The organism is Ruegeria sp. CDSB029, from assembly GCF_059611125.1.
Map to the genome: position 1 here is coordinate 1 of NZ_JBXWOX010000007.1, position 55,389 is coordinate 55,389.

At 57.1% G+C, this 55,389-nt stretch carries 56 protein-coding genes and 1 tRNA gene (1 of these 57 only partly in view); 25 read left to right on the forward strand and 32 right to left on the reverse strand.

Annotated elements, in window-relative coordinates:
• The first annotated feature begins 269 nt into the window (after positions 1-269).
• On the forward strand, positions 270-2,324 hold the full coding sequence (locus AC2FI8_RS10055) for an adenylate/guanylate cyclase domain-containing protein (protein ID WP_496778838.1): 2,055 nt from the start codon (positions 270-272) through the stop codon (positions 2,322-2,324).
• A gap of 280 nt (positions 2,325-2,604) precedes the next feature.
• On the opposite strand, the gene AC2FI8_RS10060 is transcribed toward AC2FI8_RS10055, so the two are convergent.
• The 4 genes from AC2FI8_RS10060 to AC2FI8_RS10075 all read right to left on the reverse strand — a co-directional run bounded on the left by AC2FI8_RS10060 (position 2,605) and on the right by AC2FI8_RS10075 (position 5,171).
• Positions 2,605-4,032, reverse strand: coding sequence for a CAP domain-containing protein (locus tag AC2FI8_RS10060; protein ID WP_496778840.1), 1,428 nt, complete (start codon positions 4,030-4,032; stop codon positions 2,605-2,607).
• Positions 4,033-4,284: 252 nt separating this feature from the next.
• A tRNA-Arg gene (locus AC2FI8_RS10065) sits at positions 4,285-4,361 on the reverse strand.
• A gap of 21 nt (positions 4,362-4,382) precedes the next feature.
• Positions 4,383-4,859: a GNAT family N-acetyltransferase gene (locus tag AC2FI8_RS10070; RefSeq protein WP_496778842.1), complete on the reverse strand. Its 477-nt coding sequence runs from the start codon at positions 4,857-4,859 to the stop codon at positions 4,383-4,385.
• Entirely contained in the window at positions 4,860-5,171 is a 312-nt protein-coding gene (locus AC2FI8_RS10075; protein WP_109312827.1) for an ETC complex I subunit, read from the reverse strand.
• A gap of 154 nt (positions 5,172-5,325) precedes the next feature.
• On the opposite strand from AC2FI8_RS10075, the gene AC2FI8_RS10080 reads away from it, so the two are divergent.
• From AC2FI8_RS10080 to AC2FI8_RS10090, 3 genes are all read left to right on the forward strand, one after another.
• Positions 5,326-5,805 carry an SRPBCC family protein gene (locus AC2FI8_RS10080; protein WP_496767374.1) on the forward strand — a complete coding sequence of 160 codons (480 nt, stop codon included), beginning with the start codon at positions 5,326-5,328 and terminating at the stop codon, positions 5,803-5,805.
• 80 nt (positions 5,806-5,885) lie between these two features.
• On the forward strand, positions 5,886-8,072 hold the full coding sequence (gene uvrB, locus AC2FI8_RS10085; RefSeq protein WP_496778844.1) for an excinuclease ABC subunit UvrB: 2,187 nt from the start codon (positions 5,886-5,888) through the stop codon (positions 8,070-8,072).
• A gap of 861 nt (positions 8,073-8,933) precedes the next feature.
• Positions 8,934-9,641, forward strand: a complete 708-nt coding sequence (locus AC2FI8_RS10090; protein ID WP_496778846.1) for an ORF6N domain-containing protein — start codon at positions 8,934-8,936, stop codon at positions 9,639-9,641.
• On the opposite strand, the gene AC2FI8_RS10095 is transcribed toward AC2FI8_RS10090, so the two are convergent.
• The 3 genes from AC2FI8_RS10095 to AC2FI8_RS10105 all read right to left on the reverse strand — a co-directional run bounded on the left by AC2FI8_RS10095 (position 9,638) and on the right by AC2FI8_RS10105 (position 10,861).
• The gene (locus AC2FI8_RS10095; RefSeq protein ID WP_496725909.1) at positions 9,638-9,991 is read right to left on the reverse strand and encodes an MmcQ/YjbR family DNA-binding protein; all 354 of its coding nucleotides are present in this window, start codon (positions 9,989-9,991) and stop codon (positions 9,638-9,640) included. The genes AC2FI8_RS10090 and AC2FI8_RS10095 overlap by 4 nt on opposite strands.
• A gap of 50 nt (positions 9,992-10,041) precedes the next feature.
• Positions 10,042-10,332 (reverse strand): antibiotic biosynthesis monooxygenase family protein, encoded by a 291-nt coding sequence (locus AC2FI8_RS10100; RefSeq protein WP_170414756.1) that lies wholly within the window; start codon positions 10,330-10,332, stop codon positions 10,042-10,044.
• A gap of 97 nt (positions 10,333-10,429) precedes the next feature.
• Positions 10,430-10,861: an excalibur calcium-binding domain-containing protein gene (locus AC2FI8_RS10105; RefSeq protein ID WP_496767385.1), complete on the reverse strand. Its 432-nt coding sequence runs from the start codon at positions 10,859-10,861 to the stop codon at positions 10,430-10,432.
• A gap of 114 nt (positions 10,862-10,975) precedes the next feature.
• Here AC2FI8_RS10105 and AC2FI8_RS10110 point away from each other — a divergent pair, with 114 nt between their 5' ends.
• A complete protein-coding gene (locus AC2FI8_RS10110; protein ID WP_496778848.1) occupies positions 10,976-11,479 on the forward strand; it encodes a HugZ family pyridoxamine 5'-phosphate oxidase in 504 nt (167 codons plus the stop codon).
• Here the strand turns inward: AC2FI8_RS10110 and AC2FI8_RS10115 are convergent.
• Both AC2FI8_RS10115 and AC2FI8_RS10120 read right to left on the reverse strand, forming a co-directional pair.
• On the reverse strand, positions 11,464-11,871 hold the full coding sequence (locus AC2FI8_RS10115; RefSeq protein WP_496725906.1) for a universal stress protein: 408 nt from the start codon (positions 11,869-11,871) through the stop codon (positions 11,464-11,466). The genes AC2FI8_RS10110 and AC2FI8_RS10115 overlap by 16 nt on opposite strands.
• 65 nt (positions 11,872-11,936) lie before the next feature.
• Entirely contained in the window at positions 11,937-12,263 is a 327-nt protein-coding gene (locus AC2FI8_RS10120) for an antibiotic biosynthesis monooxygenase family protein (protein ID WP_058278712.1), read from the reverse strand.
• Positions 12,264-12,406: 143 nt separating this feature from the next.
• On the opposite strand from AC2FI8_RS10120, the gene AC2FI8_RS10125 reads away from it, so the two are divergent.
• Positions 12,407-13,069 (forward strand): hypothetical protein, encoded by a 663-nt coding sequence (locus AC2FI8_RS10125; protein WP_496778850.1) that lies wholly within the window; start codon positions 12,407-12,409, stop codon positions 13,067-13,069.
• Between the two features lie 21 nt (positions 13,070-13,090).
• Here the strand turns inward: AC2FI8_RS10125 and AC2FI8_RS10130 are convergent, their stop codons facing one another.
• The 5 genes from AC2FI8_RS10130 to phhA form a co-directional block, all read right to left on the reverse strand.
• On the reverse strand, positions 13,091-15,379 hold the full coding sequence (locus tag AC2FI8_RS10130; protein ID WP_496778852.1) for a glycosyl hydrolase family 28-related protein: 2,289 nt from the start codon (positions 15,377-15,379) through the stop codon (positions 13,091-13,093).
• 135 nt (positions 15,380-15,514) lie between these two features.
• On the reverse strand, positions 15,515-15,916 hold the full coding sequence (locus AC2FI8_RS10135; RefSeq protein ID WP_496778854.1) for a DUF4864 domain-containing protein: 402 nt from the start codon (positions 15,914-15,916) through the stop codon (positions 15,515-15,517).
• A gap of 48 nt (positions 15,917-15,964) precedes the next feature.
• The gene (locus AC2FI8_RS10140; RefSeq protein ID WP_496778856.1) at positions 15,965-17,539 is read right to left on the reverse strand and encodes a lysine--tRNA ligase; all 1,575 of its coding nucleotides are present in this window, start codon (positions 17,537-17,539) and stop codon (positions 15,965-15,967) included.
• Positions 17,540-17,660: 121 nt separating this feature from the next.
• On the reverse strand, positions 17,661-18,014 hold the full coding sequence (locus tag AC2FI8_RS10145) for a 4a-hydroxytetrahydrobiopterin dehydratase (RefSeq protein WP_496725901.1): 354 nt from the start codon (positions 18,012-18,014) through the stop codon (positions 17,661-17,663).
• Between the two features lie 7 nt (positions 18,015-18,021).
• The gene (phhA, locus tag AC2FI8_RS10150) at positions 18,022-18,822 is read right to left on the reverse strand and encodes a phenylalanine 4-monooxygenase (protein ID WP_496778858.1); all 801 of its coding nucleotides are present in this window, start codon (positions 18,820-18,822) and stop codon (positions 18,022-18,024) included.
• A gap of 108 nt (positions 18,823-18,930) precedes the next feature.
• On the opposite strand from phhA, the gene AC2FI8_RS10155 reads away from it, so the two are divergent.
• Positions 18,931-19,398, forward strand: a complete 468-nt coding sequence (locus tag AC2FI8_RS10155; protein ID WP_496767400.1) for an Lrp/AsnC family transcriptional regulator — start codon at positions 18,931-18,933, stop codon at positions 19,396-19,398.
• A gap of 81 nt (positions 19,399-19,479) precedes the next feature.
• On the forward strand, positions 19,480-19,902 hold the full coding sequence (locus AC2FI8_RS10160; RefSeq protein ID WP_058273455.1) for a tellurite resistance TerB family protein: 423 nt from the start codon (positions 19,480-19,482) through the stop codon (positions 19,900-19,902).
• A 2-nt stretch (positions 19,903-19,904) separates the two neighbouring features.
• Here the strand turns inward: AC2FI8_RS10160 and dacB are convergent, their stop codons facing one another.
• The 3 genes from dacB to AC2FI8_RS10175 all read right to left on the reverse strand — a co-directional run bounded on the left by dacB (position 19,905) and on the right by AC2FI8_RS10175 (position 22,569).
• A complete protein-coding gene (gene dacB / locus AC2FI8_RS10165) occupies positions 19,905-21,383 on the reverse strand; it encodes a D-alanyl-D-alanine carboxypeptidase/D-alanyl-D-alanine endopeptidase (protein WP_496725898.1) in 1,479 nt (492 codons plus the stop codon).
• Positions 21,384-21,448: 65 nt separating this feature from the next.
• Positions 21,449-22,069 (reverse strand): nicotinate-nucleotide adenylyltransferase, encoded by a 621-nt coding sequence (locus tag AC2FI8_RS10170; protein ID WP_496767402.1) that lies wholly within the window; start codon positions 22,067-22,069, stop codon positions 21,449-21,451.
• Positions 22,070-22,101: 32 nt separating this feature from the next.
• On the reverse strand, positions 22,102-22,569 hold the full coding sequence (locus AC2FI8_RS10175) for an MOSC domain-containing protein (RefSeq protein ID WP_496778859.1): 468 nt from the start codon (positions 22,567-22,569) through the stop codon (positions 22,102-22,104).
• 103 nt (positions 22,570-22,672) lie between these two features.
• Here AC2FI8_RS10175 and AC2FI8_RS10180 point away from each other — a divergent pair, with 103 nt between their 5' ends.
• Positions 22,673-24,013 (forward strand): KAP family P-loop NTPase fold protein, encoded by a 1,341-nt coding sequence (locus AC2FI8_RS10180; RefSeq protein WP_496778861.1) that lies wholly within the window; start codon positions 22,673-22,675, stop codon positions 24,011-24,013.
• 67 nt (positions 24,014-24,080) lie between these two features.
• The gene (ettA, locus tag AC2FI8_RS10185; protein ID WP_282169755.1) at positions 24,081-25,736 is read left to right on the forward strand and encodes an energy-dependent translational throttle protein EttA; all 1,656 of its coding nucleotides are present in this window, start codon (positions 24,081-24,083) and stop codon (positions 25,734-25,736) included.
• A 240-nt stretch (positions 25,737-25,976) separates the two neighbouring features.
• Here ettA and AC2FI8_RS10190 read toward each other — a convergent pair whose 3' ends face one another.
• Positions 25,977-26,183: a hypothetical protein gene (locus tag AC2FI8_RS10190; protein WP_496738965.1), complete on the reverse strand. Its 207-nt coding sequence runs from the start codon at positions 26,181-26,183 to the stop codon at positions 25,977-25,979.
• Positions 26,184-26,551: 368 nt separating this feature from the next.
• Here AC2FI8_RS10190 and AC2FI8_RS10195 point away from each other — a divergent pair, with 368 nt between their 5' ends.
• On the forward strand, positions 26,552-26,680 hold the full coding sequence (locus AC2FI8_RS10195) for a hypothetical protein (protein WP_496738964.1): 129 nt from the start codon (positions 26,552-26,554) through the stop codon (positions 26,678-26,680).
• A 175-nt stretch (positions 26,681-26,855) separates the two neighbouring features.
• Here AC2FI8_RS10195 and AC2FI8_RS10200 read toward each other — a convergent pair whose 3' ends face one another.
• Positions 26,856-27,065, reverse strand: coding sequence for a hypothetical protein (locus AC2FI8_RS10200; protein ID WP_496778863.1), 210 nt, complete (start codon positions 27,063-27,065; stop codon positions 26,856-26,858).
• Between the two features lie 326 nt (positions 27,066-27,391).
• Here AC2FI8_RS10200 and AC2FI8_RS10205 point away from each other — a divergent pair, with 326 nt between their 5' ends.
• Both AC2FI8_RS10205 and AC2FI8_RS10210 read left to right on the forward strand, forming a co-directional pair.
• Positions 27,392-27,598 carry a cold-shock protein gene (locus AC2FI8_RS10205; protein WP_058273677.1) on the forward strand — a complete coding sequence of 69 codons (207 nt, stop codon included), beginning with the start codon at positions 27,392-27,394 and terminating at the stop codon, positions 27,596-27,598.
• Positions 27,599-27,776: 178 nt separating this feature from the next.
• On the forward strand, positions 27,777-28,337 hold the full coding sequence (locus AC2FI8_RS10210) for a L,D-transpeptidase (protein WP_058278724.1): 561 nt from the start codon (positions 27,777-27,779) through the stop codon (positions 28,335-28,337).
• A gap of 5 nt (positions 28,338-28,342) precedes the next feature.
• Here the strand turns inward: AC2FI8_RS10210 and AC2FI8_RS10215 are convergent, their stop codons facing one another.
• Together AC2FI8_RS10215 and AC2FI8_RS10220 are read right to left on the reverse strand one after the other, a co-directional pair.
• Positions 28,343-28,957 carry an SOS response-associated peptidase gene (locus tag AC2FI8_RS10215; protein ID WP_496767412.1) on the reverse strand — a complete coding sequence of 205 codons (615 nt, stop codon included), beginning with the start codon at positions 28,955-28,957 and terminating at the stop codon, positions 28,343-28,345.
• Positions 28,958-28,961: 4 nt separating this feature from the next.
• Positions 28,962-29,603 carry an arylesterase gene (locus tag AC2FI8_RS10220; protein ID WP_496778865.1) on the reverse strand — a complete coding sequence of 214 codons (642 nt, stop codon included), beginning with the start codon at positions 29,601-29,603 and terminating at the stop codon, positions 28,962-28,964.
• Positions 29,604-29,654: 51 nt separating this feature from the next.
• Here AC2FI8_RS10220 and AC2FI8_RS10225 point away from each other — a divergent pair, with 51 nt between their 5' ends.
• Both AC2FI8_RS10225 and AC2FI8_RS10230 read left to right on the forward strand, forming a co-directional pair.
• Positions 29,655-30,350, forward strand: coding sequence for an ABC transporter ATP-binding protein (locus AC2FI8_RS10225; RefSeq protein WP_496706040.1), 696 nt, complete (start codon positions 29,655-29,657; stop codon positions 30,348-30,350).
• The gene (locus AC2FI8_RS10230) at positions 30,347-32,875 is read left to right on the forward strand and encodes an ABC transporter permease (RefSeq protein ID WP_496778867.1); all 2,529 of its coding nucleotides are present in this window, start codon (positions 30,347-30,349) and stop codon (positions 32,873-32,875) included. Before AC2FI8_RS10225 ends, AC2FI8_RS10230 begins: the two co-directional genes overlap by 4 nt.
• Here AC2FI8_RS10230 and AC2FI8_RS10235 read toward each other — a convergent pair.
• Complete coding sequence (locus AC2FI8_RS10235; RefSeq protein ID WP_496778869.1) at positions 32,872-33,324, reverse strand: RrF2 family transcriptional regulator; 453 nt, start codon at positions 33,322-33,324, stop codon at positions 32,872-32,874. The two genes, AC2FI8_RS10230 and AC2FI8_RS10235, sit on opposite strands and share 4 nt — an antisense overlap.
• Positions 33,325-33,419: 95 nt before the next feature.
• Between AC2FI8_RS10235 and AC2FI8_RS10240 the strand changes: the two genes are divergently transcribed.
• Entirely contained in the window at positions 33,420-33,989 is a 570-nt protein-coding gene (locus tag AC2FI8_RS10240) for a gamma-glutamylcyclotransferase family protein (RefSeq protein ID WP_496778871.1), read from the forward strand.
• Positions 33,990-34,039: 50 nt separating this feature from the next.
• Here AC2FI8_RS10240 and gltX read toward each other — a convergent pair whose 3' ends face one another.
• Together gltX and AC2FI8_RS10250 are read right to left on the reverse strand one after the other, a co-directional pair.
• Complete coding sequence (gltX, locus tag AC2FI8_RS10245; RefSeq protein ID WP_496778873.1) at positions 34,040-35,365, reverse strand: glutamate--tRNA ligase; 1,326 nt, start codon at positions 35,363-35,365, stop codon at positions 34,040-34,042.
• A 60-nt stretch (positions 35,366-35,425) separates the two neighbouring features.
• A complete protein-coding gene (locus tag AC2FI8_RS10250; protein WP_496725885.1) occupies positions 35,426-35,860 on the reverse strand; it encodes a DUF1801 domain-containing protein in 435 nt (144 codons plus the stop codon).
• A 116-nt stretch (positions 35,861-35,976) separates the two neighbouring features.
• Between AC2FI8_RS10250 and AC2FI8_RS10255 the strand changes: the two genes are divergently transcribed.
• A complete protein-coding gene (locus AC2FI8_RS10255) occupies positions 35,977-36,909 on the forward strand; it encodes an MBL fold metallo-hydrolase (protein WP_496767422.1) in 933 nt (310 codons plus the stop codon).
• A gap of 4 nt (positions 36,910-36,913) precedes the next feature.
• On the opposite strand, the gene AC2FI8_RS10260 is transcribed toward AC2FI8_RS10255, so the two are convergent.
• From AC2FI8_RS10260 to AC2FI8_RS10270, 3 genes are all read right to left on the reverse strand, one after another.
• Positions 36,914-38,242 (reverse strand): NAD(P)/FAD-dependent oxidoreductase, encoded by a 1,329-nt coding sequence (locus AC2FI8_RS10260; protein WP_496778874.1) that lies wholly within the window; start codon positions 38,240-38,242, stop codon positions 36,914-36,916.
• A 154-nt stretch (positions 38,243-38,396) separates the two neighbouring features.
• Positions 38,397-38,630: a hypothetical protein gene (locus AC2FI8_RS10265; protein WP_496778876.1), complete on the reverse strand. Its 234-nt coding sequence runs from the start codon at positions 38,628-38,630 to the stop codon at positions 38,397-38,399.
• A 336-nt stretch (positions 38,631-38,966) separates the two neighbouring features.
• Positions 38,967-40,625, reverse strand: a complete 1,659-nt coding sequence (locus AC2FI8_RS10270; protein WP_496778878.1) for an NAD+ synthase — start codon at positions 40,623-40,625, stop codon at positions 38,967-38,969.
• A 147-nt stretch (positions 40,626-40,772) separates the two neighbouring features.
• Between AC2FI8_RS10270 and AC2FI8_RS10275 the strand changes: the two genes are divergently transcribed.
• Positions 40,773-42,230, forward strand: coding sequence for a 2-isopropylmalate synthase (locus AC2FI8_RS10275; protein ID WP_496778880.1), 1,458 nt, complete (start codon positions 40,773-40,775; stop codon positions 42,228-42,230).
• Positions 42,231-42,235: 5 nt separating this feature from the next.
• Here the strand turns inward: AC2FI8_RS10275 and AC2FI8_RS10280 are convergent, their stop codons facing one another.
• A complete protein-coding gene (locus AC2FI8_RS10280; RefSeq protein ID WP_496725879.1) occupies positions 42,236-42,901 on the reverse strand; it encodes an SDR family NAD(P)-dependent oxidoreductase in 666 nt (221 codons plus the stop codon).
• A 288-nt stretch (positions 42,902-43,189) separates the two neighbouring features.
• Here AC2FI8_RS10280 and AC2FI8_RS10285 point away from each other — a divergent pair, with 288 nt between their 5' ends.
• Complete coding sequence (locus AC2FI8_RS10285; protein WP_496778882.1) at positions 43,190-44,764, forward strand: 2-isopropylmalate synthase; 1,575 nt, start codon at positions 43,190-43,192, stop codon at positions 44,762-44,764.
• A gap of 55 nt (positions 44,765-44,819) precedes the next feature.
• Here the strand turns inward: AC2FI8_RS10285 and AC2FI8_RS10290 are convergent, their stop codons facing one another.
• The 3 genes from AC2FI8_RS10290 to AC2FI8_RS10300 all read right to left on the reverse strand — a co-directional run bounded on the left by AC2FI8_RS10290 (position 44,820) and on the right by AC2FI8_RS10300 (position 47,203).
• Entirely contained in the window at positions 44,820-45,317 is a 498-nt protein-coding gene (locus AC2FI8_RS10290) for a DUF2141 domain-containing protein (RefSeq protein WP_496767436.1), read from the reverse strand.
• A gap of 18 nt (positions 45,318-45,335) precedes the next feature.
• Positions 45,336-46,235: a sterol desaturase family protein gene (locus tag AC2FI8_RS10295; protein WP_496767438.1), complete on the reverse strand. Its 900-nt coding sequence runs from the start codon at positions 46,233-46,235 to the stop codon at positions 45,336-45,338.
• Between the two features lie 176 nt (positions 46,236-46,411).
• Positions 46,412-47,203 carry a 23S rRNA (adenine(2030)-N(6))-methyltransferase RlmJ gene (locus tag AC2FI8_RS10300; protein ID WP_496767441.1) on the reverse strand — a complete coding sequence of 264 codons (792 nt, stop codon included), beginning with the start codon at positions 47,201-47,203 and terminating at the stop codon, positions 46,412-46,414.
• Positions 47,204-47,358: 155 nt separating this feature from the next.
• Between AC2FI8_RS10300 and AC2FI8_RS10305 the strand changes: the two genes are divergently transcribed.
• The 6 genes from AC2FI8_RS10305 to AC2FI8_RS10330 are packed head-to-tail and all read left to right on the forward strand — an operon-like array spanning position 47,359 to position 53,926.
• Complete coding sequence (locus tag AC2FI8_RS10305; protein WP_039523195.1) at positions 47,359-48,405, forward strand: rod shape-determining protein; 1,047 nt, start codon at positions 47,359-47,361, stop codon at positions 48,403-48,405.
• A 59-nt stretch (positions 48,406-48,464) separates the two neighbouring features.
• Positions 48,465-49,367 (forward strand): rod shape-determining protein MreC, encoded by a 903-nt coding sequence (gene mreC, locus AC2FI8_RS10310; RefSeq protein ID WP_108860807.1) that lies wholly within the window; start codon positions 48,465-48,467, stop codon positions 49,365-49,367.
• Positions 49,360-49,896 carry a rod shape-determining protein MreD gene (locus AC2FI8_RS10315; protein ID WP_496778884.1) on the forward strand — a complete coding sequence of 179 codons (537 nt, stop codon included), beginning with the start codon at positions 49,360-49,362 and terminating at the stop codon, positions 49,894-49,896. The genes mreC and AC2FI8_RS10315 overlap by 8 nt, the downstream gene beginning before the upstream one ends.
• Positions 49,893-51,842, forward strand: a complete 1,950-nt coding sequence (gene mrdA, locus AC2FI8_RS10320; RefSeq protein WP_496778885.1) for a penicillin-binding protein 2 — start codon at positions 49,893-49,895, stop codon at positions 51,840-51,842. Before AC2FI8_RS10315 ends, mrdA begins: the two co-directional genes overlap by 4 nt.
• On the forward strand, positions 51,839-52,978 hold the full coding sequence (rodA, locus tag AC2FI8_RS10325) for a rod shape-determining protein RodA (protein ID WP_058273483.1): 1,140 nt from the start codon (positions 51,839-51,841) through the stop codon (positions 52,976-52,978). The genes mrdA and rodA overlap by 4 nt, the downstream gene beginning before the upstream one ends.
• A 15-nt stretch (positions 52,979-52,993) precedes the next feature.
• Entirely contained in the window at positions 52,994-53,926 is a 933-nt protein-coding gene (locus AC2FI8_RS10330) for a 2-hydroxyacid dehydrogenase (RefSeq protein WP_496778887.1), read from the forward strand.
• 5 nt (positions 53,927-53,931) lie between these two features.
• On the opposite strand, the gene AC2FI8_RS10335 is transcribed toward AC2FI8_RS10330, so the two are convergent.
• Positions 53,932-55,389 carry the 3' portion of a M3 family metallopeptidase gene (locus tag AC2FI8_RS10335; protein WP_496778889.1) on the reverse strand. The gene runs 558 nt beyond the window's last position, so only the last 1,458 of its 2,016 coding nucleotides appear in the window; its start codon lies off the right edge, out of view; it ends in the stop codon at positions 53,932-53,934.

A 55,389-nucleotide genomic window follows, 5' to 3' on the forward strand; every position in this document is an offset into this window, starting at 1 on the left:
CCTTAACGGCTTCGATGAACCAGAAATCCTCCGTTGCTCAAACCCCAAATCTGTCCGGTAGGCGCTGACGTCAGACACAACAGTGCGAATCGTCTGGCAAATTTACGAAGGTTAGATACGGCATTTAGTGTTAAGGCGCTCGCTTCAACAGAGTCCTTTGCTTCCGCCTAACAGTTGCGTGAGATTTCGGGTCTGGGTTTAAGAAAACTTTGCTCTCTTAGCTGTCTCAATTCAATACTGAAACAAGTAGCTTTTCGGCGGAGATTTAATTGCGATTTAGTGTAGGCATTGCGGTGTCAATTCTGGTGGCTGTGTCTATCGGAGTGTCGACGTTTATTGTCCATTCCCTGTGGTGGACGACCGCGCGCGACAATAGCCGCATGCTTGCGGCAGAAATCAACGGCCAGATCGCAAACACTGTCCGTATCGAGGTGGGTGTGACACTCAGGTCGGCCGAAGCCGCCTGGGCGGCCGTACGTACGATCTTTGTTCAGAACGTCATCACGACGCGACAGGCCGACAAGCGGGAGTTTGTTTTCCTGTCACAATTGCAGGCGCAGCCGAATATCTCATGGATGTTCTTCGGTTGGCCTGATGGAAATTTTTTTGCGTCACATCGCCTGGGTGACGGTGGGCTTGAGATGATTGAAATCGATGAGGGAATCCGCGACCGGATGCTGCGGAAAGACCGCTACATCTTCATTCCCGGTGACATACAGTTCGAAGAGCGGACCTTTACTGAAACATCTTATGATCCGCGCGAACACGCCTGGTTTAAAAACTTCATGGGCCTCAATTCCTCTGGGTGGATCGAAGCGCGCGACCTTCCGGATAGTGACAGAACCGTTTACGCCTTTGCCGGTCCGATAGACGTCAATAGAGCGCGACAAGGCGTTTTGGCAGTTGCGATCGAAACGGATCGTTTGTCACGGTTTCTTGCCACGCTTGCGCCCGGCGAATTTGGCGCGGCGTTTATCTTGAATGCCGATGGAAAGGTTATTGCGGTCCCCGATGCCGAAGCGGATGAGGTTACTCCGGCGCGCATGGGCGAGGGCAAGCTTTATGAAGTCGCAATGATCTCGGGCGAAAGGCTGTTGGCTGACCCACAAGCAAATGCCTCTGGTACATTGACGAAACGTGTCGTCATTGATGGCGTGCCTTATGCGGTGGCGCTGACGCCCCTGGGGTTTTACGGCTGGCGCGTTGCCACAGTCATACCTGAAGCGGCCTTTCTTTCGGGGATCGACGAGACGCTGATCAATCTGATTTACGTTTTGATCATTGTGGTAGTTGTCGCAACCGGATTAGCGATCTGGCTGATCCGCAAAGTCGTGGCAAATCCGTTGGCCCGCATCGCCGAAGACCTCGGTAAGATTGAGCGCTTTGACGTCGAACAAATTGAGCGCAGACCGTCCAAACTGTCTGAGCTTGCCAATCTTTCTGCGGCCACTGCTAGCATGGCAGCTGGTTTGTCGGCATTCCGAAAATACGTACCCACGGATCTCGTGCGCATGCTGCTTGCTGAAGGTATCAAGATACAGCCAGGCGGAGAGATGAAGCAGATCTCTGTTTTGTTCTGCGATGTCACGGGCTTCACTGGGCTGTCCGAGAAACTTGGCCCCAAGATTGCCCAACTGATGGAGCCCTTCTTCAGCGCGGCCTCGACGGCTATCGCTCACAATGGTGGGACGATCGACAAATTCATGGGTGATGCTGTGATGGCGTTTTGGGGGGCGCCGCGCAAGGATGTGAACCACGCTGAAAACGCTTGCCGCGCAGCATTGGACCTTGTCGCTGCAGTGGAGGTGTCCGGAATTCAAGATGATGCCGGCAATCCGTTACGTGTCAGGATTGGACTGAACAGTGGCGAGGCTTTGGTCGGAAATATCGGATCAGAGCAGCGGTTGAACTACACCGCGATTGGCGATGTTGTTAACGTTGCCAGCCGGTTGGAAGGAGCCAACAAAGATTATGGCACGCTGATCCTCATTGGACCGGAAACGAGACAAAGGGCAGCCGACACAATCGTGGTGCGCGAATTGGACACGCTAACCGTATTTGGGCGCGTTGAAGAGCTTGTGGTCTACGAACTGATAGCGATGGCAGATGGGCGTGGCAGGTCATTTGCTTGGATAGAGACTTATGAACAAGGCCTTGCGCACTACCGGGCAGGGCGGTTTGAAGAGGCTCTTGCCGCATTTGGAGTTGCAGACCGAAAACGAAATGGAGATCCCGCCTCAGTCGCAATGATGGCCCGTGCCCAAAGCCTGTTAGACAAGCCTCCACCGGAAGACTGGCGCGCAATTACAAGCACCAAAAAATAGTAGTAGTCAGATCCGATCAAATTAAGATGTTCAAGTCCTGGGCTTTTTTGCGGAAATGATACCACCTGATTGCGCGCATGAGCGGCAGTGATTTGGGCCGCGTTCGGGAAAGTCCGACAAGCCGCGTGTTTTATGAGCTCAGCACGCCGCGGACTGCACAGTTGCTGCGAATGTCCGGAATACGGGACACGACCGCAGCATAGTTAAACTTGGCCGAGTAACCGGTATGGGCCAAAAGTGAATTACAACACGTTAATCAGCGTGCACTCGGCAATTAGACTTAAACCACCGAAAGCGCGTCATCCTCAAGCCTGGTTACGTCGACCACGACATCCTCGAAATCGGAGTCGCCCCCTCCCGTCAAGTCCTCGAAACCGATGGTCATTGACTGGCCACCCGACACGACACCCGAAAGCGCGTGTTGCTGATCGTCACTGTTCAAGGCCGCCTTTTCGGCATGAAACGTGGTCACGCCAGCAGAGTTTCCGTTCACCGTCAAAACAAAATCAAATTCGTCGTCCATGTCTGCCATGCCACCGTTGCTGGCAACAAAATTCAAGTCATCGCTGTCTGAAAGTGAATTAGCCCAACCTGCACCATCCTGAACGATGAAGAACCCTAGACGGTTTCCGTCCGCCAAATTACTTAGCTCTACCGCGCCATTCGCTTCATTGGCGTTTTCAAACAGCAGGCGCACATTAGCGATTTCGCCGTTACTTAGAATATCATAAACGCCCAGGACATTGTTGAAGTCAGCTGTTCCGAGGTCGACCATCTGTATCCGAAAATCCGTCGCGCCATCGCCTTCGAGAAAGGATTTGTTCACGATGCCGTCGATCACGCTGCTGTCGACGCGGACCCCGGGCGCAAGGTCAGGCAGAAATTTAGCATAGCTGACCACGGTGTTTCCATCCTTGGTGATGGCAAAAAAGTCGCCGCCCGACTGCCCGCCGTCCAACGAAATCGTCAGATCCGTCCTACCGTCACCATCAACATCTAATTCAACGTTCGAATTATCGGTCAAGCGAATGTTGGGCCGACTAAGCTCAACCCCTTCGATGACGAGGGACTTGCCCACTCCAAACCCGCTGATAACACTTTGATCCAGTTCTTCCGGCGTCACTCTAAGGGTATCCCCGTCGCCAAATGACAGATTCTCTTGCGAAGATGTCGAAACCGGATCTGCCGGTTCGCCCGGATCGGGAACGACCGGTATCGGATCGGAACCGCCGGCATCCGATCCTGCGCCAGTGTCCAACTGGACACTCGCCGTGGTGCGGGCAAAATTCTGGGTCACAACGACGGCAGGAATGCCACCAAATGAACCAATCTCAATCCCGATGCCGATGTATGCCAAGTTCGGATTCAGGATGTTTGCGCGGTGATTGGGGCTGTTCAAAAGCGCGTTGTGCAAATCGACGACATCGTCTGAAAACCCCGGCTCTCCGCCCTGACTTTGCCAGGCTATGTTCTCGGCAGTCGCCCAAGATCCGGACAAAACAAAACCCGCATCGCGCATACGCTGGGTGGCCGAGCTACCACCCTCACCCGTGTGCGAGAAGTTACCGGATTCCAGCATCCACTGGCTATGCTCTTCGGCCGAAGCGTTCAAGCGGAGTTCCAGTTGCACAGAATCAAGGCCACGCGATGCACGTTCTGCATTGATCAAATTAAGCATTTCACGCTCAAGCGTGCTGGCTTGCGACATCGTCCATCCCCTGATTCAGCGCAATCGTCGAAGCAAACTCGTTCAGATTTCCACAAACTGCAGTCGAAAAAACGCGCGCAAGCCTTAAACGGCAGAGTTTCGCTCGACGGGGTAGTGCGAACGGCGATATTTTGCGGATCGCGCGTCCGTTGGATGCAGAAGGTTCCCACGTTTACATTGATAGCTGCCCACGAAAGGCGGCTTAGATCAGGCGATCGATGCGGCGATGGTGCCGGGAATGGGGATAATGGTTGGCGATCCCGGAAGGACTCGAACCCTCAACCTGCTGATTAGAAGTCAGCTGCTCTATCCAGTTGAGCTACGGGACCGCTGGGCCCTTCTTGCTGTTTTTACTTCCGGGGTTCAAGAGCCAAGCGCATAAAGGCGCTGTTTGGGTCGCTTTCATATCCAAAAATCGGACCGCAATAGGAATACCCAAGCCGTTCATACAGCTTACGGGCGGCCGCGTATTCCGGCAGATGTTCCGCACCTGTTTCCAGAACCAAAGCCACCATCCCTTGGATACGGGCCTCATCTGTCAGGTGGTTCATCATCCGACGCGCCAGACCGCGTCCACGCGCCTGCAAAGCGATGTGAACAGATTTCACCTCGGCCGTTCCGTCAGGTAACGCCTTTAACGCTCCGCAGCCGACGGGCTGTCCGTCGTCAAACATGGCCCAGAACCTGATGCCCTCGGTAGCCAGAGCCTGTGCATCCATGGTATGGTTGCTTTCCGCAGGTCCGGCAGTTTCGCCATGGGCGAAATGCGCCTCGATCAATGGGCGCAGCGCGTCCGAGGTCGGGTCGGCCTCATGGATTTCGATCATTCAGTGGGTCCAAGGCGCGCGCCGATCGGTGGCGAAATTCTCACCATAGCCGCGCGAACGCAGGTTGGGTTTGCGTTTGTGCGGTTCGCTAACCTGGACTTCGATGCCATTGTCTTTGGCATAATCCAGGGCCTCTTCTTTGGTGTCGAACTTCAGGCGCACTTGAGTTTGCGTATCGTCGGAAGATGTCCAGCCCATCAGCGGATCAACCTCACGCGACGACGCGGGCGCGTATTCCAGAACCCACTTGCGGGTCTTGGCCATTCCCGAAGTCATTGCGTTCCTGGCAGGCTTGTAAATCCGTGCGCGCATGTCGCCTCTCCGTCCTCAATTGGCTGAGATTGTTTATGCGTCAGAGCGTGCGCTGGGACAAGAACGGAATTGTCGCGGCCGCGCACGTTCTGATGTCAAAAACTGTCATCAGCGCCCTGTATTGATCGCGCAACCCCACAAAGAGGACAGCAACATGATCCACTACGAAAAAAGCCTGGAAATCGACGCCCGGCCCGAATCCGTTTGGGCCATTCTAAGCCGTTTCATGCATATCGACGAATTCGCGCCACAAGTCGCCTCGGTGGATGCGCTGACGACTGGGCAAAACGGCGTCGGGTCGAAACGGCGTTGCCACTTTGAAAACGGCACCTCGCTGGTCGAGGAAGTGACCGATTGGCAAGTCAACAAAGGCTATCGCGTACGCTTGTCAGAGATGCCGGCGATGCCTTTGACCCAAGCACATGCGGCCATCACCATCGAACCCCTCGCGAATGGCCATTCGCGAGTCGTCTGGAGCATGGATTACCAGATGAAATATGGCCTGCTGGGCTGGCTGATGGGTCAAACGCTGATGAAGGCGATGATGGGCCGGGTTCTGGAGAGCAATCTGAAAGCGCTGGCCGACAAGGTGCAATCGGTTCAAATCCCCGATGCACAGTATGCCTATTACTGAAACTGAGTTTCTGAACCGGATCAGGCCTTGCAGTTGGACAAAATAAGAACAAATGTAAGGGCCTGACCCGGAGCCTGCCTATGCCCTATGCCCATTCCGACAAGACACAGCTGACCGCTGATGACGTTCGCGCGCGCCTGAAACTCGAAGGCGGCAAGCAGTTCGTCATGCATACCGAGTTCGCGCCTGCTGGTGATCAGCCAACTGCGATCAAGGAACTGACCAGCGGTATCTTTGACGGCGAAAGAGAACAGGTTCTGCTGGGCGCGACGGGGACCGGTAAGACGTTCACTATGGCCAAAGTGATCGAAGAAACCCAACGCCCTGCGATCATCCTTGCGCCCAACAAGACGCTGGCGGCCCAGCTATATGGCGAATTCAAAAGCTTCTTCCCGGAAAACTCGGTCGAATACTTCGTCTCTTACTACGACTATTACCAGCCCGAGGCCTATGTCGCGCGGTCGGATACCTATATCGAGAAAGAATCCCAGATCAACGAACAGATCGACCGGATGCGCCACTCGGCCACCCGCGCGCTGCTGGAACGCGATGACGTGATCATCGTGGCCTCGGTCTCGTGCATCTACGGTATCGGCTCGGTCGAAACTTACGGGGCGATGACGCAGGACCTGAAGGTCGGCAACGAATACGACCAGCGCCAGATCATGGCCGATTTGGTGGCTCAGCAATACCGCCGTAACGATCAGGCGTTTCAGCGCGGCTCGTTCCGCGTGCGCGGCGATTCATTGGAAATCTGGCCTGCCCACCTTGAGGATCGCGCCTGGAAGTTCTCGTTCTTCGGCGAGGAGCTGGAAACCATTACGGAATTCGACCCGCTGACCGGCGAACGTGCTGCGTCGATGGAGCAGGTGCGCGTCTATGCGAACTCGCACTACGTGACGCCGAAACCGACGATGAACCAGGCGATCATTGGGATCAAAAAGGAACTGCGCATCCGGCTGGATCAGCTGGTGGGCGAGGGCAAGCTGCTGGAGGCCCAACGTCTGGAACAGCGCACCAACTTCGATCTGGAAATGCTTGAGGCCACTGGCGTCTGCAACGGGATCGAAAACTACTCGCGCTATCTGACCGGCCGCGCACCGGGTGAGCCGCCCCCGACGCTGTTCGAATTCATCCCCGACAATGCCATCGTCTTCGCCGACGAATCCCACGTCTCCGTGCCGCAGATCGGCGGCATGTATCGGGGCGACTATCGGCGCAAGTTCACGCTGGCCGAACACGGCTTCCGCCTACCGTCCTGCATGGACAACCGCCCCCTCAAGTTCGAGGAATGGGACGCCATGCGCCCGCAATCTGTCTTCGTTTCCGCCACGCCTGCGAAGTGGGAGATCGAACAGACCGGCGGTGTCTTCACCGAACAGGTGATCCGCCCAACAGGCCTGTTGGACCCCGAGGTCGAAATCCGCCCTGTCGGCATGCAGGTCGACGACCTACTGGACGAGGTGCGCAAGGTCGCCGCCGATGGCTATCGCACGCTGGTCACCACCCTGACCAAACGCATGGCCGAGGATCTGACCGAATACATGCACGAACAGGGCATCAAGGTCCGCTACATGCACTCGGATATCGACACGCTGGAACGTATCGAAATCCTGCGCGACCTGCGTCTGGGGGCGTTCGACGTGCTGATCGGCATCAACCTGCTGCGCGAGGGGCTCGATATCCCCGAATGCGGGCTGGTCGCCATTCTGGACGCGGACAAGGAAGGCTTCCTGCGATCCGAAACCTCACTGGTTCAAACCATCGGTCGCGCCGCGCGGAACGCCGATGGCCGTGTGATCATGTATGCCGACAAGGTCACCGGCAGTATGGAGCGCGCCCTGAACGAAACCAACCGCCGCCGCGCAAGACAGATCGCCTATAACGAGGAAAACGGCATCACGCCTGCGACGGTGAAGAAAAATGTCGAGGACGTTCTGGCCGGTCTCTATCAGGGCGACGTCGACATGAACCGCGTCACCGCCACCATCGACAAACCGATGCACGGCGCGAATCTCGAGGCCCATCTGGACGGGTTGCGCGACCAGATGCGCAAAGCCGCCGAGAACCTTGAATTCGAAGAGGCTGCCAACATCCGGGATGAAATCAAACGTCTGGAAGCGGTCGACCTCGCCGTCGCCGACGACCCCATGGCGCGCCAATGGGCGGTCGAGAAAGCCTCGGAGGACGCGGTGAAATCGCGCGGACGGTCAACGGCTGGCAGGCCGGGGCAGCGGGGTGGGAATGTGAAGCGGCGGAAGCAGTAGCCCTAAAGCGAACAAATTGTGAGCTGTTTAATCGAAACATTTAACTAAAAGTTGTTCGATCTCATGGGTGCTATAGTCGCCATCTGCCTGTTTTTTCTTCTCGCGCTCAGCATAGGCATAACAACAATTTGGGTATGGCTCAGTGTTTTTACCGGGAAGCGAGAACCGACAATCGTTCGATCCATTTTTTTGCTGGCATCTGCGTTTTCAATTACTGCAATACTGTGCTTTGGCAACCCGATAGGCGATCCATTTTCGCACCTACTGACACTGTTTTTGTGGCCCTTCGTCTGGTTTTATGCGCTTCCAGATCTCGTTGCCGCAAACCTTAACTACTTTTTGGTGGGCGCCCTAGTAGTCTTGATGGCAACACTGGTTCTCGTATTCATGACCGCAAGGATTACACGAGTTTTGGTCACTTTTGCAGGTTCTATCTTGGCCGTTTTTGTACCCGCCTCAATTGAGAACTCAATTGTGAAAGAGCGAATGGCGTCACAAGCAAAAGAAGCCGACTTACTAGTCATCGAGCAATACTCTTTTTTTCGATCCGCCAGAGAAGGTTATTCGGACAACAGAAATCCCCATGGTTACGCATGTGATTCTAGCGACTGGCCCTATCTTTGGAGCTATAGGCAGCGGGACTGGGTTTCGTTGCCGCCTGACTCTCGGTTTGGTCGGGGCAATCCTGAATTGGCCAGGTTCTACTGCAAGCAAAGCCGACGCAATTTAGTGGATAGTTCTTAAGGCAACCGTGGACCGAGCTTCCGATACATCCATCGCGCTCCCCCACGCTTCAAACTTGCAGCCCAGCGCGCATTCCTCCACGTTTGAAATCACAAATTGTGATTCCAATCGGTTGCCATGACGAAACCCAAAAATCTGCCCAGCACGCAAGAGGTCCAAAGCGCCATTCACCGGGTGCGCGGCACCCGCGTGGTGCTGGCCGAGGATCTGGCGCAGTTCTACGAAAAATCCGTCAGCGCCTTCAATCAGGCCGTCTCGCGCAACAAGGACCTGTTCGAGGGCTACCGCTTTCGGCTGACCGATGCCGAGGTCGCCGATTTGCAATCACAGAATGTGATCTCAAAACCCAAAGGACGTGGTGGGCGGCGGGTCAATCCGTGGGTCTATACGGATTACGGCGTGGCCATCGCCTCGGCCCTGTTCAAGGACCCGCGCGCCATCAAGATCACGCGGATGATTACCGAGGCCTTTGTCGACGGCGCAAACGCTCTGGCCGAGACCCCGCGCAGCGTGCCGGAAATCCTACCGCCCGCGGACGCCCCCGCCCCGCTGCTGCCCAATGGCGATCAACTGCGTGATCTGGCCGAAAACATCCTCGATTCCGGGCAACAGAGCCTCGTCGACTATATCGCCAACCCCACTACCAAGCGGCAACAGGCGGTGGCGATGATCATGAAAACTCTGGCCGAGACCGCAGGCGAAGAGGTGCGCACCCAGCAGGAACGCCTGCGCCTGCGCATTGCCGAGCGTCTGGCTACCGGTGACTACACGGATGACGGCGACCGAAAACAACTGCTGGAATTGCTGCAGGCGATGAAGGGCTAAACACCCAATTCCGCCCGCAATTTCTTGGTCAGCTTGGCCACGACCAGATCATAGGACGTCACGATATGCTCGCGCAGCGACGCATCGCTCATGCCGCGTTCGTCATAGACCTGTAGCCATTTCATACCCCGCGACGCCAGATAGGGCGCTGGGCGGATGCCGGGTTCGCCCCCCAGCACTTCAAAGGCCAGATCGGTTGCCTTGAAGGTGAAGGCATCCTTGCCGTCATTCCAGCCACAGAGCGCAAAGACCTTGCCACCCACTTTCCATACATCCGCATTGCCCCATTGCACTACATGGGTGGTGGCCTTGAGGTTGGCACAAAAGCTGTTGAATTCATCGCGGGTCATCAGCCCAATTTTGGCGATTGCGTGTGTTTTGGCAAGCGCTGGGCGAGGTATTATCCCTTGTCCCAGTGGACCACGACGTCATACCCTGCAGGCGACGGCGGACCTTCGAGAAACTCGGCAAAATGTCCCCAAAGTTTGGCCACTTTGGACGCGTTCGCGTTTGATGTTTCCTCGCTTTGGACAACTGCGACGACAAATCCGGTACCGTCTTCATTCATGACATTGGTAAAGCTGTGCATGCCTTCCATGCCCATAATCTGATCTTTCAATTCATTCATTTTGGCCTCGGCAGCATCCCGCATGCCAGGCTTCATTTTGAACTGCGTAATACGTGCAAACATGACTTTCCTCCCTTTCAGGGCGAAATCCCCCACTGACGGCCGAAGCGGCGCGTCACGCGCACTATAGCATAGATTCGAATGTTTCGGATCGAGGTGATCAGGGCCGGACGAACTTGGCCGAACCCACCTGCCGTTGAGGCGCCGTCGCAGCCGGTTGAGGGTCCGCAGCCGGTTGGGGGATTGCGAACTGAGGAGCCGTCGCCCCGCAGGCCACACCATCTCCATCCGTATCGTTGCGCGTGTGGTATCCCGGCTCACCGTCCCAGTACGGCCCCGGCACCAAGGCTTCGGCGGCCTGGCAGCCAGCCAAGGCCACCAGATGCAACAGGGCATCGGGGCCTTCGAATTCTGATGTCCGCAAAAAAACACCCACCGCGATCGCCGCAGTGGTCGCGGGCAACATAAGGATCATGATAATAATACGAAAAGGCGACAGCGCCCGTCTGCGCTGCGCATCCGCGCGCCGATGTCGCGCTGCGGCTCTTGAGTTTTTCTTATTCGAGCCTTGCTCGGAATCATTGAGCGCCATACCGGACACCTAACCCGGATTTGTGGCAAAACCGAGACCCGAATGTCCCTCTCGCGTATAGGTCGCTATGCGGATAATGTTGCATCCGGATGTACCCCCAAGGCTAAAATACCGATGACCAAAACCGACCCGTATCGCCCGGTTGATGAAACAGCCTGCCAAATGGCCCGCGACCTGATCGAAAACGCGACGTTCGGCGCGCTGGCCGTGTTGCACCCTGATACGGCGTTACCTTCTGTGTCGCGCGTAGCCCTTGCAACGGATGATCGAGCGCGGCCGGTCACGTTGATCTCAACCCTGGCCGACCATACCCGGGCACTGACCACCAATCCGGCCTGTGCGCTGTTGATTGGTGAGCCCGGTGATACAGGCGATCCGTTGACGCACCCAAGGCTGACGCTGCATGCCAACGCGCAGCTCGTCGCCAGAAAGACAGAGAAACACGCCGCGCTGCGCGCCCGGTATCTGAGCCGGAGGCCCAAAGCCAAGCTTTATGCGGACTTCACCGATTTCGGGTTTGTCACGTTCACCATTTCCGATGCCGTTTTGAACGGCGGCTTTGGCAAGGCATGGCGCCTTGCCCCAACCGATATCTGGACCGATCAGCGCACCACATGAACGGCGCAGGCCGCATGGCGCACCACATGGTTGGTCGTAGAACCCAGCAACAAATCCTGCATCCCGGGACGGTGAGACGCCATGATGATCAGGTCGGGCTTATGTTCGACCGCCCAATCAAGAATTGTCCGGCCCGAATGACCCTCGACCAGAACACCATTGGCGTTGGGCAGTTTTTCGGCAAGCGCGTCCAGTTCCATCTGCAGCGCCTTGCGTGCCTCGGCCAGATACTCTGGCGGCATGTAGGAAATGGCGTAACTCGGGATGTGTTCGACCACGTGCAGCAACGTGACCTGCGCATCCGATGTCGCCAGTATTTCGGCCAGCTTCAACGGCCCCGAGATATCTCTTTCGGCATCAAAGGAAATGGGGACAAGAATATTGTGATACATGACGCGCACCTCCGTTTTCACGCCTGAATCCTGCACCATCTCAGGCTGTTAGGCATTGATTCAGATCAGGCTCCACCAAAAGTCCCGGCCACCTCATACATCACCGGCTCAAAACTTTTGCACAGCTCGTTAATCTGCCGATTGCGGTTTCGCATTTCCGTGGTGCGCAGCATGGCCAGAAAATCCTCGCGGCGTTCCCATTGCGAATAGTTCGCGATCCGCGTCTGCGCGTCATTCACGTGCAGTCCCGCAGCGACAAATCCGGGCTGTTTCGAGATGAATTCCGCATAAGCGTCCGTCAGAGCTTCCAGCAAGTCCTGGCAGGTGCCGGGCGTCATCTCAAAGGTCGTGATAACTGTCTGGACGCTGGCGTCTTTGGCAATCTTCGGCATCTGGATTCTCCTCTATCTGTTTCAAACTTAACATAGGTTTTGAAAAGGTCTTGTGTTTCCTTTGTCATTCAGCGGCATAGAATTCCTGCAGAATTCGGCCAAATCCTAACGATCCGTTAACCATGCTGGCGGATGCTGCGCGCATGCGCCAGGTTTCAATCCTTCTGATTTTGTTGTTGGCAGCCTCACCAGCCTGGTCTGGCGCTTGGTTGCGGGACAAGGGCGCAGCTTTTGTATCGACTGCCGTAACGGCGTTTAAGGAACCGGATTACGGATACGACTACAAAGGGTCATTTTATGCCGAGTACGGGTTGCGGGAGAAGCTAACGCTTGGCCTGGACGTTGAAGAGCACCGCGACATTTATGGGCATGCTCTGGTGTTTGCCCGCTTGCCTGTCGCCGAATTCGAAAAGTCAGGGCGCTTTGCTGCCGAGATTGCAATCGGTGCCCATCATCGCCAGATGCGAGCCTGGGCCTTGTACAAAGCCACGCTCTCGTACGGCAAGGGGTTTCAGACCGGCTGGGGCAATGGCTGGATCGCCATTGACGCTGCACTGGAATTTCGAACGCATGATGCGGTATATCGCAAGTTGGACCTTACTGCAGGCCTGTCATCCCCGCGCCTTATTAACCCCCTGCTGCAGATCGAAACCGCGTACCAAAGCGACCACCCCCTGCACTGGAGGATCAAGCCCTCAATCATGATCCGCACCAAGGACAGCCCCACCACATGGGTTCTGGGCTTGGAACGCAATGATGCCCGCAAGAATACGGGCATCAGGCTGGCTATCTGGAATACATTCTAAGACGCCCGTGATGGGGGCCGCTTAGTATTCCATACGCATGATGGCCGACACCGACCCACTGACGGGCAAAGGCCAGCGCATTTGGATGGTGTCCTGATTTGCGCCCTGCTCTAGCTCGACATAGGGCGTGGCATGAACGATCTGCCCGCCCGCATTTCTGAGCGGCCCCAACACCGTAACCGCATCGCATCCGCGTGCCTTGCCGCCAAAGGGCAACCGGCCGTCAGCAGGAATGGTCCAAACCGAAGATGCCGATTGTTGCGAGCGTCGGATCCGCAACGGGTTTTCCACCTTTGCGTTGATGCCATTGAACGTGTTGTCTTCGAAAATCACGTTCAGATGCGCCGAATGGTTCAGATCGGCAAAGCTGGTATCGACGCGGTCGGCCCGGTCGATACGACCGCTGCTTGACCTGAATTTGTTCCCGGTCACGACCACTCCGTTCAGATAGTGCCCGGCCCCATGAGGGCGAATGACGATCTGACTGAACCACGGCGCGACTTCGCTGGCATAAAAGATGTTGTCCGAAATTGTCATCGAACTGAAGGAATATCCGCTTGTGTAGACCGGGTTTGCATCCCGCTCGTTGGTCCATTCGACAAAGCAGTTGTCGACATAATTTTCGGAAATGGTCGAGCTGTTATAAGTCCCGGTCATGATCAGCCCGGCACTGCGGATACCCTTCGGAATGCTGTCACCCTGGAAAAAGTGGTTGCCTAAGATCAGGTTGTTGGATCCGGCCAACACAGCAAAATGCAGAAACCGCACGGCGCGATTGTGCCGTAGTTTGATATCGTTTGCATTGGCATTCAACGCGATGGATTTGCGGTCGGACACGTTGAAGGATTCTTCGGTCGACAGGAACTGGCAATTGTCGATCAGCATCCCCTGACATCCGGTCCCGTGCGAGCTGATGCCGCGATCTTTGGGCCGGCTGATAAAGCAATTCGTCACCGCGAAGGTACTGCCAGACGGCGCAAGCCGGATCGCACTGCTGCGGCCGTTGCACTGAAATTCGATCTCTTCCATGCCAAATTTGCGCAACGTACTGAAGCCGCTGAAGTCCAACAGGTATTTGAACGACTGGAACGTGAAGGTTTGCGTCCCCGCCGCATCAAAGAGCGGGTCATTCAGCCTGATCTCTCCGGCACCGACATCCTTGGAGCGCACATAGATTTCACGCCCAACACCATTGCCCTGCACCAGCGCGCCAACCGGAATGTTGGCGATGTTCTCCACATTGGTCAGCTTGGTCGAATCCGCCGGGTTGTAGGTTGCGACCGAGGTGAAGGTCTCGGTATCCCAGGCCGCGCTGCTTTTGACATCGAACTGCCCGTTACGGACGATGCGCCGGGTCGAAAAACCGCCCTGCCGGTTCGGAACGGCAGCGGCCATGTCAATTGGCGCTGTGACCGAGATTTTGCGCCCGCCCATATCCAGCGATTCATGATCCGAATTGTTCAACAACGCCTGAAACGCTTTTTTGAACGCAAGCTCCTCGTCCCCGAATGCTGCGATGTAAGCCGGTAGGTCGAAATTCTTTGTCAGCAACAGCATCTTGTCGTCGGGCATGTTGATAGTGCCCTCGAAATCTATCTCGGACGACATCGACGTGTTCTGCGCCAGAAAATAAGTGCCTTTCGGGACATAAATCCTGCGACCGCCAGCCGCCTGATCCGCTGCTTCGAACGCTACGGAATCGTCGACCACACCATCGCCGATTGCACCATAGTCACGCACGTCGACAGTGCTGATCATTTCGCGCAAGAAGATACTGGTGACATCGGTAATCTCGATATCATCGACCCGAATGACCGAACCATTGGCACCATCGATATTTAAGCCAAAATGCCCATAAAGCGCAGCAACGCCCCAGGGCATGTCGACGCCCGAGCGTTGACCATTGCCAACGATAGCTGTGATTTCATGGACGGTGCCATAGCCCGATAGCTGCGTGACCGGTCCCTGTTCGACCACACCGTTTACCTGCAGGTCACCTGCCCCGCCAGCCCAGGCCGCAATACGAACCTGCGGCAAGGGACCGCTGATGGCTTTGACACGTGCTTTAATTTGCAAATAGCATCCCGGGATCAGGGGCGTCTGTCCCATATAGCGAAGCTGTTGCGTGGCCTGCACTTTCAGGATTTCCAGACAGCCGCCGAAATCCGGGTCTGCCGGAACGAATGCCCCATTTGGTGCCCCGTTATAGGTTGGCGAACCCGGTGTCCCGTCGCCTCTGGACCAGACGCTCAGACCATTCGCAAAAGCAGGCGGCATGAAGACGATGCCGTCGGTGATTGCCTTGTTCATAGAAATCCCTTTCCCAATTGCGCGCAGCAGGTCACCGCGCGCACAAACCCAGTGTCCGGGGCTGCCCGAACGCAAAAGTCTGAGTACCGAATAGGGATTAACCGCCGCTCATATCACCGTGACGGTGGTGTTGCATCAAGCGGCCGGATCTGAGTTTCCCAGAAGTTGCACACCATTGATCTTCCAGCCGTTTTCCTGCTGAATCATCTGATAATCCAAAACGTGCAATTGCCCATTGCCATCCGTAATCATGACCTTCTGCCACAATGCGCCAGCAACCTCTCGCAGTTCCAGAAAGCGAACTTCGGCAGGTCTCCAAACCATGGGATAACCATTGCGGACCATGGCTCCGAAGTTCTCGGGCGTCCCAAAAAAGTTCTGGATGTTGGGACTTGCAAAGGTAAAGGCCGTGACAAAGTCATCCGCCTTAAACGCCTGTATTTGCGCCGCAATATTTGCCTCGATCTCGGCACTTTGGGCGAACGCGCCCGTGGCCAGTCCGGCACTGAGCGAAACAGCAAGTAGTAAACGACGCATGGGGCCACCTCCTGTTGAAAGAGTAGGCCCATGCGGTTTCAGGTCAAATCAGGCCAGATCCCCGGCCAAAGCCTTGTCGATCAATGCGATGGTTTCCGGCACGCCGTAAAGGGCAATAAACCCGCCAAAGCGTGGACCCTGCGAGGCACCCAGCAGCACCTCATAAAGCGCAGTGAACCAGCCGCGCATCGGGTCGAACCGTTCCCGCCCGATGGAATACACCACCGATTGCAGCGACTCGTCCTCGACCGGGCCATCGTACGCCTCAAGCGCGGCTTTCAGAGCCTCCAGCGCTTCGCGTTCCTGATCGGTCGGCGCGCGGTGCTGGCGGGTGGGTTTGACGAAATCGTTGAAGTAACGCACCGCAAACCCCGCAGCCTGATCCAGATCAGGATGGGTGTCGGGCGTGGCCTCGGGTGCATAGCGACGGATAAAGCCCCACAGCGCCTCTTTGTCCTCGGCCCCGGAAACCGACGCCAGATTCAACAACATCGCAAACGGAACGATCAGAGTGGATTCCGGAACGTCCCCACCGTGAATATGCCAGACGGGATTGTTCAGCTGCGCTTTCAGCTCCTGCCCTGGATAGGCTCGCAATTGCTGGTGGTATTCGTCGTAAGCTTTCGGGATCACGTCAAAATGCATACGCTTCGCCGTCTTGGGCTTTTGATACATGAAGTATGCCAGCGACTCCGTCGGCGCATAGGTCAGCCATTCATCAATCGACACACCATTGCCCGACGATTTGGAAATCTTCTGACCGTTTTCGTCCAGGAACAGCTCATACGAGAAATGCTCGGGCGCACGCCCGCCCAACGCACGGCAAATCGCGTCATAGATCTTTTCGTTCGTGGCGTGTTCCTTGCCGTACATCTCGAAATCAACGCCCAGCGCAGCCCAGCGCGCGCCGAAATCCGGCTTCCACTGCAGCTTGACGTGGCCGCCTGTGACAGGAACCGTCCATTCTTTACCGGTCTCATCGTCAAAGGTCACGGTGTAGGTCTCAGCACAGACCTTTTTCATCGGCACATACATGACCCGCCCGCTTTCGGGGTGCAGCGGCAGGAAGATCGAATAGGTCTGCTTACGTTCGTCCCGCAGGCTTTTGAGCATGATCGCCATGATCTCGTCATAACGCTCAACCGCACGCTTCAGGATCTCGTCAAACCGTCCGGACTCGTAGAATTCCTTGGCCGAGTAGAATTCATACTCGAAACCAAACGTATCCAGAAAACGGCGCAGCATCGCGTTGTTATGTTCGCCAAAGCTGTCATGCGTGCCGAAGGGATCTGGCACCGAGGTCAGCGGGCGCTGCAAGTGCTGTTCCAGAATCTCGGGGTTTGGCACATTGGTTGGCACCTTGCGCATGCCGTCCAAATCATCCGAGAAACAGATCAGCTTCGTCGGGATGTCCGACAGCGCCTCGAACGCGCGTTTGACCATCGTCGTTCGCGCCACTTCGCCAAACGTGCCGATATGCGGCAGACCTGAGGGACCATAGCCCGTTTCAAACAGCACGTATCCCTTTTCCGGAGCACCTTTCTGATAGCGTTTGAGCAACCGGCGCGCCTCTTCAAAAGGCCAGGCCTTGGACGACATCGCGGTTTCACGCAGTTCAGACATCAGATTTGCTCCATCGGGAAAAACAGTGTCGGTCGCCCGATGCAACCGACCGACCCCTCCTATTGTGCCGGTGCAGCATGAGTCAATAAAGCGCGCTGTTTTTCCTGATGGAAAGGACGATTTAAGCTGTCAACTGGTCCAGTTTCGCAGCCCAGATAAAGTCATTTTCGCTGAGGCCGCCGATTTCGTGGGTCGTCAGTTTGACATCCACATATCCCCACCCGAAGCAGACATCCGGATGGTGCCCCTGCTGATCGGCCAACCAAGCGCAGAGATTTGCAAGATAGGTCGCCTTGGCAAAGCCTTTGAACTTGAAGTGCCGGCTCAGCATCTTTGCATCCACGTCCAGTTGCCAGTCGGACGAGAGCTCCGCAAAATGGGTGTTGGCCTCATCGCGAGTCAAAGCCGGGACGCCGCCGGAACAGGGCACACAAGTACGGTCCGACAGACTGCAGGTTTCTCCTGATGTGGTCATGATCCGTTTACTCCGCTGCGGTTGCTTTTTCCGGAAACTTGTTCGGCAGCAATCCAAGGGATTGAGCTTTGCGCACGTCCTGCAACAGGTCGCGCTCGGCAGCTGCAAACAACTCCTCAGGTGAGTTTAACACGAAATAGCCCATTTGGTGCATGTCGATCCGATAGGGCGTGCGCAGGATTGCCATAATGTCGAACGGGTCCCGATCGGGGATATCGCTCTCGACAGCATAGACAAGCTCGGTCGGCGAAGACGCAAGCCCTGAGCCCAGTGCCCTGATCTCACCATCCTGACGACGCAGACCAAATTCGATTGAGAACCAGTACAGTCGGATCAGCCAAGAGTAATCCTTGTCGCTGGCCTGTACCCCGGCCTTCCCAATGGCATGGCTGAAAGCCGCAAAGCGGGGATCGCTCAGCAGGGGCGTATGACCGAAAATCTCGTGAAAGATGTCAGGCTCTTCGATATAGTCGAAATCTTCGCGCGAGCGGATAAAGGATGCGGCGGGAAAGACCCTGTCCGCCAGCATGCCGAAAAAAGTCTTGAACCCGATCAGCGCAGGCACCGGTTGGACCCGCCAGCCGGTCATATCCAGAAGCCGTTCAGAGATATCGGCACAAGACGGCACGGTGGTTTTGGGCAGATCCAGTCTTTTCAACCCGTCCAGATAGTCCTGCGCCATATAGCGCTGAACATTTTCCTCTTGGGCTGCGTAAAGGTCGGCCCAAACCGCATCCTCTTCTGACGTGTACGAGATATGGCCGCGCGCATCGGCGATCTTGGCGATATATTTGGTCGACTTGGGCATCACTTTTTCTCCTTGTGAAGAGTTTACCCCCTTGGATTGAGAAAATTGGTTTATAGTCGCAGATAAATCTGAAAGTTTTGGCAAATACATATCGCGGAGTGATTTTTTATGAAACAAACGCTTCAAGTTGCCGACATCGCCATTTTGCAAGAGCTTCAAATGGATGGCCGCCAGTCCATGCAGGACCTAGCAGATCGCACAGGGCTATCCGCGTCGCAGTGCTGGCGGCGAGTGCGCGACCTTGAGGCCACTGATATAATCTCTGGCTACACAGCGCAGGTGCGCGCCAAATCCGTTGGGCTGAACGCCATCGCCTATGTCCACGTGGCTTTGCGCGAACATCAAGAGGACAGCATCAATGCGTTCCTGCGCCTGATTGAAACCGAACCTCAGATCGTCGAGTGTGCCTCGATCACCGGAGATCATGATTTCATTCTGAAAGTCTACGCCAAAACCCCAGAGGAACTTGAGCACTTCATTATGCAGCGACTATTGAAATCCGGCCTTGTGCGCGACACACGCAGCAATTTTGTACTGCGGCAAACCAAAACGCGCGGTCCTTTGCCCATTCTCTAGCCTCGCCGAAGCGAAACCCGTTGAACCTGCCCGCTTGCCCACCTATCGTGCTGACGCAGAAAGCCTAATCAGGACGACACCATGACCGAACAAGTACCCCATCCAATGTCCCCACAGGATTGCCTTGTTGCGATCATGGTTGCGATCTCTGCGTCTGATGAGACCATCCGCACCGCTGAGCTGGTCAAGATCGAAGGCGCGGTCAATATGCTGCCGGTTTTTGCCGAGTATGACATCGACCGAACCCGCCGCGTTTCGCAAACTGTGTTTGACCTGTTTGAACAAGAAGACGGGCTGGATGCGCTGTTCGGCCTGATCCGTGACAACCTGCCCGAACGGCTGAACGAAACCGCCTATGCGCTGGCCTGTGATGTGGCCGCCGCCGACGGCTCGTTGGCGGAATCCGAGCTGCGCCTGCTTGAAGAAATTCGTTACGAGCTGAGCATTGATCGCCTGCATGCCGCCGCGATCGAACGCGGCGCTCGGGCACGTCACACTACCTGATCTTAGCTTCCGGCCATAGACCCCCAGCGCTCGATCAGTGCGCGTTGGAGTTTGCGCGAGCGATTGTTCCAGCTTCGCGCGCCTTGTGGTCGTTCGCGCTGCGCGCGCGGAATCGTGGCACGGTGGTCGACATCTGCAGTAAAAATCGCAAAGGCAAGTTCGGAACCGCCCGGCGCTGTGATGAAACCTCCAAGGCCGGATACGAAGTTCAACGTACCGGTTTTAGCATCAACCTTGATCGGGTGGTCTTGAACGGGCCGTCCCTGACTGTCCGCAAGGGTGAATTTTTTCAGCAAGGGTTTCAATGCGCCCGCCTGTTTCGCAGCAACCAGAGCTGTTACCAAATCTCCCGGTGCCATTCGGGACGCATCACCCAGGCCCGAGTGATCCACCATGGCGATCCCAGTCACACCGTATGTCTCGGTCGCCCAACGGTTCATCTCGGCCGCAGAATCCGCCAATGATTGCAAGTTGGCGCCGCGCGCTTGCGAGGCCGCCATACCAACCATCTCAGCCGTCAGGTTGGTCGAATACTTCAACATGCCGCGCAGTATACTATCCAGCGGGTCACTGTGATGCACCACAAGCAAGGTTCCCTTCGGTGTTTCGCGCATGACCTGCACGCGACCCAATTGGATCCCATTCGCGCGCGCCAGCGTCCTGAACACATCCCCCGCATAAAGCGCAGGCTTGCGCACCGGCAACCACCGCGCCCCACCAGTACCAAGCGCCCCTTGCGCCACGGTCCAGCGGTCCTGCCGCGCGCTGGATTCATAGGTGTAGATAGGCGCTTTTCGTTTCTCAATCTGCATAGAGGCCACATCGACCGACGGTTTGTACCGCGCGCTGCGCGCATCCATGGACACGTCATAGCGGGTACCATCACGTTTCCACTCAAAGTGCACCCGGTTGAAATTCAACGATATGCCACTGATTGAAGGACTATAGCCCAGATGATCCGGCTGCCCCGGATCGATACTGAACACATAAGGCAGCGCCCCCTCATAAACCTTGAACGCACCCTGAACTTCGGAAATCCCAGCCTCGCGCAAATTCGCCGCCAAATTGGCCAACGCATCGGTGTCCAGCAGCGGGTCGCCACCTCCCACAAGGATCAAGTCACCTTTCAGGATACCATTTTCGATCGGTCCATCCGCCATCAGGGCGGTCTCGAACCGGTAGTCCGACCCCAAGACATCCAACGCATAAAGAGCTGTCAGCGCCTTGGCCACGCTTGCCGGCGGCAGCCCCTGATCGCCGCTGAACTCTTCCAGCTGCGTGCCCGTTGTTGCATCCGCCACCGCGAACACCACCTCACCACGTAACCCGGCCGCTTGGACAAGTCGCTCGACCCCGGTCGGTACGTCGCCTCGCAATTGAGGGCGCAACGAGACCAAAGGCGCCTCGGCCAGCACAGCAGAAGGGATCAAAGCTGCCCCCAGCCCTGCTAAAAATCCACGTCGAGAAAATCGATCAGTCATAAGTCGAATAAAATCTCACAGACTAAATACGCACAACCACAGATATAGATTATGCGCGCATGGGGCTATTCCGGCAACACCTCAGCGCCCCAGCCACCGCGCTCCCGGATTTGGCTGGAACTTACATCGACCATCGGTACGTTCACGAAACACCACGCGGGCGCATCGGCGCGCCCCAGCAGACGCCGCGCCTGCCCATCTATGCGGTACTTGGCGTAAAGCCGCGCAGCAGGGGACATTCGCGCAGAAATCCGGTCGCCGGGGCGCGCAATCACACCGACAGGCACGCTGTCCATGATCAACCGCCAATTCTTCCACTTATGGAACTGCGCCAGATTATCCGCGCCCATGATCCAGACAAACCGCACTTTGGGATAAAGACGCCGCAGTTCGGCCAACGTATCCGCCGTGGCCCGCGTCCCAGTCTGCGCTTCGATATCCGTCACCTCGACCCCAGGGTGTTGCATCAGCCCACGCGCCGCCGCCATTCGCTGCGCAAGCGGCGCAGGCCCCCGCGCCTTCAAAGGGTTGCCCGGAGACACCAGCCACCACACCCGATCCAGGCCAAACGCCTTCATCGCCTCAAGCGTGACATGCACATGCCCCTGGTGCGGCGGGTCAAACGATCCTCCGAACAGCCCAATGACCTGCCCGGGCCGCGCGTATGGAATACTAAAACGATCCATGCCTTGCTGATGTTCAGAACTGGACAACGTTGTCAATCAATCGGTCGAACCTCATCGCCCAACGTGACCCGCCCCGGCCGCATCACCTCGGCGCACCACCCACCATGCCCCCGCACGGCGGAATAGCCGCCTTTGCCCAGCGCCTCCTCCATCCGGCTACACGGCGCGCAGATCACAGTAACGCGTAGGATCGCCTCGCCCACCTGCACTTCGCGCCCCTTAAGCGCAGCCAGATTGATCCCCGAGATAACAAGATTGCGCCGCAGGATATCGGGCGAGACCGGTCCCTGCCCGAGATACGATCCAATCGCCGCCAGATGCTCCTGCTGGATCAGAGTCACCGCCCGTTTTCCCGCGCGGCCTCGATCACCATTCAACCCATCGGTTGAGATCATGGCCTCATCCACAGAGACTATCCCCATCCGCCGCTCGGGCCGCAGACCAATCCATTCGACACGCCCCGGCTGCGTCCAACCGACAATGAGATCTTTCAAGGACATCAAAGGCTCCCAAAATTTTACACCTCCCCTCATCTAGCAGTCTGGCTGTTCCCGAGGCAGCCGCTAATAGTGGCGCTGATTGATTTGTGCATTGGAGCCAAACATGCGTCTGACCATCCCCGAACCCAACATCAAGCTATACGAAGATGGGTTTGACGAGCACGACAAACTCTCACGCAAACCTACTGGCGACAAACTGTCGGAACTGGTCGAGCGCATCGATGACCCACTTGTGATTGCTTTGGACGGCGCGTGGGGATCCGGCAAATCGTTGTTCCTGAAGTGTTGGGTTGGTGAGCATCTGAAACGTGATGGGAACACGACCCAAACCGTTTATTTCGACGCGTTCGTGCATGACTTTCTTGACGATCCTTTGATTGCACTGACCGGAGCGATTGCCGAACGGTTTGAAGACACGGATGACAAAACCGCTCAGATGGCTTGGAGTAAAGCCAAGCGAGTCGCCCCTGCCCTCGGCCGAGCAATTGTTCGTACCGGGGTTTCAGTCGCCACCGCGGGTCTTGTGAGCAAAGCGGACGAATTGGCAGACGCTGCGATTGAAACAGCTTCGCGCGAGCTTGACGGGGCCGTTGCCAATTTCTGGAATAGAGAGAGAGGAAAACGGGCTGCGATGGAGAGCTTTAGTCAAGCGCTGATTGATTTGACTGAGCCAGACGAGGACAAAGTACCAACTCGAAAACTCGTCGTTGTGATTGATGAGCTGGATCGTTGTCGCCCTGATTATGCTCTTTCGTTACTTGAAATCGTAAAGCACTTCTTCAACGTGGACGGGGTGCACTTTGTCCTAGGAGCGAACCTAAAGGAACTACAAAATAGCGTTCATGCTCGGTACGGCAGCGAAATGGAAGCATCAAAGTATCTACAAAAATTTGTTTCTGTAGTCGCGCCAATTAACGGGCCAAAACCGAGAAACAAAAATTTTGCTAACTACATCAAGTATTTTGATCATGTCGCCAGTGAAACTGAACTAATTCAGTCTTGGAAGTGTGAATGGCTTCAAGACTACCTAAAGCTGGTCGATCATCACGCACAATTGGGTCTACGCGACATTGAGCGGTTAGCCACTTTGGCCAGTATCTCACCGGGCCCCAAGACCGCAAGTCCGGCTTCGTTGCACCTATTCACTGGTCTTTGTGTATTGAAGATAGCGGCCCCTGATCTGTTTTCAAAGGTGAGATTGCGGACGCTGAGATTTAGCGAGGTAATAGGAGTATTCAGTATTCGCGATCGAGATCGGAATAGCACCTTCGCAACCGAGGCCCATTATATTTGGCGATTGGCGTTAGGTTTAGCAGAAAACGACATCACGCAAGGCACAAATCAAGCAACATCTGAGTATTTCAAGGGCGAAGAACCAACTCAGGTAATTCGCGACATTCTCGCGTCGTGCTTCGATACCTTTGTTCTTCCTGACTTTGAGTGATTGCTACACCTACAACCATCCGCTATCACCCCGCCCAACCTGATTTCCCCGACCCAGAGGACGCGACATGGCCGCCTATCAATACGTCTACCACATGCAGGGTGTCTCCAAGACCTATCCCGGTGGCAAGAAATGCTTTGAAAACATCCACCTGAGCTTCCTCCCCGGTGTGAAAATCGGTGTTGTCGGCGTCAACGGCGCCGGTAAATCGACGCTGATGAAGATCATGGCGGGCCTCGACAAGGACTTCACCGGCGAGGCCTGGGCCGCAGAGGGTGCCAAGGTCGGCTATCTGCCGCAGGAACCGAAACTGGATGAAACCCTCAGCGTTCGTGAAAACGTCATGCTGGGCGTGGCCGAAAAGAAGGCGATCCTTGATCGCTATAACGAACTGGCGATGAACTACAGCGACGAAACCGCTGATGAGATGGCGAAGCTGCAGGACGAGATCGACAGCCGGAACCTGTGGGACCTCGACAGCCAGATCGACGTCTCGATGGAGGCGCTGCGCTGCCCGGCCGACGACGCCAACATCGCCAACCTTTCGGGCGGTGAGAAACGCCGCGTCGCGCTCTGCAAACTGCTGCTGCAGGCCCCCGACATGCTGCTGCTCGATGAACCGACCAACCACCTGGACGCCGAAACCATCGCCTGGCTGCAACAACACCTGATCGACTACAAGGGCACCATCCTAATCGTCACCCACGACCGCTATTTCCTGGACAGCATCACCGGCTGGATCCTTGAACTCGACCGTGGTCGGGGTCTGCCTTACGAGGGCAACTATTCCGCATGGCTGGAACAAAAGGCCAAACGGCTGGAGCAGGAAGCCCGCGAGGACAAGTCCAAGCAGAAAACCCTGCAGCGTGAACTGGACTGGATGCGTCAGGGCCAGAAGGCCCGTCAGGCCAAATCCAAGGCCCGGATCAACGCCTATAACGAGCTGGCAGACCAGTCCGAGCGCGAAAAGCTGACCCGCGCCCAGATCGTTATCCCCAACGGCCAGCGCCTTGGCGGCAAAGTGATCGAGGTCGAAGGCCTGTCGAAACATATGGGCGACAAGCAACTGATCGAAGGGCTGGACTTCGCCCTGCCCCCCGGCGGTATCGTCGGCGTCATCGGCCCCAACGGCGCCGGTAAATCAACGCTCTTCAAGATGCTCACCGGTCAGGAACAGCCCGACAGCGGCACCATCTCGCTGGGCGACACGGTCGAACTGTCCTATGTCGACCAGTCCCGCGACGACTTGAAAGACAACGACACTGTGTGGGAGGCGATCACCGGCGGTGCCGAGATCATCCAATTGGGCGATGCGCAGGTCAATTCCCGCGCCTATTGCTCGTCCTTCAACTTCAAGGGCGGCGACCAGCAGAAAAAGGTCTCGCTTCTGTCAGGTGGTGAGCGCAACCGCGTCCACATGGCCCGCCTGCTGAAAGAGGGCGGCAACGTCCTGCTGCTCGATGAACCAACCAACGATCTGGACGTCGAAACCCTGCGTGCGTTGGAAGACGCGCTGGTCGATTTCGCCGGCTGCGCCGTGGTCATCTCGCACGACCGCTTTTTCCTGGACCGGATCTGCACGCATATTCTGGCGTTCGAGGGCGATGCCCATGTGGAATGGTTCGAGGGCAACTTCGAGGATTACGAAGAGGACAAAAAGCGCCGCCTTGGACCGGATGCGCTGGAGCCCAAGCGGTTGAAGCATAAGAAGTTTGCGCGGTAAGAACTTAGATTGAAGCCCGGAACCAACGTATTTGATTCCGGGCCTCAAATAGCCTGATTGAAATGAGTGACAACGTAGATATCGGTAATACGGTTTGACTGGCGTGTGCGGCTGTTATTCTAAGCTTCTCCAGACCATTTGTGAGCCTTAAGCAGCCGGTCGGAGTTCAGCCTCTCACAACACAAGTCACGTTGTCCGCGCGTTCTCGATCTGTGCCTTACAACAGTCTACGGAAGTCAGTTACTTTTGCGACTGGCCGACTGGCTGTTGGTTTTCACCACTCCGAACCTGCTTCTCGTTCAGAACATCTCCAAAAAGCACAGTCAGTTCCTTTTTGTTAACCGCTCCAGAGTTCGCAATTTGCGTTTTCCCGGCAAGCTCTTTTGGCACCGAATTTTCCTGCTCCGCTGATTTGAAAATGTGGTCTAAGATCGACTTGAAAAACATATCTTTCACCGTGCGTGTTGGGTTTCTCGAAATTGTTAAAACTGAATATTCGTTGCAATGTTCCGCTGCGGGCCGATCCGAGCGTGCGGTGGACGTCGGCTCAAGGACCGTGTTTCCGTGAGTGGCCACCCGCAGCGGTGCAGCGTACATATGAAAGAATGATCAAGTGCCAACGGGGAAGAAATCCGCGTTCTGCGTCATTTTTGAACAGCCAGTCAAAAAGTCTTTTTGTGATGTGGCTTTGCGAACTAAAGCTCATGCCACCGCCCCTATCGTGACGTTACGGCACTATTTTTTGCTGATAGTTTTAAGTGCTTCTTTTGCGGATTGTCGGGGTTCTAAACTTAGGTTCTGCTGAGGAGTGATGGGTGAAATCACCCATCCTACGGTTCGACAATCTCCCTTTTGGTGGCGATGCCACTCCATTCCAGATCAACGCGACCCGCACGAATATCGTGGTGTATGGACGAATTCGGCCTATGGGTTGGAAGCTCTAAAAACCGTGTTTGACAGGATTACCCCAGCAATGTGCCATGTGATTACGAAAATCTCGCTCATCACGGATCCAGTGCTCCGAAAACCTGCGTTGCCAAATCCCACGTTTCTATTCGACAACTTTCGACCCGCCCCGCGGACCGAATACGCCGACACCCCGTACAAACCGAATTTTGGTCAACCGCCACCGTGTCGAATAATCCACATCTCCCGGCGGCAAGGTTCAAACCGCGTGCCGGTGATCCGGCAACACAACAAACGCGTCACCACAAAGGCCGCGCGCAATTGCTCCAACTCGCGTACTAACAAATCCGATAATCGATCGGCCAGAGACGCGGCAAAAAAGTACTTGGCTCCGGGAATGCGGATGCGGCAGTGATTGCTCATGCTGCAACCTGATCACAGGCTTGGTTGGAGTTTTCTAGATGCCCACTCAGCGCACAGATCGCATGGCCTTTCCTTATCAAAGACCGCTGAACCAATAGCCAAACCCATCGGCGGATTCTTGTGCAAATCGGGAAACTGGCCCTCAAACCCTTGTACGAAACGCACAAAATCCCTTGTCACACGCCCACCCCGATGCCATATCAATGGGGCTTACGTTTTTCTATTTCGACCCACTGTCACCGTTTCCGGCGCTCAGTCTATCGATACAGACAACGACGCCGGGCTGCCGCAACTCCGTGGGCAGCACTAAACAGGAGACAACGGATATGCCCACAGGCACCGTAAAATGGTTCAACACCACCAAAGGTTTTGGCTTTATCGCACCTGAGGATGGCGGCAAAGACATCTTCGTTCACATCTCGGCTGTCGAGCGTTCGGGCCTGACCGGTCTGGCCGACAACCAGAAAGTCACGTACGAGCTGCGCGCTGGTCGTGACGGCCGCGAAAGCGCCGACGATATCGCACTGGCCTAAGGCCATGAAAGGGCAGAGGTTACCTCTGCCCTTTTCACATCACGCGGGACAAAACTGCAACACAAGTGTGTCCCTGCGATTACATCACAATACGGTTACTCTTGGCAGATGATTGACCAGATCGGTTATCATTCCGACACTGGTTTACGATTTTCCTGTTGTCCTTAAGAGAACCGATATGTTCACACGTCGCACTTTCCTTGCAGCATCTGCTGCCGCTGGCCTGACACCCGGTATTGCTTCGGCCAAGAAGAAAGCCGTTGAATACGACCCCACGCCCCAGTTCGTTCGGGTCAAGAAACAATTTCTGCCGGGGCAGCTTCTGGTCGCGCCACGGTCCTTCTACCTGTATCTCATCACAGAACCGCGCAAGGCGATCCGCTATGGGTGCGGCGTTGGCAAGGCAGGTTTGGAATTCACCGGCACAGCCACGATCGACGTCAAGAAAGAGTGGCCGACATGGCGCCCCACGAACGAGATGATCGAACGTGAACCGCTGACTTACGCCAAGTTCAAGGACAATGATTATGTTCAACCGGGCGGAGATGGAAACCCGCTGGGGGCACGCGCGCTCTACCTGTTTCAGAATGGGGTCGACACCTATTTCCGTATCCACGGCACGACGCAACCGCAAACCATCGGGCGCGCGGCCTCAAACGGATGCATTCGGATGCTGAACGCCCATGTCATCGACTTGTATGAGCGTGTACCGGTGGGAACTGTGGTCACGGTTGTCTGAGGCGGTCACGACCCGGACCAGTCTACGTCCGTCGCCTCTTCGATCTGCAACAACCCGTCCGGCCAAGGTTGCGCCAGAGCCTTGGCGTCGTCCTCGGTTCCTGTAACCCATGTCTGAATGTCGGCAGGTTGCAGCAGGACGCCCATTCGATGGTGTATCGGCTCCAGATCAGCATTAGGTGGGCAGGTCACAGCTGCAAACTGGTCAACCCGCAGACCGCCCGGAGCCTGCCAACTGTCGGTGATCGCAGCGAAGAACAGAGGTGAGCCATCCGCCGAGGCGATGCGCCATGCTGTTTTTCGACGTTTTTCGCCTATCCACTCGTACCACCCGTCGACTGGAACAACGGCTCGGCCAACGCCATCGAAGGCGGTTTTGTCAAAGACGGTTTCGGATCGGGCGTTGATTATGGTTTCCATCACCGGTCGACCGCGCGCATTGACGCGCCCAACCGGGATCATGCCCCAACGCATGGGCGTCAGACCTTGGGTAGTCAGAACGATCAGTTCCTGACCCGGTTGAATGTTCCTTCGCGGCGGCTGTGGGTCCACGTCACACTGGACATTCAAAAACTGGGCGATCTCAGACATTGGCCGTGTCAGAAAAAATCGCCCGGGCATCTTCTCAATCCTGCTTGGTCGAGGTTTCGACCAGCTCCAGCACGTAAGGCCCAAGCGCTGCTACAATCCGCGCCACGCCTTCTTTGTTGGGGTGAATTCCGTCCGGTTGCATGAACTGCCGGACTGCGCTCGGGTCGCCGTTTGGCTGCAACCCTTCAAAAAAGCTTTCCGCAAACACAAGCTGATATGCCTTGGCCAGATCCGGGTACATCGCATCAAAGGCCTGCTTGTAATCGACCCCGTAATTCCCCGGTGCCTGCATTCCGATCAGCAACACCTCAACCTCCGCCGCCCGGGCGGAGGTTACGATTGTCTCAAGGTGCGCGCGCGAGACAGCCGGGTCGATACCGCGCAGCAGATCGTTGCCGCCCAGCGTTACGATCATCGCGTCCACGTCAGGTGTAAGCGTCCAATCCACACGGGCCGCGCCGCCAGCTGTCGTATCCCCGGAAACTCCGGCATTGATCAATTGCACGTCTGCGCCCTGATCCTTCAGCCATTGATCCAACTGTGGTACGAACCCGTCCTGTTCCGGCAGCCCGTATCCTTGTGTCAGCGAGTCCCCGAGGGCCGCGATGACCAACGGTTCCGCTGTGGCGGCAAAGCCGCAACACGCAAACAGTAAAGCCATCAGAGCCTTGCGCATTTTTTGAACAACTCCATATCCCAAAATGACCGTCTCCTTTTGGACGTACTTATGACGACACCAGTTCTTTCGCTCCAAAATGCCGCTTTGTCGCTGGATGGCAATGCCGGCCGGGTCAATATCCTGCACGATATTACCCTGACCGTCGCCAAAGGCGAAACGCTTGGGCTTGTCGGACCGTCCGGGTCCGGCAAATCCTCGCTGTTGATGCTGATGGGCGGGTTGGAACAGGCAAGCGCGGGCAAGATCACAGCCCTTGGCCAGGATCTGACTGGCATGGATGAGGATTCTCTGGCCCGTTTCAGACGCAATGCGATGGGGGTCGTCTTTCAGAACTTTCATCTGATCCCAACAATGACCGCCCTGGAAAATGTGGCCACGCCGCTGGAATTGGCCGGACACAAGGATGCGTTTCAACGCGCTGCGGCAGAACTTGACGCGGTTGGCCTGTCGCACCGCCGCGATCATTATCCGGCGCAATTGTCGGGCGGCGAACAACAACGCGTTGCGCTGGCCCGGGCCGCCGCGCCGCGTCCGCAAATTTTGCTGGCGGATGAACCGACAGGAAATCTGGACGAAACGAACGGCGCGGCTATCGTCGATTTATTGTTCGGCCTGCGCGACAAACACGGCGCCACTCTGGTGCTTGTAACCCACAGTCATAGTCTGGCGCGCAAGTGCGATCGGGTTGTACGCTTGCGCGACGGGCGAATTTCGGAAGACAGCCAGCAAAAGGCTGCGGAATGAGCTTTCGGCTGGCCGGGCGTCTGGCACGCCGTGAACTTCGGGGCGGGCTGCATGGGTTTCGCGTTTTCCTCGCGTGTCTTGCGCTGGGTGTCGCCGCAATCGCAGCAGTTGGATCGGTGCGCCACGCGATCCAAGCTGGATTGGCCGAAGAAGGCGCGGCCCTGTTGGGCGGGGATGCGCAACTGGAATTCACCTACCGATTTGCCACACATGACGAACGCGCCTGGATGGACCAGACCGGGACAGCTGTCTCTGAAGTGGTCGATTTTCGCTCAATGGCCGTTGCTGATCAGGGCGCTGAAACGCAACGCGCGCTGACACAGGTTAAATCAGTCGACGACACCTACCCGTTATTGGGGTCTCCGGTTTTGAAGCCTGCAATGCCCCTGTCGGTGGCTTTAGGGACACATCAAGGTCTTCCCGGCGCGGTAATGGATCCGTCACTGATTGATCGACTGGGTCTTTCCGTCGGAGATCGCTTTGCACTGGGGACGCAAGAATTTATCCTGACCGCCGCATTGATCCATGAACCGGACGGGGCGGCAGATGGCTTTGGTCTGGGCCCTCGCACGCTGGTGCGGACCGAAGATTTGCAAGCATCCGGCCTGTTGGCCCCGGGAACTCTGTTTTCCACCAAATACCGCCTGGCCCTGCCATCAGGAACCGATCTGCAATATCTAGCGGTAGAAGCGCGTCAGAATTTTGAGGGTACCGGTATGCGCTGGACCGACGCGCGCAACGGTGCGCCCGGCATTGCCGAATTTGTCGGGCGGCTCAGCGCATTTCTGGTTCTGGTCGGGTTGTCCGGCCTTGCAGTCGGCGGCATCGGAGTTTCCGCAGCCGTGCGCGCCTATCTGTCCCAAAAGACAGAGACCATCGCCACTCTGCGCACACTGGGCGCTGACAAAGCGACGATATTCCAAACTTATATGATCCAGATCGGTGTCCTGTCGGGGATCGGGATCTTGCTGGGCCTTGCCTTGGGCGGGTTGCTGCCGCTGCTGCTGGCCCCCTTGATTGAAGCCCGACTGCCTGTACCCGCGGTTTTCTCATTTTATCCGGCACCGCTTGCCGAAGCAGCGTTGTACGGCTTACTGACGGCCTTTCTGTTCACGCTCTGGCCCCTTGCCCGCACCGAAGACGTCCGCGCAGCGACGCTGTTTCGGGATGCTCTGACCTCGGCGCGTGCGGTTCCACGAGGGGTATACCTCATCGCAACTGGTTCCGGCCTCGCGCTGCTGATCGCATCAGCCGCCTGGTTCAGCGGCTCGGCGCGCCTGACGTTCTGGACCGCCGGAGGGTTGGTGGGCGCGTTGCTGCTGCTGTCCGCTGCGGCCTATGCGGTGCGCCGGCTGGCTCGGCTCAGCGCCCCATCAGCGCGCGGGCGTCCGGCCCTTCGGTGGGCCTTGTCGGCCATTTCCGACCCGCGAGAGGGCGCTGCATCCGTTGTACTATCTCTGGGTCTTGGGCTTTCGGTTCTGGCGGCCGTTGGACAGATCGACGGCACCTTGCGCAATGCAATTTCCGGCAACTTGCCGGACGTTGCCCCGTCTTACTTCTTCGTCGACATCCAGAAGGACCAGATGCCGGGATTTAATGACAGGTTGACCACCGACCCCGGCGTCAGCCGGATCGAAAGCGCACCGATGCTGCGCGGGATCATAACGCAGATCAACGACAAGCCCGCCCGCGAAGTGGCAGGCGATCATTGGGTACTGGATGGCGACCGGGGCATCACCTATTCCGTCCGGCCACCTGATAACGCGCGCATAACCTCGGGCGAATGGTGGGCCGAAGACTATACCGGTACCCCGCAGGTGAGTTTCGCAGCCGAGGAGGCGGAAGAAATGGGCCTTAAACTCGGCGACCAATTGACCGTGAATATTTTGGGCCGGGACATTACCGCAGAACTTACATCAACGCGCGAGGTTGATTTCTCAAACGCAGGTATGGGCTTTATCATGTCCATGAACCCATCGGCCCTTGCAGGTGCCCCGCACAGCTTCATCGCGACGGTCTACGCCGAAGAACAGGCCGAAACTGTAATTCTGCGCGATTTGGCCGGGAAGTTCCCCAACATAACGGCGATCCGCGTTCGCGATGCGATTGATCGGGTCTCGGGCCTGCTGGCAGGCATCGCAGCGGCAACGTCATACGGCGCGGGTATTTCTCTGCTGACCGGCTTCTTGGTCCTCATCGGTGCTGCCGCGGCCGGGGAACCCGCCCGCCGATACGAGGCCGCGATCCTCAAGACTCTGGGCGCGGATCGGCGACGCATCCTGTTCAGCTTTGCCCTGCGCGCCGCGCTGTTGGGTGCGGCCGCAGGTGGCGTTGCCCTTCTGACCGGCATTTTGGGTGGGTGGGCCGTCGCCACCTATATTTTCGACACGAAATTCTCTGTGATCTGGCCGTCCGCAATCGGAATTGTTCTGGCGGGCATCATCGTGACGCTTGGCGCGGGGCTGATCTTTGCCCTGCGACCCCTGGCCGTCCGCCCTGCCCGCATCCTGCGTGCCAGCGATTAACCTGCGCGCGCGCAGGCAACCGGTTGCAGGATCTGCAGCAAAGGATCGTTGTCGCAGATCAGGGCGTCTAACGTAATCTCGTCCAGTGAGGCATAGAAGACCTCAGCCGCGTCCTGAAGCGCCATCCGCAAACGACATGCATCCGTCAATGGGCAGGTGTTGTCGGCATCCGCAAAACACTCGGCCAGCGGCAAGTTGCCTTCGACGTGGCGAAACACCGATCCGATACGGATCTGTTCGGCCGGCCGAGCTAGTACCATACCGCCGTTACGACCGCGCTGAGTGCTTAGATAGTCCAACTGGCTGAGCTGATTGATGACCTGTGCCAGATGGTTCTCGGAAATATTGCAGACTTCGGCAATCTCGGACTTGGTAACCAGCCTATCCTGATGCGCTGCACAATACATCAGCAGCCGTACCGCAATGTTCGTTCGTTTGGTTATCCGCATCGTGACCTCCCGAGTTTCAAGATGCAGACTTATTGCATGTCTGGTCAAAAAGCGGTTTGACATACATCAATCGTCAGGAAAGGACGTGTGGGCACATGGCAGATCCCTATTTCTTTGGCTACGGCAGCCTTGTGAACCTTTCGACCCACGACTTTCCCGATCCGCATCCTGCCCGTCTCAAAGGCTGGCGGCGCGCATGGCGGCACACTGACCTGCGACCGGTCGCCTTTCTGACTGCGGTACCAGACCCCGCATCCGAGATAGAAGGCATGATTGCACATGTGCCGAAAAATGATTGGATCGCGCTAGACGAACGGGAGTGGGCCTATAGCCGAATTCCCGCTACACAATCCGTCACGCACCCTATAAAGCACGAGGTCGAGATTGCCGTCTACGCTGTGTCTCCTGACGGGCACAGCGCTCCAAGCAATCACCACCCATTGCTACTGAGTTACATTGATGTGGTCGTGCAGGGATACCTGCGCGCATTTGGTGAAAAGGGTGCAGATCGTTTCTTTGCCACCACAGATGGATGGGATGCACCGATCCTGAACGACCGGGCCGAGCCCCGATATCCGCGCCATCTACAGTTGAAATCGGTTGAGACTGAATTCGTGGATGATCGTCTCAGCCTTCTCTCAGCCCGGATTGTGCAGAACGCATAGAAAAAAGCGGGATCGAACGACCCCGCTTTTCCTCATTCTCTCTAATACGCTCAAGCTTTTGCGCGGATTACCTGCAGCAGTGGCAACAGAGTGGCCATCTCAGGCCCGCGCTCCATGCCGGTCAGGGCCTTGCGCAACGGCATAAACAGGCCCTTGCCCTTACGGCCGGTCGCTTCTTTTACCGTGCTGGTCCATTTGCCCCAGGTTTCGCCATCGAACGGACCTTCGGGCAGCAAGGTCATCGCCTCTGCGATAAAGTCACGATCCTCATCCGCGATCAGCGGCTCTGCTCCGTCGCGGCACAGCTCCCACCAGCCCTTGAGATCAGCCAAAGTGGTGATGTTCTCGCGCGCCATCGCCCAGAAGGGTTCGGCCAGATCGGCAGGAACACCAGCATCAGCCACAGCCTCGGCCACGTCGGCCAAAGGCAGGGACTGCAAATGCTTTGCCGTCAGCGGGAACAGGTCTTGCACATCGAACTTGGTCGGGGCAGCGCCAAAGCGGTTCACATCGAATCCTTCGATCAGTTCTGCCATGTCCGAGCGCAGCTCAACCGGATCAGACGATCCAAGACGCGCCATCAGACTCAGCAACGCCATCGGCTGCACGCCCTGTTCACGCAGATCACGCAGGGCCAGCGTGCCCAACCGTTTTGACAGGGCCTCTCCTTGCGGACCGGTCAACAGCGAATGGTGCGCAAAACGCGGGCAGGTGCCGCCCAGCGCCTCGATGATCTGAATCTGGGTCGCGGTGTTGGTCACATGGTCCGAGCCACGCACCACATCGGTGACGCCCATTTCGGTGTCATCCACCACCGACGCAATCGTGTAGAGAACCTGACCGTCGCCACGGATCAGAACCGGATCGGACACGGATGCCGCATCGATCGAGATGTCGCCCAGAATGCCGTCATTCCACTCGATCCGCTCGTGATCCAGCTTGAAGCGCCAGACGCCGCTGCCACGCTCGGCCCGCAGCGCTTCTTTCTCGGCATCACTGAGGTTCAGCGCCGCGCGGTCATAGACCGGCGGCTTGCCCATGTTCAGTTGCTTCTTACGCTTGAGGTCCAGCTCGGTCGGCGTCTCGAATGCCTCATAGAACCGGCCCATCTCGCGCAACTTGTCTGCGGCTTCGGCATAACGGTCCAGACGATCCGACTGACGCTCAACCCGGTCCCAGTGCAGGCCCAGCCACTCCATATCCTGCTTGATCGCATCGACATATTCTTCCTTCGACCGCTCAGGATCGGTGTCATCGATGCGCAGGATGAACGTACCGCCGGCCTTGCGTGCGATCAGATAGTTCATCAGGGCGGTGCGCAGGTTGCCCACGTGGATGTAACCGGTGGGCGACGGGGCAAAACGGGTGGTTGTCATAGGTGTCTCCTGTTGGCGCGGCTCATGTCACAGGATTGGTCGATTGTCCAGCAAAGGCGTTCAGGTCGGCTGGACCGGCCAGTGCTGATTCAAGTCCTTTAGCCCGGCGCAGATCAGTTCAGACAGAACATTCGTGTTAATATCCGCCAGCTTGTTCACATAGAGACAGGACTTGCCCAGCTTGTGTTTACCCAGTCTGGATAGAATATCCCCGAAATCCGCGTAGCCGGGCATGATGTAGATCGACAGAGCCGTTTTGCGCGGGGAAAACCCGGTTGCCAGAAACTCTCCTTCACGCCCGGACTTGTAGCGATAATGGTAACGACCATAGCCCACAATCGACGCCCCCCACATAACGGGTTCAAACCCGGTCGCGTGCCGAAAGAGGGCATCCAACGCCCGGGCATCATCTGCCTTCTTCGCCGGTTGAACAGCCGCCAAAAAGCCCTCGACGCTTTGCCCTGTGGGGGCAGTTTTATTCCCAGATCGCGCCATAAACAAAAATTAACACGTAATGTTCATCCACGCAGCCCATTTGAAAAGGGTATACACTGGCAAGAGACTCGCGCCGATCTAATTCACCTATTGGTGTTCTGACAGGGAGAACCAACATGACCATCAAATTGACACGCCGCGCAGCACTGGGATCAGCGGCAGCTTTACCTTTTGCCGCAGCCGCCGCACCGGTTCTGGCAGCCGGAGCCGAGACCAAGGCAAATTCTACCATCGCCAAATCGTTCACTTTAGGCGATTTCACCGTCACGACGTTGCTGGACGGCAGCCTGCCCCGTGACGGAGCGCAAGAGATATTTGGCGGCGGGGCATCTGATGAAGACTTTGCAAAGGTCTCAGCAGACAATTTCATCTCACCAGATGTCGCGCAATTCTTCTTTACCCCGACTTTGGTCAATACCGGGTCGGAGTTGGTCTTGTTCGACACAGGGCTGGGCCAAGGTGGTATTCAAGCGGCACTGGCTGATGCGGGTGTTACCCCGGATCAGATCAATGTCGTCGTCATCACCCATATGCATCCCGACCATATCGGCGGCATGACAACAAATGACGCGCCGACATTCCCGAACGCGCGCTATGTTACCTCCTCTCCGGAATATGACTTCTGGGCGGCGCAGGACGCAGGCAATCGTGTCGGGGATCTGGTCGCTGCCAAGGTCACGCCATTGGCCGAGAAGATGACCTTTGTTGAAAATGGCGGTGAAGTCTCGTCGGGCATCACTGCTGTTGCAGCTTATGGCCATACGCCTGGTCATACGGTCTATCATCTGGAAAGCAATGGGCAGCGTCTGGTTCTGACGGCCGATCTGGCCAACCACTACGTCTGGTCCTTTGCCCACCCCGAGTGGGAGGTTCGCTTTGACATGGATAAGGCCGCAGCCACGGCGTCGCGCCGCGACGTGCTGGGCATGCTGGCCGCCGACAAAGTTCCGATGATCGGCTATCACATGCCATTCCCGGCGGCTGGCTTCGTTGAACCCCGTGGCGAAGGGTTCCGCTTTGTGCCGGTCAGCTATCAGATGATGGGATAGTACCCTAGTATCCCGGGTCCGGCCGCACCTTTGAACCATCCGTAAATCGGGACAGGCGAAAGGCGGTCGGATCAACGCATGGCGTGGTTTCACCAACCAGATCAGCCATTAAACGCCCCGCTCCGGGGCCGATCCCAAATCCATGACCTGAAAACCCCGTGGCGACAAACATTCCCGGCATGGTATCGACCGAGGATATCACCGGAATGGCGTCCGGGGTGACGTCGATCAAACCTGCCCAGCTTTGAATGATCTCTGCCTGCTCCAATACCGGGAACCCTTTGCGCGCGCGTGCCCATGTCTGCCTCAGGACCTTGACAGAGGGCTCAGGATCTAGCACCCGGCAATGTTCGAATGGCGTGACGTCGGTGTGCAACCATGATCGGTCCTCGCCCGCCTCTGCCGCCCAGCGCTTGGAAAGCCTGAACCGCAGGGATCGCCACTCCTGCCGGAACGCCGGAACAAACTGCATTGCAAGCCGAAAACTGTCCGGGACAATATCCACGGTGTTCTCGTGCCCGGACGCAATTGTATAGCCGCCATCGGCCCTTTTTCGCATCGCAAAGTCATCTGACCATATTGCCGTTTCCGGCCCATCCACCGGGGATGTGCGTAAGACCGTGTTGAGAACCTTAAGCTGTGGCAGGTCAATCCCCGCATTTCCCGCAAAAAGGCGCGACCATGCACCCCCGGCCAGAACCACTCGCGCACAGGCCACCCGACCACGCTCAGTAAACACACCCGAGACATGACCGTTCTCAACATCCACGTTGCGCACAGCGCAGTTGGTCATCAGGCACGCCCCTTTGTCACGTGCGCCTTCAGCGATCGCAGGGGCGGCCCATTGCGGCTCAGCTCGTCCATCCCTTGGCATGTGCAGGGCAACTTTCAGGCCCGATTGATTGTCGGGCAGTAAGCTATCCAGTTCAGCACCCGAAACCATCTGAGCGCCAGTTTGCAAACCTTCAACATGGCGCATCCAGCGTCCAAGATTTGCATGATCCCGTTTCCCCGATGCACCAAAAAGGATGCCGGAACGCGTAAAACCGGTTTGGCGCCCGGTGCGTTGATCCAGGCCCTGCCAGATCTGCTGCGCCTCTAACATGAGCGGGATTTCCCGGGGGTCTCGCAGCCCCAATCGCACCCATCCCCAGTTTCGCGAACTTTGTTCGCCCGCGATATGGCCTTTTTCGCACAGCAAAACCGACGCGCCCCGTTCTGTCAGCTCTAAAGCCGTTGATGCGCCGATGATTCCGCCGCCTATGACCACAACGTCAACAGACTTGGGCAGATGCAGATCGGGTTCTACAGGAGTTGGTTTTGGACCGGGCATCCGCCGCTCTTACTTCATTGCTCGGACCGCAATGAATGCGCGGTATCAGACAATAGGCAACATGTCGCCTGACGCGCCGATCACAATTTTCAGAAGCTGTGGTTATAGTGCCAGAATGATCTCTGGCACTGTTCAGTTCAGCGGGCTCGGGCCGTCAAGCAGCGCCGCAGAGTTCCGCCCATTTCTGACGCAATGTGGCTGTAAGCCCAGCATCGTTGTCGGCAGAGTCTTCGGACATGCTTTCTTGTGAAAGCAGTTCAGGAAGAATCGAAAAAGCCACTGATTGCCCTGGTGCCGTTTTCTGATCTGGCGGCGTCTCAGCCCCCAAGAGGTCGGCAATGGCAGAATCGACCTGATCTTCGTCTATTTCATGACCCTCAGATTCCATCGAACGCCACGGAAGCGGCGAGTGGAGTGGTCTATCGTATTGCTCACGCATTTTCACACCAAATCGTTAACACAGACACGCAATTCACGATGCGTAACAAACAAACCTCGATCATAAACATCGAGACACTTAAGAATGCGCCGCATCTGCCCCACATGAGGCGGCAATTAAGCTAAAATGTGTCAGAAAAATGTCCTGATTTCAAGCGTGTTAAACGGCCTAAGCCGAATCTAGATATGCACTGTCCCCACCACAGGGACAATGAATAAAAGCGTGCCCTCAAGCACCCTTTTTTGGAAACGATCGGAGACTTAAAAAAATACGCGTGGTTTCAGCTCAAGACCGGTCACGCCAACGATTCACAATCGGGTATCTGCGGTCCAGCCAGAAGGCTCGCTTGGTCAAGCGCGTACCTGGTGCGGACTGAAACCGCTTATATTCGCTGATATAGATCAGATGCTCTACGCGGCGGGCGACATCTGCCTCGAATCCTGCTGCTTCGCAATCAGCGATCGAGCCATCGCGGTCGACCAGGATTTCCAGGATCGCGTCCAGTTCCGGGTAGTCCGGCAGGCTGTCGCTGTCTTTCTGGTCTTCGCGCAGCTCAGCACTGGGGGGTTTATCAATGACCGACGGTCGGATCACCTCACCTTCGGGGCCCATTATCCAGTCACGGTGATTGGCATTGCGCCAGCGGCATGTTTCGAACACGCGCGTTTTATACAGATCCTTGATCGGGTTATAGCCGCCATTCATGTCGCCATAGATGGTCGCGTAACCCACAGCCACCTCGGACTTGTTGCCCGTGGTCAGCAGCATTTCGCCAAACTTGTTCGAGATCGCCATCAGCAGCAAACCGCGCAGGCGGGATTGGACGTTTTCCTCGGTCAAATCCGCCTCGCGGCCCACAAACAACGGGGCCAGAGTGTCTGTCACCGCCGCCCGACTATCCGAGATCGGAACATGGTCGTAATGCACACCCAGCGCCTTGGCGACGGCTTCGGCGTCATCCAGCGAGGCCTGGCTGGTGTATTCCGACGGCAGCATCACGCAACGGACGTTTTCCGCACCGATTGCGTCAACGGCAATTGCCGCGACCAACGCCGAGTCCACTCCACCCGACAGCCCCAACAACGCCTTTTTGAACCCGGTCTTGCCCATGTAATCGCGCAGGGATTGGACCATGGCACGATAGTCCTGCTCCCATTCGTCCGGCTGCGGCACAACTTCAGCAGGCACAATACGCCAGCCCTCATCACCGTGTTCCAGATCGACATGTGTTACGGCCTCATCAAAGACCGGCATTCGAAAGGCCAGTTCTCCGCCCGGGTTAAGGCCGAAAGTCGCGCCATCAAAAACCTGATCGTCCTGACCGCCCACCATGTTCAGGTAGATCAGCGGCAAGCCGGTCTCGACCACACGGGCGACCATGTGATTGAGGCGCACATCATATTTGTTGCGGAAGTAAGGTGAGCCATTGGGGATCAGCAGAAACTCGGCCCCGGTCTCTTCCAGTGTTTCCGAGACATCCGGGTGCCAACTGTCTTCGCAGATCGGGCTACCGATCCGCGAGTTACCAACCGAGTACGGCCCCCCCAACGGGCCCGCGTCGTAAAGGCGAACTTCGTCGAACACGGTTTCATTCGGCAGGTGATGTTTCAGCACCTTGCTGCCGATGCGACCGCCCTTGAGGATCAGGTAGGCATTAAAAAGCTTGCCGTCTTCCGTCCACGGACCACCAATTGCAATGGCAGGGCCATCGGCACATTGTGCAGCCAGCGACTGAACCGCCGCCATGGCCGCTTGATGGAACACCGGCTTCATCACCAAATCCTGCGTGTTGTAACCGGTAATGAACATTTCGGGGAAAGCCACAAGGTCGGCACCAGCTTCGCGCCCCTGCTCCCACGCCGCAAGCGCTTTGTCCAAATTGCCTTGGATGTCCCCAACAACGGGATTGAGTTGTGCCAGAGTAATGCGGAAACGGTTGGCCATGCTGCCCTCTTGCCCTCGTCAGTCCTAATGCCATTTAGCAGATCGCACCGCGAGTGAAAGTCAAATGCGGCAAAACACGTTGCTCTGTCCGCACGGGTATCTTAGTTTTGCTTTAAAACGTGACAACCGGGCAAGGCAGGAAAAACCATGAACGCTATCCGCATTTCTTTGGCCGCCACGGCGATGGCTTTGCTGGCCGCATCCGCCTTTGCGCAGGACGGGCAGGTCATCGTTGCGGATGATGATGTTGGCGGCGTGTACGAGGGCACATTCCTGAACGGCCTGCGCCACGGCGAAGGCACTTACCGCCTGCCAAACGGGTTCGAATATGTCGGCGAATGGGTCGAAGGCGAAATTCAGGGCAAAGGCATAGCGCGCTATGTCAACGGCTCGGTCTACGAGGGGATGTTCGCGAAGGGGCAACCCGAGGGGCAGGGCAAGATCATCTACCCCGACGGAGGCAGCTATGAGGGGGAATGGGCCGAAGGGTCCATCAACGGGACCGGAGTTGCAATATACACCAACGGCGTCCGATACGAGGGCAGCTTCAGCGACGCGCGCTATCACGGCAAAGGCGTTCTGACCGACCCCAGCGGTTACGTCTACGATGGCGACTGGAAGGATGGCGTCAAGCACGGCGAGGGCAAGATCACCTCGACGCAAGGCAGCGTCTATGAAGGGCAAATCAACAACGGATTGCGCGATGGCCAGGGTACTCTGACCGTTCCGGATGGCATGACATATACCGGTGATTGGTCTCAGGACCGCATGACCGGCAAGGGCCGCTTGTTGCAGGCCAATGGCGACCTTTACGAGGGCGATCTGGTTGATGGCCGCCGTCAGGGCAATGGCAAGGCCACCTATGCCAACGGTGCGACTTATGAGGGCGAATATGCCGATGACCGCCGCCACGGAAAAGGACGCTTTCTTGGGACCGACGGGTTTGATTACACCGGCGAATGGGTGGACGGCCAGATCGAAGGACTGGGTGAGGTCACCTATCCTGATGGCGCGACCTATACTGGTGATTTCAGCGCAGATCTGCCGCATGGCAAAGGCGTTCAGACTTATCCGGATGGCACCGTCTATGACGGCGAATGGACGGCTGGCATCTTTGAGGGCAACGGCAAGGCCACGTATCCCAACGGTGTTGTTTACCAGGGACAGTTCAAGAATGGCCTGAGCCATGGCACGGGCGTTCTGACATTCGCAAACGGGTATCGCTACGAAGGCGACTGGGTAGATGGCGCGCGTCAGGGCAAAGGCAAGGCGACATTTCCGGACGGAACGTCCTATGAAGGCGATTTCCAAGACGGTCAGCGTCACGGCGAGGGAACTATAAAAACCCCACGCGGATTCAGCTATACCGGCGGCTGGGCCGAAGGCAAAATCAGTGGTCAGGGTGTGGCAACCTATGCCACCGGCGACGTGTACGAAGGCACCTTTCTGGATAACAAACGCCACGGCAATGGCACGATGCGTTATGCCAATGGCCTGGAAGAAACCGGCGTTTGGGAAAACGGCGTCCTACCCAGTGAGAACGTAAGCGCGCCCGACGCGACGGATACCGAAACCGAGCCTGATACATCCGCCTCTGACGGGTAATCAATCTACCAGGGCACTGGCTTTCCCGCCCAGTCAAAAAAACCACCCGTATCAGCCGCATTTAACGCGGCTGATACGGATAGCAGGTTCCGGGCGGCCTCATCAGGCGTAACCGCAGGGTGCCGCCCAACATATTTCCGGGTGAATGCTGTCGTGACCGTACCGGGGTGCAAGGCGACACAGATCGCCTGTTTATGGCTCCGGGCAAGCTCGATCGCGGATGTGCGGACAATCTGGTTCAGCGCCGCCTTGGACGTCCGATAACTGATCCATCCACCAAGCCGGTTGTCACCAATCGACCCCACTCGCGCAGACAACACGGCGAAGACGGCGCGCCGGTCGCGCGGCAGCAAGCGCGCGGCATGCGCTAGAACTAACGCAGGTCCGACCGCATTCAGCGCGAACTGATCCATCATCGCCGGAGCGGATAGCAGTCTGATGGTTTTCTCGGGGGTGGCACCATTAACCTCAAGAGCGCCAGCCGCGACCAGGATCAGGTCGAACGGACCGGAAACGCCCGCCAGCGTCCGATCTACGATCTCGGGGTCGGTCAAATCAAATCCGTCCTGTGACCGGGACAATGTGGTGACGTCGACCGACTGTTGCCGAAGCCGGTTGGCAATTGCACCTCCGATCCCACCCGAGGCGCCGATGATAAGTGCTGTTTCCATGCGGGTTGAACTAGCCGTCGGCAATGCGTGATCAACACATGTGGGAAAAAAGAAATCTCTTCATATGCCGGAGGAAAATTCGTTCTTTTCATTCCCGCCGCGCGATGTATAACCTCAACCCCATGATCAACCGCGCAGATATCCTGATTGCCGACACCGCCCTTCGCGGTGCGTCTCTGCGTGGCCTACTGATCCTAATCCGCCTCTGAGCGTGCCATCCGGCGCGCCCGCTCAGAGGAGGACGCCCGCGCGCCATAGGCTTTAGGACAGAAGAAGAAAGAGAATCCCATGACCAACGTGACCGACCAAGACCGCGTCTTGATCTTTGACACAACCCTGCGCGACGGAGAGCAAAGCCCCGGCGCAACTATGACCCATTCGGAAAAGCTGGAGATTGCCGAGCTGTTGGACGACATGGGCGTCGATATCATCGAGGCCGGGTTCCCCATCGCCTCCGAAGGTGATTTCAAGGCCGTGTCCGAAATTGCCGAACGGTCAAAGAACAGCCGTATCTGCGGTCTGGCCCGCGCCAATTTCGCCGATATCGACCGGTGTTGGGAAGCTGTGAAACATGCAGGTAAAAGCCGCATCCACACCTTCATCGGCACCTCGCCGCTGCACCGTGCCATCCCGAACCTGACACAGGACGAGATGGCCGACAAAATCCACGAAACCGTGAGCCATGCGCGCAATCTGTGCGAAAACGTGCAGTGGTCACCGATGGATGCGACGCGGACCGAATGGGATTATCTGTGCCGCGTGATCGAGATTGCGATCAAGGCTGGCGCAACGACGATCAACATCCCTGATACAGTCGGCTATACGGCACCGATGGAATCCGCCGATCTGATCAAACGTCTGATCGAAACAGTTCCGGGCGCGGATGAGGTGGTCTTTGCCACCCACTGCCACAACGATCTTGGCCTGGCGACCGCTAACTCGCTGGCTGCAGTTGCGGGTGGTGCACGGCAGATTGAATGTACCATTAACGGCCTTGGCGAACGTGCCGGTAATACCGCGCTGGAAGAGGTGGTGATGGCCCTGCGCACCCGCAATGACATCATGCCTTGGAGTACGGGCGTCGACACGACCAAGATCATGCATATCTCGCGCCGGGTCGCGACGGTGTCGGGCTTCAACGTGCAGTTCAACAAGGCCATCGTCGGAAAGAACGCCTTCGCGCATGAAAGCGGTATCCATCAGGACGGCATGCTGAAGAACCGCGAAAACTTTGAGATCATGCGCCCTGAAGACATCGGTCTGTCCGGCACGTCTTTGCCGCTGGGCAAGCACTCGGGCCGTGCGGCGCTGCGTGATAAGCTGAACACGCTGGGTTATGAGGTTGGTGACAACCAGCTCAAGGACATTTTCGTTCGGTTCAAGGAACTGGCCGACCGTAAGAAAGAAGTGTTCGACGACGATCTGATCGCGTTGATGACGCTGGATGATGACGGCGGCAACGATCACCTGCAACTGGTTTCAATGAAGGTTACCTGCGGAACCGTCGGCAAAGCCGAAGCCACTATCGAAATGGAAGTGGGCGGCAAGGAAATCATCGCCACTGAACAAGGCGACGGCCCGGTCGACGCAGCATTCCGCGCCATTCGCGTTGTGCATCCGAATACGGCGCACCTGCAGCTTTATCAGGTGCACGCCGTGACCGAAGGCACAGACGCGCAAGCCACGGTATCGGTGCGTCTGGAAGAGGACGGCATGATCGCAACCGGCCAATCCGCCAACACCGATACTGTCGTGGCCTCGGCCAAGGCGTATATCCACGCGCTGAACCGCCTGATCGTGCGCCGTCAAAAGGCGGGTCCGGGCGCAGATACCCGAGAAATCAGCTACAAAGATCTTACTTGAACAAAAAAGGGGCGGTCGATTGTCGACCGCCCCTTCTCAAATATCTCCAGCCGCTTTACGGCCAATAGAACAAGGTCAGATCTGCTGGCTTCTCTGTCCCGATCAACGAGTAGTCATACACCGGCGTGTCGTTGAGATCGTTCAGCCCCGATACTGCATACCCTTCGGTTGGTATGTAGTTCGCGTCATAGTTCAGATCGTAATCCCCGTTTTCATCGTGAAACGCGATAACAGCGAAATACACATTGTCGAGGTCGGGAAAGTCGAAACGGAGCGGGTCCCCGGACGCTGGTGCCTCAAGATAACCGGCGGCTTTGGTGTAATCCATGTTGTCGAACGCCGTCGCCTGGTCAAAAGCCATGACAATCACGTTGCCCTTGGTGCTGCGCGCACCGTGCAGATTGACGGTCAGACCCTTGTCTTGCGAGGTACCTGTGGTGGAAGCCGCTGCTTGGTCAATATCTGTGGTGAAACCAGAGGCGACCCAGGCGCCTCCGACGAACAGACCTGCCGTTACGATGGCCGCCACGATGCGTTGTGTGTTGCTTGGCATCTTTTGCGCTCCTACGCCTTACTTAGCGGGTTTACTCTGTTTACGACCGTTCTTTGGCTGCCAGCCCGGAGGTCCGAAGAAAACACCCAGCTTATTGCCGAACCCCGGCATGTTCCGGACATCCTTGAACAGGCGGGCAAAGCCGTGAAAGAAGGCGACGAAGGGATTGATCGAGTCGATCGGTTTGACGAGGCCGTAGACCACCTCTTCCTTTTCGTCCTCGAACGTTCCGAACATACGGTCCCAGATGATCAGAATCCCGGCATAGTTCTTGTCCAGGTATTTCGGGTTTGATCCATGGTGAACGCGGTGATGCGACGGCGTGTTGAAGATGTATTCAATCGGGCGCCACAGCTTTTTGATAACTTCGGTATGCAGGGCCGTCTGATACAGTTGCACCAACAGTTCCGCGACCAGCACCATGAATGGGTTGAACCCCAACAGCACAAGCGGCAAGTGGAAAAACAACGGCCAAAAGCCATCCAACGGACCATGGCGATAAGCCACTGATATATTGAAGAAGGGAGAGCTATGGTGAACCGAATGCGTTGCCCAGAGGAAGTTGATCCGGTGCAGAATCCGATGCTCCCAGTAATAGGCCAGGTCTGCAAGGATCAGCACGATGATGAACGAAGCCCATGTTGTCGGAATATTGAACACCGCAAATTGCGAAGCCCAGACATAGGCACCGATATAGAAACCAGCCAACAGAACAAAGCTGATACCGATGAAGAAAACGAGCGTGATGAAATTGGTGACGGTGTCACCCATCATCTGCCAGTTCAGTTTTTTGACGACTGCGTATCGGATCAATTCGAAGGCCAGAAAGGCCATGGCGAAGACGAAGAACCAATCGTCAATCAAGGTTTCCCAGTAATTCAGATGAAAGTCACTGATATGGCGGCTTAGGAAGTCCATCGAAGCAAACCGATTCCCATTTGTTGTCACATGTGACAGTCTATTTACGAGATCATCGCCAGAAATCAAGGTCCCGGCGTTGAAAAAAAGGTTTTTCCTGAAAGCCCATTGCTGTCACAGCAGATTTTATACCTGCGAGGCCTACTTTTGGAAAATCACATGTGATCACTGATTGCTCATCCGCGCAGTTTGCCAAACAGGCCGTCCAGCGTTTTGGCGCACTCGTTCAGACCATAGGGCGCGTTCACAACAAACATTCCCGATCCAACCATACCATGCCCTTCGCGTGCGGCCGGAAAGTGGACCTCGTCGTGTAGAACCTTAGGGAAATCCCGTTTTGTCAAAGCGTCGCGCATGGCCTGATGCCGCCCATTGGCCAGTATCGGATACCATAACGCGATCACACCCACGTTCCATTTCCGATTCAGCGAAGCCACGATGCCGGGCAGCCTGTCATAATCGGATTTGACCTCATAACTTGGATCAATCAGCAAAACGCCACGGCGCGGCGTTGGCGGCAGCAGGGACTGGGCCAGTTCAAAGCCATCCTGCTGATAGGTCCGGGCACCGGTCGTGATCATGGCGTCAGACAGCGCGCGGTATTCCTGCGGATGCAATTCAGCAAGGTGCATCTTGTCCTGCGGGCGCAAAAGATTCGCCGCGATCAGCGGCGACCCCGGATACGCCGTTTTGCCATGCCGATCATGCACAGCGGCGATGGCCCTGCTCAGGGGATGATCGGCGTCAAACCAGCCTTCGGTCAACGCACGTTCAATTCCCGCAGCTGCTTCACCGGTCTGAACGGCCTGATCCGAGTCCAACTGGTACAACCCCCGCCCCGAATGGGTTTCGATGTAGCTTAGCGGTTTGTCCTTTTGGGTCAGATAGGCCAGCGTTTCTGCCAAAATTGCGTGCTTATGGACGTCCGCAAGGTTACCTGCGTGGTAAATATGTTGATATGAGAGCATGATGCCTTCTAAAGTCCCTGCAATTAAGGCGGAAAGGTGCTGATTGTCGCGGAATCAGCCCTTTTACCGGGCGAGTTGGCACCCTATAAGTCATCCGTCCCGGAACCGTCGAGTCGCGGGCAGTAGAAAACTGACATACAGGATCAGGGAAAAATATGGGGATCTTTGGCAATCTGGGCGGCCTGTTCACAGCGGACATGGCTATCGACCTTGGTACAGCGAACACGCTGGTTTACGTCAAGGGTCGCGGTGTTATCCTGTCTGAACCCTCCGTGGTGGCGTATCACGTCAAGGACGGCGTAAAAAAGGTTCTGGCCGTTGGTGAAGACGCCAAACTGATGCTGGGCCGGACCCCCGGTTCGATCGAAGCCATACGCCCCATGCGCGAAGGCGTGATTGCCGACTTTGATACCGCCGAGGAAATGATCAAGCACTTCATCCGCAAAGTGCACAAGCGGTCTACCTTCTCGAAACCCAAAATCATTGTCTGCGTCCCTCATGGCGCGACACCCGTTGAAAAACGCGCGATCCGTCAGTCGGTCCTGTCCGCAGGCGCCCGCCGCGCCGGTCTGATTGCCGAACCTATTGCAGCCGCGATTGGTGCAGGTATGCCCATCACCGACCCGACCGGCAACATGGTCGTCGATATTGGTGGTGGTACAACCGAGGTGGCCGTTTTGTCGCTGGGTGACATCGTTTACGCGCGCTCGGTCCGTGTTGGCGGCGACCGGATGGACGAGGCCATCATCTCGTACCTGCGCCGTCAGCAGAACCTGCTGGTTGGTGAATCCACGGCCGAGCGGATCAAGACCACCATCGGCACTGCGCGCATGCCCGACGACGGCCGCGGCCAGTCGATGCACATTCGCGGACGCGACCTGCTGAATGGTGTGCCCAAGGAAATCGAGATCAGCCAGGCCCAGGTGGCCGAGGCGCTGTCTGAGCCTGTCCAGCAGATTTGCGAGGCGGTGATGACCGCTCTGGAAACCACCCCGCCTGATCTGGCGGCGGACATCGTGGACCGGGGCGTGATGCTGACCGGCGGTGGCGCGTTGCTGGGCGATCTCGACCTTGCCTTGCGCGAGCAGACTGGCCTGGCCGTGTCAATTGCCGACGAAAGCCTGAATTGTGTGGCTTTGGGCACCGGCAAGGCGCTGGAATACGAAAAACAACTGCGCCACGCGATTGACTACGAAAGCTAAGGCGCGCACCCTTTACCACATAGGGTAAATTCGGCACGAGCAGCACGGGAAGGAGTCCTGTGGCAAAAGACCGATCACAGCGCGATGAATACACAACCCCCTTGCGCCGCCTGCTGCTGGGGATTGTTGTGCTGTGTCTGCTGGGAATCTTTCTGATCTGGCGGATCGACAGCCCGCGCGTGGAACGGTTTCGCGCACAGGTCGTGGACAGTGTTGTGCCGTCGATGGAATGGGCTATGGTTCCTGTCACCGCCGCCGTCAATCTGGTGCGCGATTTCCAAAGTTATCAACGACTGAGCGATCAGAACCAAGAATTGCGCAGCGAATTGCGCATCATGCGCGCCTGGAAAGAGGCCGCGTTGCAGCTGGAGCAGGAAAATGCCCGGCTTCTGGACCTGAACAATGTACGTCTTGATCCGCGCCTGACCTATATCACCGGGGTGGTCATGGCCGATAGCGGCTCGCCCTTCCGCCAGTCGGTCCTCCTGAACGTGGGTGAGAGAGACGGGATCAGGGACGGCTGGGCCACCATGGACGGGATTGGCGTCGTCGGGCGTATCTCGGGCGTTGGCCCCGACACCGCGCGTGTTATCCTGATGACAGATGCTTCCAGCGCAATTCCGGCCACAATTCAACCGTCTGGCCAAACCGCCCTGATCACCGGCGACAACACGCAATCCCCATCGGTGGAGTTTCTGGAAAACCGCGAACTGGTACGCCCTGGCGACCGCGTTGTAACCTCGGGCGATGGTGGCGTGTTCCCCGGAGGGTTGCTGATCGGGCAGATCACCGAGGACCCCGGCGGGCGTTTGCGTGTGCGCCTGTCCGCTGATTTCGAACGGCTTGAATTCCTTCGCGTTCTACGCTTCCACTTGGCCCCGGTGATCTCGGATCCTGGCGGCATCGTGGGTCCACGGCAGCCCGAGGCCGCCCTGACCCCGCCGGAGGTCGGCGATGGATAGGCAAACCTCTCATCTTTGGCTTAAACGCAGTTTGTACGTGTTTCTGGCATTGCTGATCATGTTCCTGCATCTTCTGCCGTTGGACACGCAGCCGGATCGCTGGCCGTTTCCGGACATGCTTATTGCGTTAACGTTCGCCTGGGTACTTCGCCGACCGGAATATGTTCCCATTTTTCTGGTTGCTGCGGTGATGCTGATGGCCGATTTGCTGCTGCAACGGCCTCCGGGCCTGCTGGCAGCACTTGTGGTTTTGGGATCGTCGTATCTGCGCTCGGCCGCGCCCGGAATGCGCGACGCCGGGTTTATGGCTGAATGGACAACGGCCGCTGTGGTGATCGCGGGAATTTTCATATTGAACCGTGTCATTCTTGCTATTCTATCGGTACAGCAAGCAGCTTTGGGTCCTGTGGTGATACAAGTGGTTCTGACAATTGCGGTTTATCCTCTCGTCGTACTTCTCAGCCAGAATGTGCTTGGCGTTCGGCGCGTGTCAGTGTCGGACCCCGGCACAAGAGGGGCCAGGGCATGAAACAACGCAATCCCAAAGCGCAAGGATTGGCCTATAAACGCCTGCCGCGCCGCGCGTTGATCCTGGGTGGGTTGCAGACTGCGTTTATCGGCGGCCTGGCAGCGCGAATGCGCTTTATGCAAGTGGATCAGGCTGACGAGTACCGTCTGCTGGCTGAAGAAAACCGGATCAACATTCGTCTGATCCCGCCAACGCGCGGGCGCATCTATGACCGCAACGGCCAGATCATCGGACAAAACACGCAGTCCTATCGTATTGTTATGGTCCGCGAAGATGCGGGCGACGTCGACAAAGTCATCGCCAAACTTTCAGAGCTTATTCCGCTAACTCAGGAAGAGATCGACCGCGCCAAGACTGAGATGCGCCGCTCTGCCCCGTTCCTGCCAGTCACACTGGCCGATCAGGTCACGTGGGAGGATATCTCCAAGGTCGCTGTCAATGCGCCCGCCCTGCCCGGCGTTACGCCTGAGGTGGGCATGGCCCGTCAGTATCCCCGCTACGAGGATTTTGCTCATGTCGTTGGTTACGTCGGGCCGGTCAGTGACTATGATCTCAGCCTGATCGAAGATCCCGAACCGGTGCTGCGTATCCCCCGGTTCCAGATCGGCAAGGTCGGTCTGGAGTCCAAACAGGAAATCAGCCTGCGCGGAAAAGCTGGCGCAAAACGTGTCGAGGTCAACGCCACCGGTCGCATCATGCGCGAGCTTGACCGGCAAGAAGGCGAGGCCGGGGCCGATCTGCAATTGTCCGTTGATGCGGACCTGCAGCAATACGCCCAGGCGCGCCTGGCCGATGAAAGCGCGGCTGCAGTCGTCATCGACTGCGAAACCGGGGATATCCGGGCCATCAGTTCTGCACCCAGTTTCGACCCGAACCTATTCGTGCGCGGGATATCGGTCGCGGACTACCGGGCATTGACTGAAGATAACTACCGCCCGCTGGCCAACAAGACGGTTCAGGGCACCTACCCGCCGGGTTCGACCTTCAAGATGATCACTGCGCTTGCCGCACTTGAGGCCGGAGTTGTTGGCCCCGGCAACACCGTCTATTGCCCCGGCCACCTGAAGGTCGGTAGCCGCCGCTTCCACTGCTGGAAGCGCGGCGGGCATGGGACAGTGGATCTCAATTTGTCGCTAAAGCGCAGCTGCGACGTCTACTATTACGATGTCGCGGTGCGTACCGGCATCGACAAAATCTCTGAAATGGCGCGCAAGTTCGGACTGGGCGTCAAGCACGACATCCCGATGTCAGCTGTCGCTGCCGGTTTGGCCCCCAATCAGGAATGGAAAGAGCGGGTCCATGGTGAAGGCTGGCTGGTAGGCGACACGGCGAATGCCTCGATCGGCCAAGGGTTCATGCTGGCCTCGCCCCTACAGCTTGCGGTCATGACGGCAAGGATCGCCACAGGCCGGGCCGTGAGGCCGCGTTTGGTGCGGTCCGTCAATGGCGTCGAGGAACCGTCAGGAGCAGGTGAGCCGCTGGACGTCAATCCGTACAACCTGAATCAGGTGCGCAAAGCGATGTTCTCGGTCTCAAACGACAGGGCTGGCACCGCCTATCGCAGCCGCATCATCAATGATGAATTCCGCATGGCCGGTAAGACAGGGACCAGCCAGGTGCGCAACATCACCAAGGCCGAACGCGCGGCTGGCGTAATCCGCAACGAAGACCTGCCGTGGGAACGGCGCGACCACGCGCTGTTCGTCAGCTATGCGCCGTACGACAATCCGAAGTACGCCGTGGCAGTGGTGGTGGAACACGGCGGTGGCGGATCCAAGGCAGCGGCCCCGGTCGCGCGGGATATCATGCTGCAGGCTCTGTACAACGGCACCCCGCCGCTCGAGGCTTATCCGGTTGCAGATCGTGACCGCATCAAGGAACAACAAAAACGGCTTGAGGGCGACCGCCGCCCCAAAGCGCGACCTGATGAAAAGGACCGCGCATGAGCTATCTTGAGTACGCCGTCAAATCCACGCCAACAGGGTTTCGCAAATTCCTCTATATGAACTGGCCGCTGACTTTGTTGCTGATCAGCGTCGCCAGCGCCGGATTCCTGATGCTGTATTCGGTCGCGGGCGGGTCCTGGATGCCCTGGGCCGAACCCCAGATTGAGCGGTTTGGACTGGGACTGACCGTTATGTTCATCATCGCGTTGGTACCGATCTGGTTCTGGCGCAACATGTCCGTTTTGGCCTATCTCGGCTCGATCGTTCTGCTGATATTTGTGGAACTCTTTGGCACCATCGGCATGGGTGCGCAGCGTTGGATCGACCTTGGTTTCATGAGGCTCCAGCCTTCCGAAGTCATGAAGATTGCGTTGGTCATGGTTCTGGCTGCCTACTACGATTGGTTGCCGTCTCATAAGACATCGCGACCGCTCTGGGTGCTTATACCGGTCATCCTGATCCTGATCCCTACGGCAATGGTCCTAAAACAACCCGATCTGGGCACCTCGATCCTGTTGTTGGCGGCGGGCGGGGGACTGATGTTCCTGGCTGGTGTGCACTGGGCTTATTTCGCCGCCGTTATCGCGGCGGTGGTCGGCCTAATTGCCACCGTGTTCAACAGCCGGGGCACCGAGTGGCAGTTGCTCAAGGATTACCAGTTCCGCCGAATAGATACCTTCCTTGATCCCTCCACCGATCCGCTGGGTGCAGGCTATCACATTACCCAGTCGAAAATCGCGCTGGGGTCAGGCGGCTGGAACGGGCGCGGGTTCATGCAAGGGACACAGTCGCGCCTGAACTTCCTGCCCGAAAAGCACACGGACTTCATCTTTACCACGCTGGCCGAGGAATTCGGGTTTGTCGGAGGCATCACTTTGCTGACCCTTTACGCCCTGATTATTATCTTTTGTATGGTCACGGCTTTGGCGACAAAGGACCGGTTCTCATCCCTGGTCACCTTGGGCGTTGCGCTCAACTTCTTCCTGTTCTTTGCGGTCAATATGTCCATGGTCATGGGCCTTGCGCCGGTTGTGGGCGTACCCCTGCCGATGGTCAGCTACGGCGGGTCCGCCATGCTGGTTCTGATGGCTGCCTTCGGCATTGTTCAAAGCGCGCATATTCACCGCCCCCGCTGAATTGAAAGGCCCATCATGCCCGTAAACGTCCTGTTTTCCGCGCGCCCAGAACAATGGCCCGTGTATGAACCTCTACTTACAAAAGGGCTGTCGCAGGCCAATCTGGACTTCCGTCTGGCAACTGAGTTTGAGCCTGACCAGGTCGACTACGTCGTTTATGCACCAACAAGCGGGTTGTTGGATTTTTCACCCTACACACGATTGAAGGCGGTTCTGAGCCTTTGGGCCGGTGTTGAAAAAATCGCGGGCAACGAAACGCTGACCGTGCCGTTGGCCAGGATGGTTGACCACGGGCTAAAGCACGGCATGACGGAATGGGTCGTCGGTCAGGTGCTGCGCTATCATCTGGGCATGGACCGCTACATCACGGTGCAGGACGGTGTCTGGACACCTGACGCCCCGCCGCTTGCCAGCGAGCGGGATGTGTGTGTGCTGGGCCTTGGTGCATTAGGAGAAGCCGCCGCAACGGCGCTGGCCGCGCTGAATTTCAAAGTCACGGGTTGGAGCAGAACCGCAAAGGACATCCCCGGCGTGACCTGCCTGCACGGCACTGACGGCTTGCGTACCGCTTTATCTAGTGCCGAGATCGTGGTTCTATTGTTGCCCGATACCCCGGCGACGGTGAATGCACTGAATGCGGACACTCTGGCCTTGCTGCCCAAGGGCGCGCGGATCATCAACCCCGGGCGCGGACCATTGATCGACGACGATGCACTGCTGGCCGCGCTGGATTCGGGGCACGTTAGCCACGCCACGCTAGACGTGTTTCGCGTGGAACCCCTGCCGTCAGAGCACCCCTACTGGGCGCATCCCAACGTGACGGTCACGCCGCATATCGCGTCCGAAACCCGCCCGGCGACCGCAGCTCAGGTGATCTGTGAGAACATTATCCGAGGCGAGGAAGGAAAGCCCTTCCTGCACCTCGTTGACCGCCATCTGGGCTACTGATCCGGTCAGGCCGCAACTAGCCCACGGCCTTTCAACAGCGCTTCGACCCCTGGCAAACGTCCGCGGAACGCAAGATACAGGTCTTCGGCTTCGCGGGACCCGCCTGTGGATAAAATATTGTCCTCAAGGGCCTTTGCCCGTTCCGCATCAAAGGCTCCGCCAGCTTCTTCGAATGCAGCAAATGCGTCTGCATCCATGACCTCGGACCACATGTAGCTGTAGTAGCCAGAACTATAGCCGTCGCCCGCGAAGACATGCGCAAAATGCGGTGTCGCATGGCGCATACCAATGGCTTTTGGCATTCCGATATCGGCCAGTACCTCGACCTGTTTTGCCATCGGGTCAGATGGTGCTGCGCCATCATGGAATGCGAGATCAACCAGTGCCGAGGCCACGTATTCCACGGTCTGGAACCCTTGATCGAAATTCGCCGCCTTCAATACCTTGTCCAGCATGTCTTGAGGCATCGGCTCACCGGTTTCAGCATGGGTCGCAAATTCCGCCAGGACCTCGGGTACCTCCAGCCAGTGTTCATAGAGCTGACTGGGAAGTTCTACGAAATCACGTGCAACGCTAGTACCCGAGATGCTTTCGTAGGTCACGTTGGACAACATCTGATGTAAGGCATGGCCAAACTCGTGGAACAGCGTGCGCGCATCGTCATACGACAGCAGCGCGGGGTCACCTTTGGCGAAATTGCAGACGTTGATTACGATTGGGGCCTGTTCCTTGGGGAACTTTGCCTGACCCCGCATGGCGCTGCACCATGCGCCCGAGCGCTTGGACCCACGCGCAAAGTAATCGCCAATGAAAACCGCAATATGCTGCCCGTCGCGCGTCACGTCCCAAGCCCTGCAATCAGGGTGATAAAGCGGCACGTCCAGCGTGGTGAACTCTAACCCGAATAGCCTGTTGGCACAGGCAAAGGCAGCCTCGATCATGCGATCAAGCTGCAGGTAAGGTTTCAGCGCTGCCTCATCCAAATCATGTTCGGCCTTGCGGCGTTTTTCGGCGTAGTAGCGCCAGTCCCAAGCCTCGAGCGGGCCATTCACGCCATCCTCCTGCATCATGGTGGTCAGGATTTCTGCATCCGCGTCCGCCCGCTTTTTTGCCGGTTCCCAAACCTGCATCAATAGATCGCTAACACGGTCTGGCGTTCGAGCCATTTCGGTTTCCAACTTGTAGTCCGCGAAACTGGAATAGCCCAAAAGCTTGGCCCGCTCTTCGCGTAGGCTCAGGATCTCGGCAGCAATCTCGCGGTTGTCCGTTTCACCGCCATTGGCCCCGCGTGCTGTCCAGGCGCGGTAGGCTTTCGCTCGCAAATCCCGGCGGGGAGAGAATTGCAGAAACGGAACGATCAGCGACCGGGATAGAGTGACGACAGGTCCATCAGCCCCCTTCTCATCCCCAGCGGCCCGCGCCGTATCCACAACGAATTCCGGTAACCCTTCCAAATCATCTTC

Bases quoted from the DNA above. Each gene is read 5' to 3' on its own strand.
- AC2FI8_RS10270 (WP_496778878.1), bottom strand. From the start codon at position 40,625: ATGGCCAACCGTTTCCGCATTACTCTGGCACAACTCAATCCCGTTGTT.
- AC2FI8_RS10080 (WP_496767374.1), top strand. From the start codon at position 5,326: ATGATCCACTACGAAAAAAGCCTGGAAATCGACGCCCGGCCCGAATCC.
- gltX (WP_496778873.1), bottom strand. From the start codon at position 35,365: ATGACAACCACCCGTTTTGCCCCGTCGCCCACCGGTTACATCCACGTG.
- AC2FI8_RS10220 (WP_496778865.1), bottom strand. From the start codon at position 29,603: ATGCGCAAGGCTCTGATGGCTTTACTGTTTGCGTGTTGCGGCTTTGCC.
- AC2FI8_RS10265 (WP_496778876.1), bottom strand. From the start codon at position 38,630: ATGGAATCTGAGGGTCATGAAATAGACGAAGATCAGGTCGATTCTGCC.
- mrdA (WP_496778885.1), top strand. From the start codon at position 49,893: ATGAAACAACGCAATCCCAAAGCGCAAGGATTGGCCTATAAACGCCTG.
- AC2FI8_RS10190 (WP_496738965.1), bottom strand. From the start codon at position 26,183: ATGTTTTTCAAGTCGATCTTAGACCACATTTTCAAATCAGCGGAGCAG.
- AC2FI8_RS10300 (WP_496767441.1), bottom strand. From the start codon at position 47,203: ATGCTCTCATATCAACATATTTACCACGCAGGTAACCTTGCGGACGTC.
- AC2FI8_RS10235 (WP_496778869.1), bottom strand. From the start codon at position 33,324: ATGCGGATAACCAAACGAACGAACATTGCGGTACGGCTGCTGATGTAT.
- AC2FI8_RS10120 (WP_058278712.1), bottom strand. From the start codon at position 12,263: ATGCCGAAGATTGCCAAAGACGCCAGCGTCCAGACAGTTATCACGACC.
- AC2FI8_RS10200 (WP_496778863.1), bottom strand. From the start codon at position 27,065: ATGAGCAATCACTGCCGCATCCGCATTCCCGGAGCCAAGTACTTTTTT.
- AC2FI8_RS10290 (WP_496767436.1), bottom strand. From the start codon at position 45,317: ATGCCAAGCAACACACAACGCATCGTGGCGGCCATCGTAACGGCAGGT.
- AC2FI8_RS10090 (WP_496778846.1), top strand. From the start codon at position 8,934: ATGACGAAACCCAAAAATCTGCCCAGCACGCAAGAGGTCCAAAGCGCC.
- AC2FI8_RS10215 (WP_496767412.1), bottom strand. From the start codon at position 28,957: ATGCCCGGGCGATTTTTTCTGACACGGCCAATGTCTGAGATCGCCCAG.
- rodA (WP_058273483.1), top strand. From the start codon at position 51,839: ATGAGCTATCTTGAGTACGCCGTCAAATCCACGCCAACAGGGTTTCGC.
- phhA (WP_496778858.1), bottom strand. From the start codon at position 18,822: ATGCCCAAGTCGACCAAATATATCGCCAAGATCGCCGATGCGCGCGGC.
- AC2FI8_RS10075 (WP_109312827.1), bottom strand. From the start codon at position 5,171: ATGCGCGCACGGATTTACAAGCCTGCCAGGAACGCAATGACTTCGGGA.
- AC2FI8_RS10285 (WP_496778882.1), top strand. From the start codon at position 43,190: ATGACCAACGTGACCGACCAAGACCGCGTCTTGATCTTTGACACAACC.
- AC2FI8_RS10145 (WP_496725901.1), bottom strand. From the start codon at position 18,014: ATGACCACATCAGGAGAAACCTGCAGTCTGTCGGACCGTACTTGTGTG.
- AC2FI8_RS10255 (WP_496767422.1), top strand. From the start codon at position 35,977: ATGACCATCAAATTGACACGCCGCGCAGCACTGGGATCAGCGGCAGCT.
- AC2FI8_RS10210 (WP_058278724.1), top strand. From the start codon at position 27,777: ATGTTCACACGTCGCACTTTCCTTGCAGCATCTGCTGCCGCTGGCCTG.
- AC2FI8_RS10275 (WP_496778880.1), top strand. From the start codon at position 40,773: ATGAACGCTATCCGCATTTCTTTGGCCGCCACGGCGATGGCTTTGCTG.
- uvrB (WP_496778844.1), top strand. From the start codon at position 5,886: ATGCCCTATGCCCATTCCGACAAGACACAGCTGACCGCTGATGACGTT.
- AC2FI8_RS10205 (WP_058273677.1), top strand. From the start codon at position 27,392: ATGCCCACAGGCACCGTAAAATGGTTCAACACCACCAAAGGTTTTGGC.
- AC2FI8_RS10115 (WP_496725906.1), bottom strand. From the start codon at position 11,871: ATGTATCACAATATTCTTGTCCCCATTTCCTTTGATGCCGAAAGAGAT.
- AC2FI8_RS10100 (WP_170414756.1), bottom strand. From the start codon at position 10,332: ATGTTTGCACGTATTACGCAGTTCAAAATGAAGCCTGGCATGCGGGAT.
- AC2FI8_RS10180 (WP_496778861.1), top strand. From the start codon at position 22,673: ATGCGTCTGACCATCCCCGAACCCAACATCAAGCTATACGAAGATGGG.
- AC2FI8_RS10070 (WP_496778842.1), bottom strand. From the start codon at position 4,859: ATGATCGAAATCCATGAGGCCGACCCGACCTCGGACGCGCTGCGCCCA.
- AC2FI8_RS10135 (WP_496778854.1), bottom strand. From the start codon at position 15,916: ATGCGTCGTTTACTACTTGCTGTTTCGCTCAGTGCCGGACTGGCCACG.
- AC2FI8_RS10105 (WP_496767385.1), bottom strand. From the start codon at position 10,861: ATGGCGCTCAATGATTCCGAGCAAGGCTCGAATAAGAAAAACTCAAGA.
- AC2FI8_RS10250 (WP_496725885.1), bottom strand. From the start codon at position 35,860: ATGGCGCGATCTGGGAATAAAACTGCCCCCACAGGGCAAAGCGTCGAG.
- AC2FI8_RS10175 (WP_496778859.1), bottom strand. From the start codon at position 22,569: ATGTCCTTGAAAGATCTCATTGTCGGTTGGACGCAGCCGGGGCGTGTC.
- AC2FI8_RS10095 (WP_496725909.1), bottom strand. From the start codon at position 9,991: ATGACCCGCGATGAATTCAACAGCTTTTGTGCCAACCTCAAGGCCACC.
- AC2FI8_RS10060 (WP_496778840.1), bottom strand. From the start codon at position 4,032: ATGTCGCAAGCCAGCACGCTTGAGCGTGAAATGCTTAATTTGATCAAT.
- AC2FI8_RS10330 (WP_496778887.1), top strand. From the start codon at position 52,994: ATGCCCGTAAACGTCCTGTTTTCCGCGCGCCCAGAACAATGGCCCGTG.
- AC2FI8_RS10155 (WP_496767400.1), top strand. From the start codon at position 18,931: ATGAAACAAACGCTTCAAGTTGCCGACATCGCCATTTTGCAAGAGCTT.
- AC2FI8_RS10130 (WP_496778852.1), bottom strand. From the start codon at position 15,379: ATGAACAAGGCAATCACCGACGGCATCGTCTTCATGCCGCCTGCTTTT.
- AC2FI8_RS10140 (WP_496778856.1), bottom strand. From the start codon at position 17,539: ATGTCTGAACTGCGTGAAACCGCGATGTCGTCCAAGGCCTGGCCTTTT.
- AC2FI8_RS10225 (WP_496706040.1), top strand. From the start codon at position 29,655: ATGACGACACCAGTTCTTTCGCTCCAAAATGCCGCTTTGTCGCTGGAT.
- AC2FI8_RS10110 (WP_496778848.1), top strand. From the start codon at position 10,976: ATGACCAAAACCGACCCGTATCGCCCGGTTGATGAAACAGCCTGCCAA.
- AC2FI8_RS10170 (WP_496767402.1), bottom strand. From the start codon at position 22,069: ATGGATCGTTTTAGTATTCCATACGCGCGGCCCGGGCAGGTCATTGGG.
- AC2FI8_RS10240 (WP_496778871.1), top strand. From the start codon at position 33,420: ATGGCAGATCCCTATTTCTTTGGCTACGGCAGCCTTGTGAACCTTTCG.
- AC2FI8_RS10305 (WP_039523195.1), top strand. From the start codon at position 47,359: ATGGGGATCTTTGGCAATCTGGGCGGCCTGTTCACAGCGGACATGGCT.
- AC2FI8_RS10160 (WP_058273455.1), top strand. From the start codon at position 19,480: ATGACCGAACAAGTACCCCATCCAATGTCCCCACAGGATTGCCTTGTT.
- AC2FI8_RS10295 (WP_496767438.1), bottom strand. From the start codon at position 46,235: ATGGACTTCCTAAGCCGCCATATCAGTGACTTTCATCTGAATTACTGG.
- AC2FI8_RS10125 (WP_496778850.1), top strand. From the start codon at position 12,407: ATGCGCCAGGTTTCAATCCTTCTGATTTTGTTGTTGGCAGCCTCACCA.
- AC2FI8_RS10230 (WP_496778867.1), top strand. From the start codon at position 30,347: ATGAGCTTTCGGCTGGCCGGGCGTCTGGCACGCCGTGAACTTCGGGGC.
- AC2FI8_RS10260 (WP_496778874.1), bottom strand. From the start codon at position 38,242: ATGCCCGGTCCAAAACCAACTCCTGTAGAACCCGATCTGCATCTGCCC.
- ettA (WP_282169755.1), top strand. From the start codon at position 24,081: ATGGCCGCCTATCAATACGTCTACCACATGCAGGGTGTCTCCAAGACC.
- dacB (WP_496725898.1), bottom strand. From the start codon at position 21,383: ATGACTGATCGATTTTCTCGACGTGGATTTTTAGCAGGGCTGGGGGCA.
- AC2FI8_RS10280 (WP_496725879.1), bottom strand. From the start codon at position 42,901: ATGGAAACAGCACTTATCATCGGCGCCTCGGGTGGGATCGGAGGTGCA.
- AC2FI8_RS10315 (WP_496778884.1), top strand. From the start codon at position 49,360: ATGGATAGGCAAACCTCTCATCTTTGGCTTAAACGCAGTTTGTACGTG.